This is a genomic window from Pseudoalteromonas sp. TB51, from assembly GCF_000498055.1.
Classification (GTDB): domain Bacteria; phylum Pseudomonadota; class Gammaproteobacteria; order Enterobacterales; family Alteromonadaceae; genus Pseudoalteromonas; species Pseudoalteromonas atlantica.
Window position 1 is genome coordinate 1 of the sequence record NZ_AUTO01000075.1, and the last position, 57,671, is coordinate 57,671.

General features: G+C 41.4%; 47 protein-coding genes and 3 pseudogenes (1 of these 50 running past the window's edge). 32 read left to right on the plus strand and 18 right to left on the minus strand.

Annotation, left to right across the window (positions count from 1 at the left end):
* From hisD to L650_RS0103075, 5 genes are all read left to right on the plus strand, one after another.
* The coding region (gene hisD / locus L650_RS0103055; protein ID WP_029772145.1) for a histidinol dehydrogenase at positions 1-764 on the plus strand (764 nt) is incomplete at its 5' end.
* Positions 765-1,772 (plus strand): LacI family DNA-binding transcriptional regulator, encoded by a 1,008-nt coding sequence (locus L650_RS0103060; protein WP_029772146.1) that lies wholly within the window; start codon positions 765-767, stop codon positions 1,770-1,772. It abuts the gene before it with no gap.
* A gap of 14 nt (positions 1,773-1,786) precedes the next feature.
* A complete protein-coding gene (locus L650_RS0103065; protein ID WP_085065414.1) occupies positions 1,787-2,488 on the plus strand; it encodes an alpha/beta fold hydrolase in 702 nt (233 codons plus the stop codon).
* The gene (locus L650_RS0103070) at positions 2,485-3,264 is read left to right on the plus strand and encodes an HpcH/HpaI aldolase family protein (RefSeq protein ID WP_029772148.1); all 780 of its coding nucleotides are present in this window, start codon (positions 2,485-2,487) and stop codon (positions 3,262-3,264) included. The genes L650_RS0103065 and L650_RS0103070 overlap by 4 nt, the downstream gene beginning before the upstream one ends.
* Entirely contained in the window at positions 3,251-4,273 is a 1,023-nt protein-coding gene (locus L650_RS0103075) for an ester cyclase (protein ID WP_029772149.1), read from the plus strand. The genes L650_RS0103070 and L650_RS0103075 overlap by 14 nt, the downstream gene beginning before the upstream one ends.
* Positions 4,274-4,328: 55 nt before the next feature.
* Here L650_RS0103075 and L650_RS0103080 read toward each other — a convergent pair whose 3' ends face one another.
* Positions 4,329-5,342: an ester cyclase gene (locus tag L650_RS0103080; protein WP_029772150.1), complete on the minus strand. Its 1,014-nt coding sequence runs from the start codon at positions 5,340-5,342 to the stop codon at positions 4,329-4,331.
* A gap of 238 nt (positions 5,343-5,580) precedes the next feature.
* Between L650_RS0103080 and L650_RS24750 the strand changes: the two are divergent.
* From L650_RS24750 to L650_RS0103100, 4 genes and pseudogenes are all read left to right on the plus strand, one after another.
* Positions 5,581-7,175 (plus strand): annotated as a pseudogene (locus tag L650_RS24750) (sodium:solute symporter family transporter).
* 9 nt (positions 7,176-7,184) lie between these two features.
* Complete coding sequence (locus tag L650_RS0103090; protein ID WP_029772151.1) at positions 7,185-8,150, plus strand: ester cyclase; 966 nt, start codon at positions 7,185-7,187, stop codon at positions 8,148-8,150.
* A 9-nt stretch (positions 8,151-8,159) separates the two neighbouring features.
* Positions 8,160-9,263: an ester cyclase gene (locus L650_RS0103095; protein ID WP_029772152.1), complete on the plus strand. Its 1,104-nt coding sequence runs from the start codon at positions 8,160-8,162 to the stop codon at positions 9,261-9,263.
* On the plus strand, positions 9,260-10,114 hold the full coding sequence (locus L650_RS0103100; RefSeq protein WP_029772153.1) for a nuclear transport factor 2 family protein: 855 nt from the start codon (positions 9,260-9,262) through the stop codon (positions 10,112-10,114). The genes L650_RS0103095 and L650_RS0103100 overlap by 4 nt, the downstream gene beginning before the upstream one ends.
* 514 nt (positions 10,115-10,628) lie before the next feature.
* Here the strand turns inward: L650_RS0103100 and L650_RS0103105 are convergent.
* From L650_RS0103105 to L650_RS0103125, 5 genes are all read right to left on the minus strand, one after another.
* Positions 10,629-13,034, minus strand: coding sequence for a TonB-dependent receptor (locus L650_RS0103105; RefSeq protein ID WP_029772154.1), 2,406 nt, complete (start codon positions 13,032-13,034; stop codon positions 10,629-10,631).
* 351 nt (positions 13,035-13,385) lie between these two features.
* Positions 13,386-15,740 (minus strand): TonB-dependent receptor, encoded by a 2,355-nt coding sequence (locus tag L650_RS0103110; RefSeq protein WP_029772155.1) that lies wholly within the window; start codon positions 15,738-15,740, stop codon positions 13,386-13,388.
* 503 nt (positions 15,741-16,243) lie between these two features.
* Positions 16,244-16,756, minus strand: a complete 513-nt coding sequence (locus L650_RS0103115) for a CC0125/CC1285 family lipoprotein (protein ID WP_029772156.1) — start codon at positions 16,754-16,756, stop codon at positions 16,244-16,246.
* Positions 16,757-16,781: 25 nt separating this feature from the next.
* The gene (locus L650_RS0103120; protein WP_029772157.1) at positions 16,782-17,522 is read right to left on the minus strand and encodes an anti-sigma factor family protein; all 741 of its coding nucleotides are present in this window, start codon (positions 17,520-17,522) and stop codon (positions 16,782-16,784) included.
* Positions 17,519-18,010, minus strand: a complete 492-nt coding sequence (locus L650_RS0103125) for an RNA polymerase sigma factor (RefSeq protein WP_029772158.1) — start codon at positions 18,008-18,010, stop codon at positions 17,519-17,521. The genes L650_RS0103120 and L650_RS0103125 overlap by 4 nt, the downstream gene beginning before the upstream one ends.
* A 139-nt stretch (positions 18,011-18,149) precedes the next feature.
* Between L650_RS0103125 and L650_RS0103130 the strand changes: the two genes are divergently transcribed.
* Positions 18,150-19,496, plus strand: coding sequence for a S8 family serine peptidase (locus L650_RS0103130; protein WP_029772159.1), 1,347 nt, complete (start codon positions 18,150-18,152; stop codon positions 19,494-19,496).
* Here L650_RS0103130 and L650_RS0103135 read toward each other — a convergent pair.
* The 3 genes from L650_RS0103135 to L650_RS0103145 form a co-directional block, all read right to left on the minus strand.
* Positions 19,480-20,430: a hypothetical protein gene (locus tag L650_RS0103135; protein ID WP_029772160.1), complete on the minus strand. Its 951-nt coding sequence runs from the start codon at positions 20,428-20,430 to the stop codon at positions 19,480-19,482. The two genes, L650_RS0103130 and L650_RS0103135, sit on opposite strands and share 17 nt — an antisense overlap.
* A gap of 62 nt (positions 20,431-20,492) precedes the next feature.
* Positions 20,493-21,386, minus strand: coding sequence for a hypothetical protein (locus tag L650_RS0103140; RefSeq protein WP_029772161.1), 894 nt, complete (start codon positions 21,384-21,386; stop codon positions 20,493-20,495).
* A 136-nt stretch (positions 21,387-21,522) separates the two neighbouring features.
* On the minus strand, positions 21,523-23,760 hold the full coding sequence (locus tag L650_RS0103145; RefSeq protein ID WP_029772162.1) for an exonuclease domain-containing protein: 2,238 nt from the start codon (positions 23,758-23,760) through the stop codon (positions 21,523-21,525).
* Between the two features lie 89 nt (positions 23,761-23,849).
* Between L650_RS0103145 and L650_RS0103150 the strand changes: the two genes are divergently transcribed.
* Positions 23,850-24,344, plus strand: coding sequence for a dual specificity protein phosphatase family protein (locus tag L650_RS0103150; protein ID WP_029772164.1), 495 nt, complete (start codon positions 23,850-23,852; stop codon positions 24,342-24,344).
* A 293-nt stretch (positions 24,345-24,637) separates the two neighbouring features.
* Here L650_RS0103150 and L650_RS0103160 read toward each other — a convergent pair whose 3' ends face one another.
* Positions 24,638-25,057 carry a GNAT family N-acetyltransferase gene (locus L650_RS0103160; protein ID WP_029772165.1) on the minus strand — a complete coding sequence of 140 codons (420 nt, stop codon included), beginning with the start codon at positions 25,055-25,057 and terminating at the stop codon, positions 24,638-24,640.
* Between the two features lie 169 nt (positions 25,058-25,226).
* Between L650_RS0103160 and L650_RS24440 the strand changes: the two are divergent.
* A pseudogene (locus L650_RS24440) lies at positions 25,227-25,360 on the plus strand (protein phosphatase); the annotation flags it as partial.
* Between the two features lie 7 nt (positions 25,361-25,367).
* Here the strand turns inward: L650_RS24440 and L650_RS0103165 are convergent.
* From L650_RS0103165 to L650_RS0103180, 4 genes are all read right to left on the minus strand, one after another.
* Positions 25,368-26,087: a DUF6445 family protein gene (locus L650_RS0103165; RefSeq protein ID WP_029772166.1), complete on the minus strand. Its 720-nt coding sequence runs from the start codon at positions 26,085-26,087 to the stop codon at positions 25,368-25,370.
* On the minus strand, positions 26,080-26,820 hold the full coding sequence (locus L650_RS0103170) for a SapC family protein (RefSeq protein ID WP_029772167.1): 741 nt from the start codon (positions 26,818-26,820) through the stop codon (positions 26,080-26,082). Before L650_RS0103170 ends, L650_RS0103165 begins: the two co-directional genes overlap by 8 nt.
* Positions 26,821-26,858: 38 nt before the next feature.
* On the minus strand, positions 26,859-28,415 hold the full coding sequence (locus L650_RS0103175) for a tryptophan halogenase family protein (protein ID WP_029772168.1): 1,557 nt from the start codon (positions 28,413-28,415) through the stop codon (positions 26,859-26,861).
* 71 nt (positions 28,416-28,486) lie between these two features.
* Complete coding sequence (locus L650_RS0103180) at positions 28,487-31,780, minus strand: TonB-dependent receptor (RefSeq protein WP_029772169.1); 3,294 nt, start codon at positions 31,778-31,780, stop codon at positions 28,487-28,489.
* A 356-nt stretch (positions 31,781-32,136) separates the two neighbouring features.
* Here L650_RS0103180 and L650_RS0103190 point away from each other — a divergent pair, with 356 nt between their 5' ends.
* The 7 genes from L650_RS0103190 to L650_RS0103220 all read left to right on the plus strand — a co-directional run bounded on the left by L650_RS0103190 (position 32,137) and on the right by L650_RS0103220 (position 38,815).
* The gene (locus tag L650_RS0103190) at positions 32,137-32,709 is read left to right on the plus strand and encodes an RNA polymerase sigma factor (RefSeq protein WP_029772171.1); all 573 of its coding nucleotides are present in this window, start codon (positions 32,137-32,139) and stop codon (positions 32,707-32,709) included.
* The gene (locus tag L650_RS0103195; RefSeq protein ID WP_004585932.1) at positions 32,702-33,796 is read left to right on the plus strand and encodes a FecR family protein; all 1,095 of its coding nucleotides are present in this window, start codon (positions 32,702-32,704) and stop codon (positions 33,794-33,796) included. The genes L650_RS0103190 and L650_RS0103195 overlap by 8 nt, the downstream gene beginning before the upstream one ends.
* 37 nt (positions 33,797-33,833) lie before the next feature.
* The gene (locus L650_RS0103200) at positions 33,834-35,264 is read left to right on the plus strand and encodes a sugar porter family MFS transporter (RefSeq protein WP_024033747.1); all 1,431 of its coding nucleotides are present in this window, start codon (positions 33,834-33,836) and stop codon (positions 35,262-35,264) included.
* Positions 35,265-35,485: 221 nt separating this feature from the next.
* Entirely contained in the window at positions 35,486-36,745 is a 1,260-nt protein-coding gene (locus tag L650_RS0103205) for an OmpP1/FadL family transporter (RefSeq protein WP_029772172.1), read from the plus strand.
* Between the two features lies 1 nt (position 36,746).
* Positions 36,747-37,160 (plus strand): YeeE/YedE family protein, encoded by a 414-nt coding sequence (locus L650_RS0103210; protein ID WP_024033749.1) that lies wholly within the window; start codon positions 36,747-36,749, stop codon positions 37,158-37,160.
* Positions 37,161-37,164: 4 nt separating this feature from the next.
* The gene (locus tag L650_RS0103215) at positions 37,165-37,566 is read left to right on the plus strand and encodes a DUF6691 family protein (RefSeq protein WP_029772173.1); all 402 of its coding nucleotides are present in this window, start codon (positions 37,165-37,167) and stop codon (positions 37,564-37,566) included.
* 169 nt (positions 37,567-37,735) lie between these two features.
* On the plus strand, positions 37,736-38,815 hold the full coding sequence (locus L650_RS0103220; RefSeq protein ID WP_029772174.1) for a mechanosensitive ion channel family protein: 1,080 nt from the start codon (positions 37,736-37,738) through the stop codon (positions 38,813-38,815).
* A 29-nt stretch (positions 38,816-38,844) separates the two neighbouring features.
* Here L650_RS0103220 and L650_RS0103225 read toward each other — a convergent pair whose 3' ends face one another.
* A complete protein-coding gene (locus L650_RS0103225) occupies positions 38,845-40,980 on the minus strand; it encodes a TonB-dependent siderophore receptor (RefSeq protein ID WP_029772175.1) in 2,136 nt (711 codons plus the stop codon).
* A 454-nt stretch (positions 40,981-41,434) separates the two neighbouring features.
* Here L650_RS0103225 and L650_RS0103230 point away from each other — a divergent pair, with 454 nt between their 5' ends.
* On the plus strand, positions 41,435-41,887 hold the full coding sequence (locus tag L650_RS0103230; RefSeq protein ID WP_029772176.1) for a DUF302 domain-containing protein: 453 nt from the start codon (positions 41,435-41,437) through the stop codon (positions 41,885-41,887).
* Between the two features lie 147 nt (positions 41,888-42,034).
* Here L650_RS0103230 and L650_RS0103240 read toward each other — a convergent pair whose 3' ends face one another.
* The 3 genes from L650_RS0103240 to L650_RS0103250 all read right to left on the minus strand — a co-directional run bounded on the left by L650_RS0103240 (position 42,035) and on the right by L650_RS0103250 (position 45,471).
* Entirely contained in the window at positions 42,035-42,511 is a 477-nt protein-coding gene (locus L650_RS0103240; RefSeq protein WP_029772177.1) for an FKBP-type peptidyl-prolyl cis-trans isomerase, read from the minus strand.
* Complete coding sequence (locus tag L650_RS0103245; protein WP_029772178.1) at positions 42,512-44,935, minus strand: Lon protease family protein; 2,424 nt, start codon at positions 44,933-44,935, stop codon at positions 42,512-42,514.
* Between the two features lie 77 nt (positions 44,936-45,012).
* The gene (locus L650_RS0103250; protein ID WP_004585924.1) at positions 45,013-45,471 is read right to left on the minus strand and encodes a zinc ribbon-containing protein; all 459 of its coding nucleotides are present in this window, start codon (positions 45,469-45,471) and stop codon (positions 45,013-45,015) included.
* A 174-nt stretch (positions 45,472-45,645) separates the two neighbouring features.
* Here L650_RS0103250 and leuS point away from each other — a divergent pair, with 174 nt between their 5' ends.
* The 12 genes and pseudogenes from leuS to lipB form a co-directional block, all read left to right on the plus strand.
* Positions 45,646-48,234 carry a leucine--tRNA ligase gene (gene leuS / locus L650_RS0103255; RefSeq protein ID WP_029772179.1) on the plus strand — a complete coding sequence of 863 codons (2,589 nt, stop codon included), beginning with the start codon at positions 45,646-45,648 and terminating at the stop codon, positions 48,232-48,234.
* The gene (gene lptE / locus L650_RS0103260) at positions 48,235-48,726 is read left to right on the plus strand and encodes an LPS assembly lipoprotein LptE (protein WP_024033758.1); all 492 of its coding nucleotides are present in this window, start codon (positions 48,235-48,237) and stop codon (positions 48,724-48,726) included. It abuts the gene before it with no gap.
* Positions 48,726-49,763, plus strand: a complete 1,038-nt coding sequence (holA, locus tag L650_RS0103265; protein WP_029772180.1) for a DNA polymerase III subunit delta — start codon at positions 48,726-48,728, stop codon at positions 49,761-49,763. The genes lptE and holA overlap by 1 nt, the downstream gene beginning before the upstream one ends.
* An 11-nt stretch (positions 49,764-49,774) precedes the next feature.
* Positions 49,775-50,410 carry a nicotinate-nucleotide adenylyltransferase gene (gene nadD / locus L650_RS0103270; protein WP_024033759.1) on the plus strand — a complete coding sequence of 212 codons (636 nt, stop codon included), beginning with the start codon at positions 49,775-49,777 and terminating at the stop codon, positions 50,408-50,410.
* Between the two features lie 54 nt (positions 50,411-50,464).
* Positions 50,465-50,782 carry a ribosome silencing factor gene (gene rsfS, locus L650_RS0103275; RefSeq protein WP_024033760.1) on the plus strand — a complete coding sequence of 106 codons (318 nt, stop codon included), beginning with the start codon at positions 50,465-50,467 and terminating at the stop codon, positions 50,780-50,782.
* Between the two features lie 36 nt (positions 50,783-50,818).
* Positions 50,819-51,254 (plus strand): annotated as a pseudogene (gene rlmH, locus L650_RS0103280) (23S rRNA (pseudouridine(1915)-N(3))-methyltransferase RlmH).
* Positions 51,255-51,263: 9 nt separating this feature from the next.
* Positions 51,264-53,144 carry a penicillin-binding protein 2 gene (gene mrdA, locus L650_RS0103285; protein ID WP_004585917.1) on the plus strand — a complete coding sequence of 627 codons (1,881 nt, stop codon included), beginning with the start codon at positions 51,264-51,266 and terminating at the stop codon, positions 53,142-53,144.
* On the plus strand, positions 53,141-54,247 hold the full coding sequence (gene rodA / locus L650_RS0103290; RefSeq protein WP_029772181.1) for a rod shape-determining protein RodA: 1,107 nt from the start codon (positions 53,141-53,143) through the stop codon (positions 54,245-54,247). Before mrdA ends, rodA begins: the two co-directional genes overlap by 4 nt.
* On the plus strand, positions 54,247-55,011 hold the full coding sequence (locus L650_RS0103295; protein WP_029772182.1) for a septal ring lytic transglycosylase RlpA family protein: 765 nt from the start codon (positions 54,247-54,249) through the stop codon (positions 55,009-55,011). Before rodA ends, L650_RS0103295 begins: the two co-directional genes overlap by 1 nt.
* A gap of 310 nt (positions 55,012-55,321) precedes the next feature.
* Positions 55,322-56,482, plus strand: a complete 1,161-nt coding sequence (locus L650_RS0103300; RefSeq protein WP_004585914.1) for a serine hydrolase — start codon at positions 55,322-55,324, stop codon at positions 56,480-56,482.
* A 342-nt stretch (positions 56,483-56,824) separates the two neighbouring features.
* Positions 56,825-57,103 (plus strand): DUF493 family protein YbeD, encoded by a 279-nt coding sequence (gene ybeD, locus L650_RS0103305; protein WP_024033764.1) that lies wholly within the window; start codon positions 56,825-56,827, stop codon positions 57,101-57,103.
* A gap of 19 nt (positions 57,104-57,122) precedes the next feature.
* Positions 57,123-57,671 carry the 5' portion of a lipoyl(octanoyl) transferase LipB gene (lipB, locus tag L650_RS0103310; RefSeq protein ID WP_029772183.1) on the plus strand. 87 nt of this gene lie beyond the right edge of the window, so 549 of the gene's 636 nt are visible here — the first part of the coding sequence; the start codon lies at positions 57,123-57,125; the stop codon falls past the right edge of the window.

The following is a 57,671-nucleotide window of genomic DNA, read 5'->3' on the forward strand; positions in this document are numbered from 1 at the left end:
GTGCTGATGAAATTTATTGTTTAGGCGGCGTGCAAGCGGTAGCTGCAATGGCAATTGGTACACAAACTATTGCGCCGGTAGATATGATAGTTGGCCCAGGTAACGCGTTTGTGGCCGAAGCAAAACGTCAGCTATTTGGCCGTGTTGGTATTGATTTATTTGCAGGGCCTACCGAAACCCTCGTTATTGCCGATGACAGTGTAGATGGCGAGCTATGTGCGGCAGATTTACTCGGCCAAGCAGAGCACGGCCCGACTTCACCGGCTATTTTACTCACCAACTCAGAGCAACTAGCTAAAGATACAATCGCTGAGGTGCAAAGGCAGCTTACTATTTTACCCACCGCCGATATTGCAGGCGTAGCATGGGAAGATCACGGTGAAGTAATTGTATGTGACACCTACGAAGAAATGCTTCAAGTTGCTAACGACTTAGCGTTTGAACACGTGCAAGTGATGACCAGCAATACCGATTACTTTAAAGAGAACATGCAAAACTTTGGCGCTTTATTTTTAGGTCCGCAAACTAATGTTTCGTATGGTGATAAATGTATTGGTACAAATCATACACTACCCACAGGTAAAGCTGCGCGCTATACTGGCGGACTATGGGTAGGAAAATTCATAAAAACATGTACTTTTCAGCAAGTAACAGAGCAAGCCTCGGTGGTTGTTGGTGAGTATTGTTCACGATTATGTGCTGCAGAAGGGTTCGCAGGCCACAAAGAACAAGCAGACATTCGTGTAAGACGATATAGGAAGTAAATCTTGAAGCAAAAAAGAGTCACCTCATACGATGTTGCCCGTGTAGCGGGCGTATCGCAATCGGCGGTATCGCGTGTTTTTAGACCTGGTTTTAGTGTGTCTAAAAAAACCCGTGAAAAAGTAATCGCAACGGCCAATGAAATGGGCTATCGCCCGAATGCTATTGCCCGTATGTTGATCACCAAACAATCGGGTATGGTTGCGGTTATATTGTCATCGCAAGCAAACCTGAATTACCCAGAGGTGCTTTCTGAGCTAAACAGAGAGCTGGCACTGCACAATAAACGTGTGCTGCTCTTTACACTTGATAACGCAGAAGAGCTAGATGAATTACTCGAAAACATATGGACCTTTCAGGTTGATGGTGTAATTGCCCTAGCTGCTCACTTTGATAGTAAAAGCTTAAACTTATTTGCTAAACACAGTACGCCTATTGTGCTTTATAACCGCCATGTGCCTGAGTCGAATGCAAACACCGTTTGCTGTAATCACGACAAAGGCATTAAACAGTTAATTGATTTATTACACGAAGCTAACCATAAATCGTATTTAATTATCTCCGGCCCTACCGACTCAGATGTTGCAAACGAGCGCAGAGAAATAGCCGAAAATTATTTACAAACCCTAGGCGTTAAAGACACGCCGGTTATTTATGGTGATTATGGGTATAAATCGGCACGCGACGCACTTAAAAAATGGTTAAAAAAACACCCCAAGCCCGATGCCATAATATGCAGTAATGACGCTATGGCAATTGGCGTAATTGATGAACTAAAAGAAAACTTTTGCATTAAAGTGCCCGACGACATGTCGGTTGTAGGATTTGATGGTATTAATGCCTCCTCGTGGTACAACTATCAAATAACCACAGTACAACAGCCAATGAAACAGCTTACTAAAGCCGCTGTTGATATTTTAATGGAGCGCATTGAAAACCCTCAAGCGGCTGCAGAAGTTCGGGTATTTACTGGTTCATTAATTGAAGGGAACTCTATTAAAAAACGTTAAATTAAGGAATTTTTGTGGCCAAAAATCCTGTTTATATTTTACCTGGTACGCTATGTAATGACCGCATGTTTGCAGCGCAAATTAACGCACTGCAAAATGCAGGTTATACACCGTGTGTAATACCCTTCACCGAGCAATCTAGCATTTTGCAAATGGTAGAACTTTGCAAAAAAGTTGCACAAGAGCCGGGCCCATTTATAGGTTTTTCCATGGGCGGAATTGTTGCGCTTGCCCTGTTAAAATCAAACCCTGAGCTAGTTACCTCCTTGTGTTTAATGTCGAGCAATTATTTAGCCGATAAACCTGAGCGCCCTGCAATTAGGCTCAAACAAATTGAACACGCCAAAAGCACCAGTTTAGAAGCCCTGCTTAAACGTGACTTTTTGCCGCACTACTTTTACCAACCAAGTAAAGCCCATGAAGAGACCGTACTTAGCATGGCAAACGATCTGGGTATTAACGCCTTTGACGCCCAGCTGAGTGCACTTGCCACCCGCGAAGATACGTTAAGCGTAATAAAGCAAAGTACAAAAAAACTACTCATTATTGGGGGCGAGCATGACCCGTTATGCCCGGCAAGTGTTCAGCAAAGTATGCATGAAGCAGCGCCTAATAGTGACCTTGTACTGCTTGGTCATTGCGCTCACTTTGCCCCGCTTGAGCGAAGTAATACGGTAAACGCAATTTTATTAGACTGGTTGGAGTCTTTATCATGAATTTAAAGCAAAAGTTAAATGCAAAACAGCTACTGCTAGGTACTTTTATTAAAAGCACGCATTATCATAATACAGAAGTATTGGCTCACACTAACCTTGATGTTCTGTGCCTTGATGCAGAGCATGCGCCCTTTGATAGAGGCGATTTAGATAGCTGCATAATGGCAGCACGTACTAAAAATATGCCCACGCTTATACGTGTTAGTAATACAGATCACGCTACTTTATTAAGTAGCTTAGATATAGGCGCAGATGGCCTTGTGCTGCCGCATATAAAAACCCCCGAACAAGCAAAAGCAATTATTAAAAACTGCTTTTATGGTAATAACGGCCGAGGCTATGCCGGTTCAAGCCGCTTTGCTGGTTACACAACCCATGCCTTAACCGATAACCTAGCAAGCAATAAGTCATCAACCTGTATTATTGCGCAAATAGAAGATGCCGATGCACTGGATAATATCGAGCAACTGTGCCAAATAGATGAAATAGACTGCATTTTTATAGGCCGTATGGATTTAACTATTTCCCTTGGCGAAACCAACCCAAGTGCCCCTATTGTACTTGAGGCAGTTACTAAAATAGCCAAGGCAGCGGCTAAATATAATAAATGCTGTGGCATGTTTGTAGGTAATTTGAGCGAGCTGAGCCATTGGCAATCATTAGGCGTGAGCTTTTATTTATTAGGCTCAGATCACAGCTTTTTATTAAGTGGCGCTAAGCAATTGCGAGAGCAATTTGAAACAGCAACAGGAGCCCAAAACAATGAACATTCATAATAAAAATAAAGCGTTAATACACGACTTTAGACAGGCTCTGTATAACTTTGATATAAACGCGTTGCATACACAAATTAATAACGTGTTTAGCGAGGACGCGCTCATTCAGCTGTGTTACCCGTTTGAAACTCTTACCAACCCTAATGCACTTATTGAGCAAGTTTATTTACCGCTTAGCGAGGCATTTGTAGGATTAGAGCGCCGCGATACAATCGTTATGGCAGGTAGCTCAATTAACGACTCAGACTGGGTAGGTTGTTGCGGTTATTATACCGGTTCGTTTGAAAAGCCATGGCTTGATATCCCCCCTACAGGGCACCAAGTTAGCATGCGTTTTCATGAATTTTACCGCATTAAAAATAACAAAGTGGTAGAAGTACAAGCTATTTGGGATATTCCCGAAGTAATGATGCAAGCTAAAGTATGGCCGCTTTCGGTGAGCTTAGGTAAAGAGTGGCATGTACCAGGCCCTGCAACGCAAGATGGATTAATCACAAACGAATACAATGAAGAGCACGCAGCACAAAGCTTAAAACTTGTGGGCGACATGTGTGAGCACCTTGGTTTTTATGCCAAAGGTGGTATAGAGGCCATGAAGCTTGAGCAATTTTGGCACCCGCACTGTAGCTGGTATGGGCCAAGTACCATAGGCACTGCACGAGGTATAAAAGGGTTTAGAAACTGGCATCAAATTCCGTTTTTAAATGCCCTGCCAAACCGAGTAGGTGATGCAAGTAAAGGCTATTTATTTGCCGATGAAAACTATGTTGGCTTTACCGCATGGCCGGGTATGAGCATGACTATTAGTAATGATGGTTGGTTAGGTATTGCGCCCGCAAATCAGCAAATAACCATGCGTAGTCTCGACTTTTGGCGCGCCGAGAATAACTTAATTCGCGAAAACTGGGTATTAATAGATATTCTTGATGTCTACCATCAAATTGGAGTAGATGTATTCGCACGCATGAAAGAGCTTACCAAAGCGCGCTATTTAAACTTTGCGCCCTAGGGCGTATAAACAAAAAAAGCTCTGTTAAACAGAGCTTTTTTATTACTTAAATAGACTATGCGCCAGGGTTCGCAATACTTTGCGTGCGCTTTAAAATATCTAGGCCTTGTTGTTTTAACCAATAAGGAATATCAATAATGACCCAGTTTTCTACCAGTTTATCGCCCTCGCGGTGATACACATCAACCACGCGCATATCTGCTGGGGTATTAGCACCCGGTAGGCCTAAAAAGCCCCCAATGGCCGTGTTAGTTAAATTAGGCCAGCCAAAAAAGCAGGCAAACTCATCTTCAGCAAAACGGCAAATATGGCCGTTAAATACTTTACCCGTTAACCCTTCTCTAAACGGATACATGTGCTGCTGCTGATAACGCTTAATTGTGTAGGTAGCGCCAATGCCTGCTGGGCCATACCACACCATGTTTTCATCCCAGGTTTTACCAAGCACTTCGGGCGGGCACGTATCAACGCCACTTTTATTAAGCGCGGTTAGGTTATCAATCATTTGATTTACCAGCGCCATTGTTTTTTCGCTTTGCTCATCGCTACTTTTACCCAAACGAATACCATCGTGCGTACGCGGCCCAGGATACGTAAAATATTGCCCAGTAGGGAGCGGTAACGGGTTTAAACCTACTTGCATCATAAGGCCAATAATATCGACGAAAAAACCGGACTGAATTATTTTTCCGTCTTTAACACAGTTAAATTCGGCATAGCGCAAAGTGGCAAGCTTATGGGTTGGCGCAATACCTAGCCAGTCTTTATCAAATAAGCCCATAAAATGACCCATACTCATCACCCACTGGCCACCGTCGGCTTCGCTTTGCCCTGCAATAAAAATATCCTCACGGCGCTGCAGCGCACTAAACGAGCTAAATAATGGCTGCCAAACTTGGGCAATTACATCATTCGCACACTCAAGCTCATTAAACGGATGCACCCCTTTAAAATTGTATTCGTTGGCCATAAACTCATTAAATACGGCTTGTAAATCATTGCCTTGTGCTTTTTCTAATGCAGTATGAAATTGACGAACTAGTTGTTTATCTTTAAGTATATCTGCCATGATTATTCCTCATTGTTTGCGCAGTCAAATTAATGTCTTCAAACCGCCGTTAAACACACTTTAACAAAATGTATTGCATTTAAAGAGTAATTAAAAGCCTGTGAATAGTAAGTTATAAATTGCTTTAAAATAATACTAATGAGAATTGACTTCGAAGTCAAAGTGATTCATGATGATTCAAAATAAAAAATACAAATAGGCTCTCAAGCCCGTAAAACCTAATCTAACAGGATTAATTATGAATGATTTTGGATTGTTGAATTGGAGCATTCTCATCGGGTACATAATTGCCAACCTAATGCTTGGGTTTGTAATTAGTAAAAAGATCAGTAGTGCTAACGACTTTTACATAGGTCGAAAAACAACACCTTGGTGGGCTATTGGTATATCGGTTGTTGCTACTTATGTAAGTGCGCTCACCTTTTTAGGTGCGCCAGCGTGGTCTTACAAAGAGGGACTCTCGGTTATTGCCATACACCTTAACTACCCNGGTGTGTTTGTTTTTTCCGTTTTTTTACAACGCGGGCGTGGCCTCTATTTACGAATACCAAGAGCGCCGCTTTGGTAAAAAGGCCCGCTTACTTATCTCTACTATTTGGTTAATATCGCAAACTATGGGTTCAGCCGCAGTGCTGTATGCAACCTCCTTAGTGTTGGCCTTTATTATCGATATAAATGTTATAACTGCGATATTTTTAGTTACCATAATCGCCCTTATTTATACCATGCTAGGTGGCATAACCGCCGTTATATGGACCGATGTAATTCAGTCAGCCATCTTATTTATAGGGGCTGGTATTATTATGTATGCCCTTATTACCTCTATGGATGGTTCATTTAGCTCAACACTGAGCGAGCTAAAAAGACAAGGTAAATTAGACCCACTTAATTTCTCGCTCGACTTTACCCAAGTAACTACCGTGTGGTCTGGCGTGCTGGCTATGTCGCTTTATCACATTACGGTGTATGGCACTAACCAAATGATGGTGCAGCGCACCCTTGCAGCTAAAAATATTGGCGATGCTAAAAAATCCTACTTACTAATGGGCTTTATCGCGTTCTTTATTTACTTGTTTTTTATATTTATGGGCGTGCTGTTTTATAGCTACTACGGCGGGCGCACTTTTGAAAACGACAACTTAATTATTTTACAGTTTGCAGCTGATTATGGCTTACCAGGGTTAATGGGCATTATTGCCGCGGCGGNTAATGGCAGCATCTATGTCGAGCCTCGATTCAGCACTTAACTCACTTTCAACCATAAGTACTATCGATTTTTATAAAAAGTACTTTGCGCCTGAAAAAAACGACGCTCACTATTTAAATGTTACTCGCTTATTTACGCTAGGTTGGGCGGTGATCATTATTATTCCGGCCATTATGTATCACCTATACAGCGAAGGCTCAATTTTAGAAATACTCACTAAAGTAGGCTCGTACTTTGTAGGTGCTCAGCTTGGCATGTTTGCCCTTGGGTTTTTCTCTAAGCACACCACCGAAAAAGGCTTATTAATAGGCACCTTAGTGTCGTTTATTACCGTTGCTGTGTGCGCACTGTTTACCGACATTGCATGGCCATGGTACTGCGCCATAGGGGCAATAACCTGCCTTGTATTTAGCATTGCGTTAAGTATTGCATTTGATGGCTATCAAGAGGATTACAACGAATACACCATTAAAGGTCAGTTAAAAGCATTTAAAAATGAAAAACGTCCAGAAAAAGAAAACGGCTGGTACTTAATTCCGGGTAAGTTTGACTCAATCAATTACTGGTTACTTGGCTTTTTTGTACTGAGCTTTGCCTCTCTCATGTTATTTGAATATTTTGTGTAAGGTGAAAAAATGAATATTTTAGAACAACTTTTCGAAAACTTCAGCGCTGCAGAATTGCCAAATCAAGCATTGCTTGCAGACTCCGTTCAATGGCAGGTAAGCCACCCTTTTGAGCCTATTAGCACAAAGCAAAATGTGATTAATGATTACTTTGGCGTACTTAAACATTCGTTACCTGACATAGAGCGCAAACCGTTTATCTCTATCCAGGGCGACTACAAAGGTGAGCAATGGGTGTGTGCAACAGGGTATTTTACCGGCACATTTACACAGCCTTTATTGGGTATTCCTGCCAGTGGCAAAAGTGTGTTTATTCGCTACAGCGAAATGGCGCAAATAGAAAACAACCAAGTAGTTAGTGTTTATACATTTTTAGATTTAATTGATGTAATGAACCAAGTAGGCGTAAACCCATTACGCCCAAGCTTAGGTTACCCAGGTTTAGTTATGCCCCCCACCACACTTGATGGCGTACCTACAGGTGATAAAAACGAAACGCTTAGCAAAACCAACGAGCAACTTGTAGTGGATATGCTCACAGAGCTTGGCCGCTATGACGGTAAAGACTTATACAGCATTAATTTAGAAAAATACTGGCACCCAGACTTTATTTGGTATGGCCCAGCAGGCATTGGTACAACCCGCGGAATTAGCGGTTTTAGAGAGCACCATCAAGGGCCGTTTTTAAAAGGCTTTCCAGATCGCGGTATTAATAAAACACTGTGTTTAGTAAGTCACGATAACTTTGTTGCTACCGGCGGATGGCCTCACATGTATGGCACCCATACCGGTGAAGACTGGTTAGGTTTACCGCCTTCTGGCAATAAGCTGTTCCCGCGTGTCATGGACTTTTGGCGCTGCGAAAACGGCATATTAAAAGAAAACTGGGTCGCTATTGATATCCCTCATTTATTAAATGGAATGGGCATTGATATTTTTGAGCAAATGCAACGCAAAATAGCCGCAGCTAATTAAGAGGTGAGCATGAACAAACACAATAATATGACCCAACCTTACTGGCTGCCGTTATCGAGCGTGTTAAACCCGCAAGGTGACAAACAACAGCCTTTAATCGGTTTTGATGACGAATTTGTTGATATCGTTGATTACATTTTACGCATAACGCACCGTATTTGGGAGCAAAAAAACATTGGCTTATGCTATCGCTATTACGCCGATGTATGTCCTGTTTTTACCCTTGGCGCCTATGGCGAAAACATAGAAGATGTTATTCAAGGTACACTTAAAACTATTGCGGCCTTCCCCGACAGGAGCCTAATTGGCGAAAACGTGGTGTTTTCAGAAGAAGCCAACGAGCACTATTACTCATCACATTTAATTAGCAGTGTAATGACCAACACTGGTAACTCTGAGTTTGGCCCAGCAACACATAAAACAGGCCGTGTTACAACCATTGCCGACTGCGTATGCTTTGAAAACAAAATAGTTAAAGAGTGGCTAGTGCGCGACAACGGCTTTTTAGTTAAGCAGCTTGGCTTAAACATTATTAATGTAGCCAAACACATGGCAAACATTCCGAGTAAAGAAAAACACACGCAGTGGCTAAACGATGAATTTAACCGTGTAATTGCCATAGATCACCGCGTTGCAAGTACGCCCATTGTAGAGGGTGAGCTTGCGGCATTTGCCCACACTTGGTTAGACACGCTATTTAATCAAAAACAGTTTGCTAAAGTACACGAATTTTACAGTTTAACGGCAACACAACAATGGCCTAGCGGCAGAATGGCCACCGGACTTGCACAAATTAATGGCGTATTTATACAATTTTTTGCAACCTGCCCCGACGCCAAATTAACGATTGATCATATAGCTATTACCCCATTTGACGAAACCACGACAGATGTAGCGATACGTTGGTCGCTCGCCGGCCACTTTAACCCGCAAAATAGCGAGCTAAGTGAGCTTAAACAGCAGCCTTACTTTATTTTAGGCGCATCGCATTTGCGTATTAAAAACAAAAAAATCATCGAAGAGATCACCGTTTTTGATGAAGTAGCACTTTATGCAAACTTATTTAAAGCACATGCATTAGTCAACAAATCACAGTGGGAGGAAAATGCATGATCAACGCTATTATCGATTTATACACTAAAGCCGACATTGAAGGTATAAGCAGCAAGTTGCTTCGCAGTAGCCGTTGGCAGCAGCACCACTTTACCGCCATGGGTGCTTTGCAGGCGCAGCCTTTGTGGCTTAGCTTTTTAGCTCAATATGGTGTGTCTGAGTGTGTATCGCACACCCATAGTGTAGGCGCAGAACGTGAAACCCTACAGCTGGTTTTACAGCCTAAAAAGCTTAAAAACCCAGTGCGTTTAACGTTTGTAATAAAACACAACGGGACTTTTATTAAGTCAGTAAAATGTGTGGTTGATACGTTGTCGCTAGCGAATAACGAGTATGTAAATACAACCGTAAATAACAGCTCAGTTATTCCTAAACTACCAAAAAGTGACCCAATTATCGTTAGCGATTTAGATAACCAGCTGCACCCTACTACTTTTCATGCAACCCCCAGCACTATTTGCGAGCTGCCCTCTCACACTGCTCGTACTTTAGATAACTGGTGGCAAATTTGGCAAACTAACAACCTGGCTCAGTTTGAAACCCTTTATACTCCAAGCGCTACGGCTGTACTTGCAGGTAACACACAGCCACAACCTATTAGCGCGCTGCTTGATTGCCACTTAGATTTTACGCAATCGCTAAGCAGACGCTATGCTCAGCTAGAAACCGTTGAGTATGACAGTACGCAAAACCAAGCCACCCTATGCTGGACTCTCGATGGCAGCTTTAATGCTAAAAACGTACGTGTACGTCAGCAAATAATTAGTGTTATTAGCATCAGCGATAATCAAATAACCCACGAAGTAATGCAATTCGACACGCTGGCACTTAACCAGCAGTTTGCATTATAAGGTCACCTTTTCCACTTCCCTTCAAGCGCTCACTGAGCGCTTTTTTTATAGATGGCCTTTGTAGCAACCTGTAATCATACTTAATCAATTTTTACCCTATTTATGACTCGCTTTTATAACTCAAAATAGCTCACTTAATTAAGCGAGTGGGTATTACTTATTTAAAAAATAACGCTTTAAAATAGTTAAAGGCAATAAATAAAGTATCAGCCTCGCCTTACTAAAGCCCGAGTATACAACCAAAAGCCAAGCACCCCACTTTGTAAGTTACGCACTTATGGCTTAAATACACGTATGCATTTAGCAAACTTAAATGAAGGGCTGGTTAGAGGGGTTAAGCTTACAATCTAAAGCCAATAAAAGCGCACTCAATAAATGCCAGTAAAGGTTGGGTAAATACAATAGTAAGGTTAAATAGCAGCTAACTGGAGCTAACTAACAAGCTTAAAATAAAAAAAGCCAGCTAATAAATAGCTGGCTGAAAGTAATGACCGTAGCGGCCATTTAGGAAATTCTAAAACTGATATTTTAAGCTTGCGCCCCACGTACGCGGATTGTTCCAGTTAGCTTGTACTGAGTTTGCAGGTAAGCCATCAACAATTTGTGAGTGCACTACACCACGAGTTAAAATCGCTTTATCACCAATGTTTTTAACGTACGCTTCTACTTGCACACTGTCGTTAATGTACCAAGTTAAACGTGCATCAGCCATTAAGTGCGCATCTACTTGCACCTCTGGGATGTTCGTATCAAACGCGTAGTAATCGTCTAAGTAATTTAGTTGAATGTACGGTACTAAGTACGAATCCCCCCCTAAGCTAAACTCATAACGAGCTGAAAAACCAACACTGTACTCAGGCGCCATAGCTGGGCTCCAGCCTTCAAAACTAAACTGACTAGAGCTGTCGTTTATATCTTGGCGGCCTTCTAAGTTACCTAATGCTAATAATGGGCGAAGCTGCTCATTACCTACTGCATAGCCATCAGCAAATTCGCTATCAAGCAGAGATAAAGTACCGGTTAGTGTTAGGTTATCAATTGGCACCCATTGAATATCGGCTTCTAGGCCCNCCACAGTTTCTACATCGCCGCCGTTTTCGTAGTATTCAAAGGTGGTAGCAGTACCTGCGGCAACACACTCTAAAACAGTATCGCCAGTGGTTGTATCGTTACATGAGGTTGCAAATAACTGTGCTTTTACATCTTCGTATTCGTTCATAAATACCGAAAGATTTAAACGCATTGCGCCATCAAGCAAATAGCTTTTCATACCCATTTCGTAAGAGATAACATCTTCGTTATCGTAAAGTGGGTCAGCACCGCGAGCTACAACGCGCGAATCGTTTGCGCCACCGGTTCTGTAGCCTGTCGCTACACTTGCATACACCATAATATCGTTATTAATGTCGTACTCGGCAGCCGCTTTATAAAGTAGCGCAGAGTCATCCCAATCAGGAATTGTATCGCCGGTAAATGTTTTGTCGTCTTGGTTTACACGCAACCCACCTACCACGCGCAAATCTTCTGTTACTTGGTAGCGTAATTGCCCATACGCCGCAATAGATTTTGCCGTATGCGGGTCGTAACCCGGGTTCCCCCATGAAGGCACTACAACAGAATCTGACACACCATCGCCTGTGGTATCTGCATGCGATAACCAGCTCCAATCTGCTTCTTGGTCAAAGTAGTAAAGGCCACCAATCCACGAAAAATCACCCTCATCGTTAGATGAAAACTGCAGCTCAGATGAGAGTGTTTTTTGGTCATCCTCACGGCCAAAACCACCTACAAAATCAATGCCACCGTCGCTGTAGTCGTTATCGTAATATTGTTTACCACTAAGCGTTGAGTAGTTGGTGGTCCATTTAATATCAGCAAAGTCGGTATACCATTCAAGTGCTAATGTGGTCGAAAAGCTTTCTTGCTTATCAAGTGAAAAACCATTGCGGTAAACATCATACGGGCCAAGGTCTTCGTGCTGCGCATCACTTGGCTGATAAATATGCCCCTCGGTTATTGTAGGCGTGGTGTTAAATACACCCGACCCCGGCGAGGTTTCTTCAATTTGGTAGCCCGCTATTTGTTGGTAACCCCAAATAGCTTCTGAGTTTGAGTCTTTACGCGAGTAATCAAAGCGTACTGTGGCATTAAACTTTTCGTTTGGCTCCCACTTAGTAACGTTACGCATATAAAACTGGTTTTTCTCGCGCAAGTCATCTGAAGGGCCTGGAACAACTAAATTATTGATATAACCATCGTGACGATCAGAGGCCACTGCAAAACGGGTTGCCACGGTGTCGCTTACTGGAATATTTATAATTCCTTCATAAGCGCTGCGGTTATAGCTGCCGGTTTCAACTTTTATACTCCCCAGTAAATCGTCAAAAACAGGTTGATTAGTAATAATATTAATACTGCCCGCAAACGTGTTTCGGCCATATAACGTACCTTGCGGCCCGCGTAATACCTCAATGCGTTGAACATCCACCAGCGCGCCTAAGCCCGATGAGGTAGTCGGCACATAAATACCATCTTGAAATATACCTACAATTTGCTCAGCAATACCGGTGCCTGCTACACCTACTTCGTTGGTGCGAGCGCCACGCATAGCGGGTCTAACTTCACCACCCGAAGAGCCCATACGTAAGCCTGGTACCACTTGTTCAAGACCCGTAACATCAATAATACCAGCACGGGCAATGTCCCCTTCCCCTAATGCTGTTATTGATGATGATACTTCCTGTAGGTCTTGTGAGCGACGGTTTGCCGTTACCGCTATACGCTCTATCGCGGGCTCTGCGGTTTGTTCTTGCGCTTGTGCTTGTTCTGGCTCTTGCGCAGCGTGTGCGTTCATTGTGGTTGCTGCAATAGCGGTGGTTACAGCAAAATGAACGAGAGTCCGTGTAAATTTAGCTTTCATTATAGTTATTCTCCCCAGTATAAAACGTATTTAGTTCTCCCCAAACCTACATTTTCAATTATTACAGTAAACAAGTTGTATCAATTGAAAATGCATGGCTCTAAAATAGACTTCGAAGTCAAAAAGATCAACAACTTTTTGCTCGAATAATAACCTTATTGAAATTAACCTAAATAAAACAATACATTAAAATAAAAATAAAGTGATTTCGAAACACAAAAAAAGCCAGTAATAATTTATTACTGGCTCTATGTAAGCGATTGTTTAATTTAAAATTTCAATGCTATATTTTAGCAAAATGCACAAACTTACACTTTTACTTAAACCTTAAAATACATTATTGAAAAATGCCTAAAAGTTATAACCTACCCTTACACCATAAGTGCGAGGATTAGCATAATCGGCCGCAGCCACATTACCACCAAAGCGGACTGTCCTAAGTAGTATAAGCTCATCTCCTGCGTTTTGAACATACGCACGTACAGACCACTCATTATCTGCCGAATACCATGCAAGGCTAGCATCGTACTTTTGGTAACTTTCTTGAGTACCAAATGAAAAAGGCAAATCGTTGGTTGTATACGAATCCGATAATTGAATACTGGTAGCAGGCACAACGCGGCCTTTATCACCTAAATCAAACTCATAACTGGCCAATAGTGTAATATTGTATTTAGGGCTTAGCTGCACGTCATTACCATCTAGTTGCAGTAAGTTATCTACGCCATTAATGGTCTCTCCACCCTCTTCAAATACATTTGGCGTAACAAAGTCGCCATACGTTGAGTCTGTAAACGCGGCGCGTGCCCCTAGGCGCAATGCATCACTTGCCTGCCAATCAATTTCTAACTCAAGACCTGCAGCATCAATTTCCCCGGCATTACCAAAAAACGACACCGCCGTACCACCCACGTTTTGAAAACGAGTAGAAAGTAGGTCCTCGTACTGGTTGTAATATAAAGAAGCGTTAAATCTTAATGAATTATCAAGCAGCATGCTTTTAAAGCCAAGCTCATAAGCCGTTACTGTTTGCTCATCGTAGCTATCTTCACCATTAAATGCGCCTTGTGCGTTACCCGCTAAAAAGCCTGTAGAAACTGTAGCATAAAGCAGTTGAGAACTTGCTAAATCGTGCTCAAGACCTAGCTTCCACGTTACTTTACTCCAATCATCGTCTGCGCTATCAACCTCAAGTACAGAAAAATCGAGCGTGCTTAAGTTATCTGGGTTTTGGCCGTAAATATCCCACTCACGGCTGTCATTTGTATACCTAATGCCGGCTATACCGCGTGTATCATCATTAAATGTGTAATTACCTTGAAAGTAGGCCGCAGCTGATCTTGTTTCTAACTGAATTTGATTTAACCACGACGCGTACTGAAATTCTTGGGGTTGCGTTGTATCTGGCACATTATCAACCACAGCGCCATAGCTGCCATTTAAAAATGCGTTGTCTAAATCTTCTGAGAGCAAATAAATACCCGCTACCCATTCAAAGTCGCTTTCATACGTTGAGCTAACCTGCACTTCTAACGAGTTTGTTTTTGATTCAATCGCATTGCCATCAACCGTGGTTGCATAAGTCGAAAAATCACCATCAGTAAGGCGCGTTTCTTCGTAATCCATTGAGGCTGCAATCACTTTCAAATCTACCGACTCTAATGACCAGTTAAGCTCTGCACTAATGCTTACATCACTTACATCACGCGATGGTTTATAGTCAAACTGCTGAGTAAATGGGTCTGACGATACCGCCTGTGCTGTATCAAGCCCTGGTGTTGCAGCGTTATCTAAACCTGCACCAAAGCGGCCACAATTACTGCCACACACAACGTCACGACCAATTCGCTCAGTTAATGGTGCCGACAAACTTGTTTTACCCGTTGCAGGGTTTATAGGAACGCCTAAAATATGGTAGCCAAAAGCACCGCCGCCATTTGATTCATCCTGCCACGTTTCTACTTTTACATTTAAATTTATATCGTCGTTAATTTCAGTAAAAACTTGGCCACGTAAAAAATACATATCAGCATCTTTTAAGCCTGCATCTTCATTAAATGTATTTTCAACGTAGGGATCTCTTATTTCTCGAACGCCAGTAAATCGCACCGCGGTATCATCAGTAAGCGCTGCATTAAAAAAGCCCTCACCACGTAAATGACCATAATTACCAAATGTAACGGCCATACCGCCTTCGGTAATATCTAGCTCTGGTTTTTTAGCTATAACATCAATCGCACCACCAAATGAGTTACGACCAAACAATGTACCTTGTGGCCCGCGTAATACTTCAACACGCTCTAAATCAACAAACCCAGCAAGCGCCTGCCCGTGACGAGGACGATAAACACCGTTAGAATAAAACGCGATGGCAACATCGTTAGCCTCTACTTGCTCTGTTCTAGCACCGCGCATAGCTGGGCGAGCATCACTGCCCGACACACCCGACTTTAACCCTGGCGCTAAGCTATCAAGGTTTAAGATATCAGTAACGCCATTTTCTAGTAAATCTTTAGCAGATACAGCGGTCACAGCCAACGGCACTGATTGAATACTTTTAACACGCTTAGTAGAGGTAACCGAAATAACCTCCAACTCTTTGTTAGGGTTTAACTTTGCCTCTTGCGAGTATACCGAGGCTGAGCCCAATATCGCCGTGTTTACTGCAGCAAAAATAAGTGTTTTACGTAAAATATGTGCGGCCATGAGATTAGTTCTCCACCTGTTGATATAAGTTATTTTATTAAGCATTTAAGGGCTAAATAACCCGCAACCGAATTTTAAGTATTTATAATGATTAAAAGCGCGATTTAAATGCCTATTTTTTCGACTTATAAAAACTATCGCTTTTTGCATTCGAATGCAATAAAGATTATGTAAAAGTTTTACATGTTCATAACACTAAAAACGAAGCAGCGTATTTAAACAAAAATAAACCCTTTAAACTTATAAAGTTATTTTACAAGTTTATTCTTTAAAGCACTGGTTTGATCTGTTTAATTTAACAATAACAACCAAAGAAAGAAGTATGGTAGAGAAAATACAGATTAAAAGACTTCGAAGTCCAAGGGGGGTGTGTAATCACATTTAAAGTAGGCACCTAACCGACTAATAATTAAGTGCCCACTGTCTCTAAAGGTTAGACCGTAAGTGTGTAGCTGAAATATAATCACATGTAAAATAGCAACAGCTAATAACTATTCTCATAATTAGTTTTGTGTCTTTTTGCTTAAGTTTTCAATTAAGTCTTGTGCGCTATAGCTATTGTCGCTGGGTTTAATGCCTTTGCCCATTTTAATGTCAATCAGGGTGTGTACTTCTTTGCGTTTATCATTGTTGCTCAATTGTACGCCTACGCTATTGCTCGGGCGTACGCGTGTTTCGCAGGTTAATAAACCGCAGTTTCGCTCATATTGCTGGCTGTGTGATGCACTAATAGATGACGCGGGCGCTTGCGATTTAGACTCAACAAAGGTTTCTTTATTTGTTACAACAAACCAGTCGTAGCCTTGCGCTTGGGTAAGTTCAGCCGCGCGTAACAATGCATAATCACCGGCATCGGCTACGTTGTTTGACACACTTTTAAATTCGACGCGGTATTGATCGTCGCTAATTTTTTGCTCGCTATAACCTTGTGAGCCATTATTAGCTGGGCGGTAGTCGGGGTTAGAAGCGCAACCCGCCATAAGTAAAATACTGATAATTAAAATAGATGTTTTCATTATTCACCTCGTTTTATAAAAGCTATTATTGGTTTAACTGCCACTTTGCACTAATTGCTTGCTGCTCTTGCGCTCTATCTAGTGGTGCGCCGCTGATCATGCTATCTATAACAGCATCTAACTCACTGTTATTAGACGCCGTTTGATATTGCGCGCCATTATCACTTTGCTGCGCGGCTGTTTGCGCTTTAATTTGCCAACCGCTTTGCGTTTTACAAGCAATGCTTGTTTGCGTGGTATTGTTTGAGCTTAGCGCATACTGCCTGCAAAGCTCACCTTGCTGATTTTTAAAGCTAAGCTGCGCGCTAAATACTGAGCCATCACTTTGCTCATACTCACCACTACTTAGTTGTGTATTAAGGGCAGAGGCTATGTTACTGGCTACTAAATTTTGCGACTCATTGGGTTGTAAATAACTAGTCATTGCAATACCAAATACCATGGCAACGCTTGCAGCTATTGCTAAGCTTTTATTAGCCGACTGCTTAACCCTTTGCCAAGGCGTTAACGTTACTACATTGCTATTTAACGTGTTTTTTGTCTTTGCTGTATCAAGCTTTGCAACCGTTTTAGCTAATGAGTCACTAAGGGGCGCGCCATCAATACTTGTTGCGTGCTCTTTTACTCGCATGTCTACTTCGCTTAGCTCTGCAAGTCGCATTACTAGTTCATCATCGGTTTCAAGGGCTTTGCGCACTTGCTCCATTTCGTGCTCGCTTAGCTCTGAGTCTAAAAAGGCGCTAAGTGTTTCGTCGTTAATGTTCATACTTGCTCCTTTTTAAAGTCGGGTTTTATTAAGTTATAAAGTGTACTGCGTGCTCGCGATAATTTACTCATTACACTGCCTATAGGTATATCGAGTGTATGTGCTACTTCTTTATAGGCCATGCCTTGCACTGCCACCAGCGATACAATGGCGCGTTGCTCTTCGGGTAATTGGCCAAGTGCGGTATTTACATTTTTAAGCATTTGTTTGTTTTCGAGTGTTTGATGCTCATTACTTGTAATTGGCTCTGGTAAAACATCGGCCTGGGCCGTACTTTGCCTTACCTTGCGTGAGCGGTATTCGTCTATCCACACATTGCGGCAAATTTTAAACGCCCATTTAGCAGGCTCAACGTCATCCGGAATGCCTTTTACTAATAGTTTTTCAATTGTTATTTGCACTACATCGTCTGCATCTGCTTTACTACCCGTTAGCGAATAGGCAAAACGCCTAAGCATGGGCAATAAGGTTTTTAATGTTTCTTTCATTGATTTTTACCCCTTTTATAAAGAAGACGATTCAAAAAAACATTTATTCCCAAATAATCAAAATAATTTGAATAATGAAATATTTCTATGTGTTAAACGTTAACTACAAGCATGATAAATTTAATAGAAGTAACCCACTATGAATATTAAAAACACACGCGTTAAACACATAATAGCCACTTCGCTTTGCATATTTAGCGCAACGAGCTCAGCCAATATAGTAAGCGTCGATCAAGTGCTTGGGCAACTAAACCCAATAGAGCAGCGTATTGAGCAAACTATAGAGCGAGCACAACGCCTGCCGCTTCCGGCGCCTGTACCACAAGTTTCGATTGATGAACTAAAAGCGCAAATTAGTGAGCCAATTAGCAGCTTACCCAATGTGCTTAACATTAATATAAATAGCCAAAACACCGCATTTGTTGAAGTAGAGCTAGAAAACGGCTTTAGAGCAATAGAGCGCCAATGGTTATTAATGGCAAATAGCCAACAACTTAATACCCTAAAACAGCAAAATGTAACCATTGTATCGGTAAAAAATTACAACGCACTTAACATGAGCTTAGTACGCTTTAACGCCCCGCAAGGTGTTAATTCTAAAAGTGAGTTATTAAAAGCGCTTAACTTAGATGAGTCTGCAATACTTGACCGAAACCACATATACCAAGCACAAACTGGCGAGCCTACCGAAAAAGTAACACCAAATAACTCTATTGCCCCCTACTGCACACAAAGCGTAAAAATTGGCATGATCGACAGCGCCATTAATACCAAACACAGTGCTTTTAAAGGCACAAATATCACCACGCAAAGCTTTTTACCACAAGGGTTAAGCTCGCCAAATTTACACGGCACCGCCATTGCAGGGCTAATAACAGGTAAAGGCGCAAAACTTAGCCCGCTTTTAGGCAATGCCAAGCTTTACAGTGCCGAGGTGTTTTATAGGCAATCTGAATATGCTCAAGGGGCTACATTATTTGCCATAGTAGAAGCACTTAACTGGCTAGTCAGTAATAAAATACCCGTAATAAATATGAGCCTAACAGGGCCAAATAACGCAGTTTTAGAAGCAAGTATTACTGCAGCAATAAAACAAAACGTGTTAATTGTAGCTGCTGCAGGTAACCAAGGGCCGGCGTCGCAGCCGTTATACCCAGGTGCGTATAAAAGCGTGATAGCGGTAAGTGCTATTGATTCACAAAACCAAATTTATAGATGGTCAAATAAAGGCGATTACATAGACTTTGCAGCCCTTGGTGTAAATGTTGTTACAAGCCAAGGCAATGGAAAATTTGGAAGGGAGTCGGGTACGTCAATGGCGGCGCCGCATGTAAGCGCGGCATTAAGTTGTTTATTGTTAAAGCATGGTAATAATAAAACCAAAGCACTTAACGAGCTTACATCGCTTGCCATCGACTTAGGCGAGCAAGGCAAAGACACCACCTTTGGTTATGGTGCCATTTACCCACCTAAAAGTGCACTTTAACTGATGCCGATAAAACCGATTGCGTATAGGTATTGCTACTAAGCTTTGATTGATAATCGCCATATTCGGCCTCGGCTATTAATGTTACGTGCTCAAATAAAGCTAGGTTATAAAACGCATTAACTACATTTCTGTGCTCATCTCGCGACGGTATTTGCTCAAAAAAATCACCCGTTGTTTGCTCATCGTAATCTTTATTTTGATAACGCCAGCCAGCCCCCACTTTGTTAGCCACATTCAAGGCCGTAAATTTGTGCGTAACTTTAGTAGTAAANTAGCCGTTAAAGTCGTATTGGTTGTCGTCGGCGTTTTCTTTATCGGCACTTAGCGATGCCATTAGCATGGTTTGGCCATTATTTATAAAATGATAAAGCGCTACATCGCCGCCTACGCCGTCGGCATTACGTGCTTTTGCAGTAGCAAAACGTTTAGCTTTGGTTTTTACACTCATACGCAAGTACGTATGCGGGTTTAAAAAATGGCCATAGTAAGCACTGGCTTGATTAAAATGTAAAAATGTTTCGCCATCTACATTTGCTTTTGCGCCATCGTAACGAACCCCTACCTCATGGCTATTAAAGCTATAACTGCCATCTAAACCATATTGATGCAGGTCTAAATCGTATTGATCAAACTCATCGTAGTCTTGTTGTTCAAACTTATAGCTTGAGGTTAATTTAGCGCTTTTGGTTACTTGCCATTTTGCATTAACACCGGCTGCGGTTTTTATGCCGCTGTCGCTTTGCGAGGAAATATCGTCAAGCTCTTGAACAGAGAGCGCCGAGTTACTTAATAGCCCAACTTCAGCATCTGCATTTAGCTCAAAGCTACTTTTAAAGGGCTTATTTCGCTCAGCTGTTTTAATGTGGTTAGTTTGTGCAAGCACCGCTTGAGCACTAAAAACACACAATGTGGCGGTTATAACTGCTTTCATATTTATTCTCCAACAGGCCGAATAGGTTTCCCCATTCGGCATTTGTGCAAGCACTTGGCGTATTAAAGGCCTAGGTCTAAATCGTTAGTAATGTTGGTTACTACTTCACTTGCGGTGCTAAGTGCTACATCGTTACTAATTTGATCAGTAACCGCTGCACTCACCTGCCCGCTAACACTTTGTTGTACTGTGCTTTGTAAACTACTAACCGTACTGTCTTGCACACTGGCAATTAAAGATTGCTGAACACTGCTTACTACTTCATTACTGGTATTAATTGCATCACCCGCTTGCAGTGCAGAGCTCACTGAGTTTGCAGCCGTATTAGTAATTGCTAATTGGTTTGTAAGCTCACCGGCATTAGTTGCATTAGTTGCATCAGCTTGTGTAACTGAATCGGTAGCGCTGCCCACATTTGAAAGTAAAGAGGCATCTATTGGTGCGTCGGTAGTATCTGGCTGAGCGCCTTGTTCAGAGGTAACAGAAAGTAATGATGACTGGCTCACAGCGGTTGTTAAATTACCCGCCGATGAGGTTAACTGCGTTGTTGTATCAAGCGCTGTATTGACTGTTGTATCAAGCGCTGTATTGCCTGAGTTATTGAAAGACGAGGCCGATGCATTTAATGCATTATTTAAAGATGAGCCGGCAGATGCAACTAATGAATTTGCAGGCTCTGCGGCCTCACTGCTTTCTTGCGCTGGAGTTTGCGTATTATTCGCCGTTGAATCTGTGTTTTGCGAATCATCAGCCGTTACTTGTGTATCGTTAGATACGTTTGACTCGTTGCTACCACTGGCTGTTAAACCATTTTGTGAAAGCGCAATAGATGTAGATGTTTGTTGCTGCGCCGACGTTGACTGAGATAGTTCAATATCAGCGGCGTGCACTGCACCTGTAAAAGTACACACACCGCTTAACATCATTACGCTTACAATTTTATTTAATTTAGTCATTGTTTTGTCCTCTAGTTTGTCGGATTGACATAAAGAAGACGATTTACAAAAACACTTTATTCCAAAAATAAATAAAAAATTATAATAACGTTACTTAATTATTTAAGTTTCATACTCTTAAATATAAGTTACTCGTTTACTGCGTAAGCGTTTCACTGTTTTGGATCAGCAATAACAGCTCGGCAGTGGCGGTAGCATCGGCCAATGCGCGGTGATGGCTGGTTAAGTTTAAATTAAAATGCGCGCTGAGGTTACCAAGCGAATACGACTTTAAGCCTTTAAACGCTCTGCGCGATTCGACCACGGTGCACATTTTTGGCATTTTAAAAAAGTGCCCTGCAACCTCGCATTCTTTTTTTATAAAACCGTAATCAAAGTTTACGTTATGGGCTACAAAAATACTGCCTGCGAGTTTATCTAGTAGTGGCTGTGCTATATCGGCAAATACAGGCGCGTTGTAAACCATGCCATCGCTTATGCCGGTCAATTTAGTAATAAAGCTTGGGATATGGCGCTGCGGATTAATAAGTGTCGTCCAGGTATCAATTACTTTACCGTGCTGCACTTTAACAATGCCAATTTCGGTAATGCGGTTACCGCCTTTTAAGCCGCCCGTGGTTTCTATATCAACTACGCTATAAACACGGTTAGGGTCCACAAACCACTTAACTGCAGCAATATGTACTGTAAAACCTACATTTTTTAAATTATCAATGGTGGTTAATTGGTTGCGCCTAAGCTTATCGCCTGGGGCTTTTACCTCTTCAAAATGTACTTGGCCATTATTAATAACCATTAAGTCGGGGTAACCGTCTTTTAGCTGTAAATAGTGTTTACTCATTGCCGTTAAGTGCGCAATTATCGCTTCAAGCGGGCTGTTTAAAATAAGTGCCTCTAGTGGCTCTAATAAATTGCTGCGCCATCTAAATAAACCATTGGGCTGCTCAAAATACTGCGCGGCATGCTTACATACCAAATTAAGCAGCGCCTGATTAGTGCTACAGCTTTTTAAACGTGCGTCAATTTGCGTGCTTTGTGCTTCATAAAAATTACCAAGCTGCAAAACTTGCGGGTAAATATCAAATTCATTACACGGCGGGTATGGCGACTCTATAAATAACTCGTGCCAAAATACTAAGCCAAACAAGCTTTGCCATAAGGTGTTTTCGGTATTAAAAACCGTTAACCCTTTTGCACTGTAATGCTCATTTACGCCTTGCTCTACATCGCCTCGGTAAATTTCGTCAATTTCAAGTACACACTGGGTATCGGCCAGCATAGTACTTAAGCGCGAACGCGTTTGTTTATTAAACTTACGCATTAAAAAGTCATCAGCAAAGTACAGCAAATCGTCGGTGAGCGGGTTTTCTATAATTTGCTCTAGCTGCGCTTTTACCCACGCTTTATTACCTAGGCGGTATTGCTCTCTTATTTGAATTTCTTGTGCTTCGGCGTAATCGGTGCAGCCTTCAAGTAAGCTAAAAGCAAGTTCGCTATCGGTATTTTTAAGTTGTTTATACAGCCTAACCAGCAATTTATTTTTAATGTCGTGCGCTTGTGCGCCATGCGCCGGTTGCGCTAAAACTAAATGCGAAAGCTCGGTGTAAGAGGTTTTGTCATCAAAGATTTCATCTTTTGTATTACCGGCTGTTTTGCCAATGTTTTTAAACGCTAAACGGTAACGATTTAAAACGTAATTAGATTGCGCCTCAGCCAATGTATTAAAGCGCGACAAGCTCTCGCTGTGCCCTTCGCGGGTAGCGGTTAACCCTAAATCGCGCATAACAAAGCGGTTTTGATGGTTTACATCGCCACTACTTAAGCGCCCTGCAAATAAAAACTCAAAATACTCGTAATAATCTTCACGGTTATTTATCACATACTGGCTATATAAAGGGGCAAGATCATGTGCGCGTTCACTAAAAAATTGGCACGCAATAGTAACCAACTCCCCTTTAGCTGCGCTTTTTTTAAAGCTTACTTGCTCACTGTAATTACTGAGTAACTCCAACAGCATGGGCTTGGTTAAATGCGCTATAAGCTGCTTGTAATGCTGTGCGTTTGGCTCATATAAAATACCCGCTGTTTTTAGCGTATAAATAGCCTGATGCGGCGAAGTTATTTCTTCATAATTAAGTGATTGCGCCTGCACTAAATAAGGCTTGCGCGAATACACACGCGCCAACATGCATTGGCTTTGCTCATCTAGTTGGTTAATTTTACTAATAAATTCACTATGTTTAGGCTCAAGTAAATGCATACATTTACTTGTTACAAACTCAATAAGCTCTCTAAAATGCGCTAAATAGTATTTTGCTGGTAATTCTTTTTTCATAACATCGCCACAACTGTATATAAAAACAGTATCTAGCATTTGTGCTTATTATTCAATCTTAAACTTGTAACTAAAACACGCTATAGTGAGCGTATAAAAGTAAATTTATTAAAAATAAAGGACTTACCATGAGCGCGCACCCATACGATGTTTTATCACTCAATAACGGCGCAAATATTATTTTTACGCCTTGCCCTGGTACAAAAACGCAAAACCTAGCGGATTCAATCGCCACATTAAAAGCCGCTGGCACTCACATGCTGTTATCGCTTATGCCGCAAAAGGAGCTTGAAAAAAACAACGTACAAACAATTAATAGTGAGTGCAATAAGCACGATATAACCTGGTTTCATTTACCTATAAATGACGACGAAGCACCCAAACAGCCTTTTATATCAAGCTGGAACACCCACAAAGCAGACATACTACAAGCTATACAGCAAAAACAAACCATTGCCATACATTGCAAAGGCGGCACTGGCCGCACAGGGTTGGTTGCTGCGCTTATTTTAAATTCGGCAGGTTACACAAAAGAAGAGGTATATAAGTTAGTACAAGGCATTCGCCCTAAAGCGCTTACTATAGTTCTGCAAAAAGAATACTTTAATAACTTTGAGGTATGAGGGAGAAACTGGGGAATATGTTAACGCTCATTCTTAGTTACCCTTTATAAGCTTAGCCACTTATTAACGGTAACTAATCGTAATTATGTAAACCAAAAAAACACCAAATAGGAATGAGCCAAAACCTGCAGGCATAAATGTACTTTTAAATTTTTGAGCAGACCACACAGCAATTAAGAACACCTCGCTTTCCTAAAAACTAATGCCTGCATAAGGCAAGACAGTCGGACTTGACTAAAGTTAGCTAAAGAGTAGTGAAACCAAGTACTTTACGCCTCTTAATACTGTTGCTATTAGACTCGCAAGCTCATGTAGTAGAAACGATCATCTATTCTATCGACTGCAAATCCAATACGGCTATATAACTTAAATGCAGGGCTTCGCTGAAATACTTTGAGGTCTATGAATTTGACGCCTTGTTGACGAGCCATATCAACTACTTTAGCAATAACGTGAGCACAATAACCTTTGTTTTGATAAGCAGTTTCAATCTGAATATCGCGAAGTTGGCAACGCCCTTCTTCAAACGATAAGCGCACGACACCTATGTGTTGCTCCTTACACAAAATATCAAAATTTTTAAGGTTTTTGGTAGCTTGATAAACGTCTTCTACATCCCAATCTACCGCATAAATTTCGTAATAGGGTTTCATATTGTTAAACGTAAAGTGTGCGGCAGCCTTTAAGTCTTCAGTAGCAACAATCTCTAGCATCCATCTAGCCTCAAAAAAGAATTAATACTCAATAAACTAATTAGCCACTTTAATTGAATAAGCTAAACTGCGCTATAAATTACGCGTGCTAATTGGTTAATTAGTTTTAACCAGCTTTCAAGGGGTATATTCAACTTTTAATGTAAAAGAAAATGGGTAATATCAATATGGACGCACAGCGTTAGTCGCTGCGCTTATTTTAAATTCGGCAGGTTACACAAAAGATAAAGTGTACAAGGTATTCGCACTAAAGCACTGACTATAGAATTGCAAAAAGAGTACTTTGAAAGTTTTAGCGGGTAATAAAAAGCTAACGTAAAACAGCAAAGCTACTAATAGTTAAACGCCCATTAATTGGATCGCGTGCATAATCGTTAACCGCATTTATATTACCAGAGTGCAATAAGTTGCTTGGGTATATAACAACCCGATTTAACTTTGCCTCTACACTGTAAACTTGCTCAAACAAAGCTGTACTGCCATTTATATAATGTGGGTTTTTGTGAAGCTTTTGCGCCATGGCTTGCTGCTTAATAGTTTGCCTATATGGCATAAATCGCTCTTTTGTTATGCGTTCATACCCTAGGGTTCTATGCTTATAAAATGAAGTGCCACCATGCGTTTCATCACATAAAAAGTGTACCATAGCAAGTTGATTCATATTAGGTGTATCAAAATGAGGGAGCATTTGTATTGGCCTTAGCTCATAAGGTTCAGTGCATGCAATTGAAAAAGCAGAAAGTATTACATCAAACTCGCTTTTATCTGTCATATCAAAGTGTGAATTAATAATTGGCGCAAGGTCTTTTAACCGCTCGATATAACTAAGCGGTGCTACTTTTCTTACTCCTGGATAAAAATCACTTTCTTGTGCGCAAAATGTTTCTCTAGCGTTTTGAGAAAACACAGCAAAATTAATAAGTGCATCTACATTATTTACAAAATCATCAATAACAATGATTGGGGTTTGCTCCTCCCCAACAGTGTGTATCTGTAACACCATATTTTTGTTAAGTGTAAAATCAATCATCGGCTAAATTAAGCACCGCATTTTTACGCTCAATCAATGGGTATATTTGGCCAAGTGAGGTTATAACAGTATAAATAGCGGGTAATAAAGCGCGTTGATGTAAAAGCGTAATTTGATCACTATCAAGTTGTGCGAGTCTTTCTTGATTAATAGTGTATAAGCCGTTTAACTTTGTTTTTTGACTGTTCTGAAACGTTACCTCAAGCGATAATGGCTGCAGTAGCTCATGCTGTAACAAAGTATCTATTAACTTTTTATTGTCTATTTCGCCTTGTAGTAAATGCCCTAAACACTGCTTTATTTTTTTTAAATAACCACTTTCTTCTGCGTTTTGGGCATAAATTGGTTCTAAATCATTCTGGCTTTGCGCTTGGTTATTAATGACTGCTGGGCTATTTAAATTAATACACACAGGGTATTGAGTTTGCTTTGCATGAGTATCACCAACAAAAAATGGCTGACGCTGTAACTGAAGCGGTAAATATACTCCCTGCCACTGCGAGTGCTGATAAAACAAGTTCTCATGTTGCTCAAAGCCTAATAAAGCATTGAGTGTAAACTCCCCTGTTTCTGAGTTTTTTGCAAAAACTATAGGCTGCTGAACGGCAATTTGATTAAGTTCTGCCATAACAACAGGGATCATATTAATGTTTTCAGCGTGTGATTGTGCTTTTTGTGTGTCTATTTTTATATGCTGATGAGCACTTTGCTCTAATGCGACTAAATTTTCCATGCGTGTCTCTTTATTGTTTTTATGTGTAAATTTTTAAGCTAAATAGTGCTAAAGCCATGACTCTTAATTTTATTTAACAATTCTCGGTTACTAGGTAAGTTAGTGACTGCTTGGTTTATCATGCTTTTATTTTTATCAAACTGACTTTTAGCAAAATCAGTGTCTTTAAGCATATAGGAAGTTGTGCTGTAGTCACTTTTAAAGCCCATACCATATAAAACATATTGATAACTCGCCGCTGGAAACACCTCATTGTTACTTGTAAAGTCGTGGTCAGCAGGGGCGCGGTATTGCCATAATTTCATTAGATCTTGTAGGCTTTGAGGAATCGTTTTTGGGTCTCTGTTATCACGCCAAAATGCGTTATCGTCACGGGTTGATAAAATATAGTGTAACTTTAAAAAGTCGATTATTTTTTCCCACCTGTAGCTAAACGTCTCATTAAAGCGCTTGGCGGTAATATCCATAATATCGCGGGTGTGGGGGAGTTGTTCGCTTATCATTTGCGCTGACATTTCTACTAATACCAATGCAGAAGCTTCAAGCGGTTCCAAAAAGCCAGCCGAAAGCCCTACCGCAACACAGTTGTTCTGCCAAAAGTGTGAGCGATGGCCACTTTTAATAGGGATTTTTCTAATTGTTAACGACTCTATTTTATCGCCAACATACTCTTTAAGCTTTTCTCGTGCTTGTGCTTCGCTACTGTATTTACTCGAATACACATAACCTACCCCACGGCGGTGTTGTAACCCTATATCCCATATCCAGCCTGCTTCTTGCGCTGTTGAAATTGTGTGAGACGCAATGCTCTCATCTTCATTCTCATAGGGGACTTGCACTGCTAAGGCGGTATCGATAAACAGCACATCATCGCAAGGCATAAAAGGAACCTTATAATGCTCGCCTAATAACAATGATGAAAAACCGGTACAATCGACAAATAAATCACCGCTAATTTCACCTTGTTGCTTTGTGGTAACACTTGCAATATCGCCATTTTTAGCACTATTGACCTGTGTTACATCAGCTAAAAAATGTTTAACGCCAAGCTCCTGCGTACAATGTTTTTGTAAAAAAACGGCAAATTTTGCCGAGTCTAAGTGGTAGGCATAATTGGCTAAGGCAGCATATTCTGGGGTGCGAATTGTTTTAGGAGCAAGCCCTTGCTCACAAATAGCTTCTTGGTAACATACTGCATTAGAAAAAGACGTTGACTCAGCGGTATTATTTAACCAATGCCCTGCCATATCTGTTTTTGAAAAGCCCTGTGGCAAAACTAATGGGTGATAATAAAAATCATCCTTGCTGCCATCTACCCATTTGGCAAATTTTGCACCTTGCTTAAAGCTTGCTTCGCACTCACGTATAAAGTCGGTTTCGCTAATACCAAGTGCTATTAATGTACTACGCATGGTAGGCCAAGTGCCTTCACCAACACCTATAATTGGTACATTTGGAGATTCAACTAGCACAACATTAAGGCCATCGGGGGTATTACTTTTATGGTGCGCCGCTAATCGTCCTGCTGTTAGCCAGCCCGCTATACCACCACCAACGACAACCACTGTTTTTATTTTTTTATTTTGCTGGTTCATACTTGTTACCTATAAAGGCATATTTAAAAAGTGGCTATTACTAAATGTAAAAGCCACTTTATTAATTAAAGTTAAAAACTACCGCGAATACCTAACGCAAAACGTCGTCCGCTATCTTCAACCAATAATAATTGATTAGAAAAACGACCACGCTTGTGCACATACTCTTCGGTTAAGTTAATACCTTCAAAAAATACCGATACATTTTCGGTAATGTCATAGCTGCCGCTAGCATCAAGTTGTGCGTAATCTTCCACAATTGTCACACCATCACCATTTAGCTGTGTAAGTGACTGTACGAAGCTATCGCGCCAGTTATAGGCTAAACGCGCTTGAAATGGTCCATTCTCATAAAAGCCAACCACATTATAAGAGTCGCTTAAGCCTGTTAATGCAAATACTTGAGTTATATCTGCAGGGTCTAGCTCTGCATCACTGTCTACAAATGTTGCATTAACCATAAAGCCAAAGCCACTGTCAAAACTATGCTGTAAGGCTATTTCCCAGCCATCAACAATCGCCGATTCGCTATTATTTGGTAAGGTGTTTGTAAATACAGCCGTTGAGTCGGCTGCATCAGGGTTATCTACATCGTTACCTGTTGAAGGGTCAGTCAACAATCCGCCACCAGACAATTCAAAGGTTAAATCTTCAGTGGTATTGATAATGAAGTTAGCAACATTCTTTCTAAAGTAACCAGCGGATAAATAACTGGCATCAGCGTAATACCACTCTAATGATAAATCTAAGTTATCAGAGGTAAACGGTTCAAGTTCAGGGTTACCAGAGCTTGATGTTAAATTGCCCCCCTGCCGAGTTGTTTCGATTACAGTTACAGGCGACATACTATCGAGTGTTGGTCGTGTAATTGTTTGTGATACAGCAGCACGTGCTATTAGCTCATCGCTTATTTCAAGCTTTACACTAAAGTTAGGTAAAATCGCTTCGTAATCTGAACTTGCTGAAATATTTTCTACGGCGCCAAAGTTTGCGAGCATTTCCGTTTTATCTAAGATCGTTAATGCACTAACTGGCTCGTCTGTGCCTTTTACTTCTACATCGGTGCTTTCGTATCTAAAGCCGGCTGTTGCGTATAAAGGCATGCCTGCAAGTTCAGCTTCAAAATCAAATTCTGTATAAAACGAGAAAGTATCTTCAGTTATCTCAAACGACTTATTACGCTTAACTGCATCAAAACTAATAGGCTGACCATTCGCTGCAGCTATTTGCTCAAGGTACGCAAAGTTTGCCTCACCATCATGTGCAAGCCATGACGTTGGCATACGACCGCTGCCGCTCACATCAGATAAAAAGTCATCCCCTGCGTCAAATACAAATTGCGCTAAGCCATCCATACTTGGGTCATCTGGGTAACCACAAAAAGTACAGTGAATACCAACACCTTCGTTATCCCAACGATCGAGATTTTTTGTTTCAGTTGAATACATAGCACCAAATTTGACCGAGACTAGGCCTGATGTACCATCGTTATGCCAAATGCTATCCCAACGAAACTGATCCACGGTATCTTCTACAGCCCAACCACGGCGTAGCATTACATGTGCTCGGCTATTGGCTGTATCTAAATGGTTTGATACGCCATCTGGTGTAACTGCAGGGTTATAAGCAACACCGTCCAGCTCTTGCTGGCCGCTATAAATGTTAGGGTTAGCAGAGGCAAACTCACTCGCATAAGGTAAAATACCGCCATCCACTTCAAATCGAACTCGGTTAGCATAGCCAATCAACGATAACTGATCCCCGCCACCATTATTAGCCTCACGCTCAGCTTTTGAGTGGCTTAAATCAAACTTCATATTTAAGTTATCGTTTACATGCCAATCAAAGTTTAAACCTAATGCGCTAGAGTTGGTTAAACGATCAAACTTTTTAGCGTGCATATCGGTGGCAAGGCCTACCTCTTGATATAAATCAACCACAGTGCCATTTTCATCAACAGTTGGCCCTGCAGCGCCGCCAAAGCCTTCTAAGTTTGGCGCTGTAAACCAATGCCCATAAGACGTTGTGTCTGCTTCTACATCAAAATCAGAATAGAGCGCATCAGCAGTGATAACTAAATCATCTGAAGGTGCGTACTGTATTACTAAGTTTGCATTGGTACGTGTACGTGTTTCTGTTGTTACTTTATGATCGTAATTACGCGGCGAAAAAATATTACCGGTGTATGCTTGCCCGCTTTGAGTTTGCGGGTTTGGGACGCCCACGTTTTCTAACCAGCCGTCTACCTGCGCCTGGTTTAAGCGTGTTTCGCGCTCTTGGCGAGAAACAGCGAACAAAACCCCCAATGTGTCATCATTAAATGTATTACTAATTAATCCAGAAATTTCAGGTGTAGTTTCTTCGCTATTTTCATCGTAAATACCCTTAACGCTACCTGCCACTTTAAAACCGCTAATCGCAAATGGTCGCGCAGTATTTACATTTACTGTTGAGCCAATACCACCAGATTGCATAGTGGCTGTTGAGGTTTTAAATACATCTAAGCTTTTAACTAGCTCTGATGCAATAGTATCAAAGCTAAACGCACGGCTTTGATTTTCAGAGGCCATTTGGCGACCATTTACAAGCACAGTATTAAACTGCGGGCCAAAACCACGCACCGTAATAAGCTGCCCTTCACCGCCTGAACGGTCTATTGAAACCCCCGTAATTCGCTGTAAAGACTCAGCTAAATTTGTGTCAGGAAATTTACCAATATCTTCTGCTGAAATGGAGTCGACCACGCCGCCCGCTTCTCTTTTGGCATCCATAGCTCGGCCAAGCGAGCCTCTGATCCCGCGTACTTCAATTATTTCTGGTTCTTGTGCTGCTGTCTCTGCCACTGCAGGGAGCGTTGCCATTGTGCTTAGTACAGCTAGTACAGCACTGGACACGCCATTTTTTTTATAGTTAGCCATGTTGTCAGTTCTCTCGAAACTTGGGTCTATTAAAATAGATATTTGCCCATCTTCGCTAACATGCGGTTGCAACCCTGTGCCATCGAGTAAAATCTGTAATGCGTTTATTATTGAATACTCGCCAGCAATAGTATTTGTTTGTAACTGCTGAATTTTATCCAGCGGAAAAAGCAAAGTAATATCGGCTTGCTCGGCAAAATTTATTAGCGATAAATCGGCCCTTTGTCTTGGAATATTAAACACAGCTTTATCGTTTACAGCGCTCGCTTTTACCTCGGTGGTGAGTAAGCTAAAAACCAGCGCATAAAGCGGTAAACAAAGCGGCAAATGTAAATATTCCTTGTGTATAGTTTTTGGCCACACACAGAACAAAGACGAGTGACTTTTTATTTTCCTCCATAAATTTTTTTTATTTTTTTTTAATAAATTATTTTTTTGACTAGCCATGCTAATTTTTTTTATGCCTTTATTATTTTTATTGTTTGCGCTTTTAACTGTATTTTTAAACAATTAAAAATACAGTCCACATTGCAATTTTTTACTTATTAATTAAAAAGTTAAAGTTTCTAAAGTACAGAGCCAGTACTTAGTAAGGTATTTATAATGGCAAAAACTGTAGTACACTTCGCCTTTACATTACAAGCTTTATGCCCTTTGCGGTTAGTGAACATTAAATTTAAAAATAAAAAAACTTATTTATTTTTTAAATTTAATGGCGGATTTTTTCTTACCATTCGTCTTAGTTTGTATTGGCAAAACAATAACAATAATTGCCGTAAACACACACACGAGACACACACTAAATGACGAAAGACACACTTTTTTATAAGGTCTATTTGGCCTCGCGCAAAAGTCTCTCAAATGTAGTTGCACGTATAGTGCCGCCACATGAAATTGAAGATATAGTGCAAGAAACTTATGTGCGAATTTGTCAGATTAAAAACACTGAAAACATAAGCTCACCAAAATCTTTTATTTATAAAACGGCGCGAAATTTAGCGCTCGATTACCAAAAGCAAGCCAATATACGCCTAGTCGATGGGATCGACAACATGGAAGCGTTAGAGCAACTCTTATCGGAACACCAGCAAGACGAAATGTACGAAAAAGCACTCACCGATAGTGAATTTTCTAATTTTTGTGAAGCCATACGGCTTTTACCTGTGCAGTGCCGTAAAGTGTTTGTATTAAAAAAAGTGTATGGTTATTCGCAGCGAGAAATTGCTGCTCAATTAAACCTTAGTGAAAGTACCGTGGAAAAACATATAGCAACAGGCATGAAACGTTGTACGAAATTTATGCGTCAATCTACAAAAAGTGTTTATGGGCAACCAAATACTTCTTCGCAGCTAAATGCAGGAGGGAGGAATGAGTAATGTTCATCATATAAACGAACGAAACACTAGCGACGATGCGCGCCTTGATAAAGCAAGTGAGTGGCTGGCTAAACTTGATCGTGGACTGTCTAAGCTCGAAGAACAAGCATTAAAGCAATGGTTGTCACAATCTTATAAAAATGTAGAGGTGTTACTTGAAGTAGCACAGCTGTGGGACAAAATGGACGACCTCAGCCGCTTGTCAGATCTGTTTCCACAAACACCAGTAAAACAAAAACGCCTCCCTGTGTGGTTAGGTGCAACAGCTGCATCTATTTTATTAGCTGTTGCACTTAGCTTTTTTCAAGAAGCGTTTAACTTTTCATTTTTTTACCCGGTTAATCAATCAGCTGTGGTTGCTAAACAGCTTAATTTTCAAACCGACGTAGGTGAAAGTAAGGACATACTGCTTTCTGATAAAAGTAAAATCACCTTAAACACAAATAGCTTTGTTCAAGTGAGGTATACCCAACACGCTCGCGTAATAAATTTACTGCGTGGCGAAATTCATATAGACGTAGCTCACGATAAAATGCGCCCTTTAAGTGTTATCGCTGGTGATAAAGTTATTCAGGCTGTTGGTACTGCATTTAATGTAGAAGTAGGTCAAAAGCAAATAGAACTGATTGTGACAGATGGCAAAGTCCTTGTTGCAGAGCAAAGTACCAAACCGTTACCAAATCTTTCCCAAGGGACTAATAAACAAGGTCAGTATTTATCAAATAGTTCAACTTCGGTGTCAAAGGGAGAAAAACTTGATTTAAGCTTCAAAGGCAAAATTGCTAAAGCGGCCGAAAAAGTTGATCCTATGGATGTAGCCGCTAGATTATCGTGGCGTAAAGGTAGCTTAATATTTAGAGGTGAATCACTTGCTGAAGCCATGGCTGAAATCAGCCGCTATACAAATATAGATTTCGAGCTTTCAGAGGATGACCGTCTCAAAAAAGTACAAGTAGCTGGCATGTTCAAAACGGGCGATATTAAAGGACTGCTAGAAGTATTAAACAATAATTTTAATATTGATTATGAAAGAGTTAGCCCAGATAAAATTCGTTTAAAATACGCAGCACCACACGTCTCAATATAGTAAAGTACACAATAATAAAAAACCAGGACACACAATTATGACATCACCTCTCTCGCCGAGCAGTAATAGCTCGGCGCACACATTGGGCACATGCTCTCTTTTTTACGTAATTTTTATCTCTGCCGTGGCTGCTATTGGTGGCTTTTTATTTGGTTTTGACTCGGGTGTTATTAACGGCACGGTGTCGGCACTCGGTAATGCGTTTAATTCAAGCAGTGTAGCTACGGGCTTTAACGTAGCGTCTGTATTACTTGGCTGTGCCTTAGGTGCACTTGCTGCGGGGCCGCTGGCTGATAAGTTTGGCCGGCGTGCAATTATGATCATCACCGCGATTATTTTTGCCATTAGTGCGTTTGGTTCGGGCATTAGCGAAAGCTCGGCCGAGTTTATTTTTTACCGCTTATTTGGTGGCTTAGGTATTGGTGCTGCATCGGTATTAGCGCCGGCTTATATTGCAGAGGTTGCACCACCAGCCCTTCGTGGTCGTTTAGCTACATTACAACAACTCGCTATTGTATTGGGTTTATTTGCTGCATTTTTAAGTAACTATTTAATTGCTGATGCAGCAGGTAGTGCGCAAAATATTTTAATGCTTGATATAGCCGCTTGGCGTTGGATGTTTTGGGCTGAGCTTGTGCCTGCAATACTGTTTTTAGTGGGTGTGTTGTTTATTCCTGAGTCGCCTCGTTATTTAGTGGCGCAAGGTAAAGTAGACGATGCAAAAACAGTATTTAGTAAAATTTCGAACGACAACGTTGCTGAGCAAATAAGCGATGTTAAAAGCTCCTTACGCAGCGATAAAAAGCCGAGTATTCGCGATTTATTTATTGATGGCAGTAAAAAAGTACACCCGATTGTATGGGCGGGTGTTGCGCTGAGTGTGTTTCAGCAATTTGTAGGTATTAACGTGGTGTTTTATTACGGCTCTGAGCTTTGGCAAGCTGCTGGGTTTGATGAGTCGCAATCGTTATTTATAAATGTATTAGCGGGTACGACTAATATTGTATCGACCTTTATTGCTATTGCCCTTGTTGACAAAATTGGCCGTAAGCCACTGCTATTAGTAGGCAGTATTGGTATGTTTATCAGCTTAAGCGCGCTTACTTATATATTTGGCAGCGCAGGCCTTGATGAAGCAGGCAAGCTTGTACTTAGCGATAACATGGGTACGTTCGCGCTTATTATGGCTAACTTATTTGTGGTATTTTTTGGTTTAAGTTGGGGCCCCGTTGTGTGGGTGTTATTAGGCGAAATGTTTAATAACCGTATTCGTGGGGCAGCGCTTGCTGTTGCTGCAAGCGCGCAGTGGATTGCTAACTTTGCCATTACCATGACCTTCCCTATTATGCTGGCTAAAATTGGCCTTGCAGGTGCGTACGGCTTTTATGCTTTATCGGCACTTATTAGCATATTTTTTGTGGCTAAATACATTACAGAAACCCGTGGTAAAACACTTGAGTCTATGTAATTAGCCCTGAAAGCGGTGAACTCTTTTCACCGCTTTGTGCTTTTTAGGTAAATGATTGATTCAATAGCAGTATTAAACCATCTAATAATTACTGCGCTAAACAGTGGCTTATCTCTCGCGTTCAGTATTCCTTTTTACTATAAGGAATCGATTTAAATTCCTTTTTTGAATATAGAAAATTAGCTATTGTCCGCGTTTTCCCACTACGTATGTCTATCAAAATGAAAAATAAGTTAGTATCTGGTTTGGCCCTAACCCTTACTTTAGGTTCGTTTAACGCATTTGCTACCAATGGGTATTTTACTCATGGTTATGGCATGACCCACAAAGGCATGGCGGGTGCGGGTGTTGCGCTATCTGAAGAGTTAATGTCTGGCGCTAATAACCCTGCTACCTTTTTAGCTAATGGCACGCAATTATCTGTGGGCTTAGAGCTTTTTTCGCCTGATCGAAAATACTCAGCATCCGATGTAGATACCTTTTACCCTGACGCATTTTACCTGCAAGCAAAAACCCAAAAAAGTGATAACACTTTATTTGCTATTCCTGAGTTTGCTATTGGCCACCAGCTTAATGACAAAGTAAGTATTGGCTTATTAGTTTATGGTAATGGCGGTATGAACACCGACTACAGCGCCGATTCAGAGCCTGAAGGCACATTTTATGCTGGCACTACTGGTGTTGATTTAAAGCAAATGTTTATTAGCCCAACAATAAGCTACAAACTTAACGAGCAAATACGCCTTGGTGTATCACCAATTTATGCAGTGCAGCAGTTTAAAGCTACAGGCCTTGGAAACTTTGCGCCTTTTTCGCAATCGCCCCAAGCCCTTACCAATAATGGCACCGACACCAGCACAGGCTTAGGTATTCAATTAGGTATTAGCCAAGATATAAACTCGTCATTAAGCTGGGGAGCAAGTTACCGCTCATCAGTGTCTATGCAAGAGTTTGATAGCTATAAAGGTTTGTTTGCAGAGCAAGGTGGATTTGATTTACCTAGTTCGCTTCAAATTGGCGCAGCTTATAAAATTACGTCAAATAACCAGCTTGTATTTGATTGGCAAAAAATTAATTACAGTGAAGTAAACAGCATTGCTAACCCGATTGATAATTTAATGTCGGCTCCACTAGGTGCCGATGCAGGCGCAGGTTTTGGTTGGGACGATATGACCATTTATAAACTTGGCTATCAGTGGCAGCGTACAGCAAAACAAAAAATTCGCTTAGGTATTTCGTATACAGAGCAACCTATTCCTTCATCAAACGTTTTACTTAATATTTTAGCGCCAGGTGTGCAAGAATGGCATTTTACTACGGGGTTTAGCCATTCTATTAGTAACACGGTACAATTAAATGCAATGGCTTTTTACTCGCCAGCTAAAAAAGTATCGGGTGCTAACTACTTAGCGCCAAACCAACAAGTATCAATTGAAATGGAACAATCAGGCCTAGGTGTGTCGGTTGTTTGGGGAATATAAAATGGTTACAGAGTTTACGCCAATAGCGGCAGCTATAGGGGGTGCTTTAATAGGAATAGCGTGCGCACTATTACTGGTTTTATACGGAAAAATAGCCGGTATATCAGGCATTGTTAAATCTGTTTTTAATAAGCAAACGGCTGAGTCGCGTTGGAAATTATACTTTATTGCAGGGCTATTATTAGCCGGTATTGCAGTGCGTATATTTGCGCCATCTTTATTAGAAGGTGAGCTGAGCTTATCGCCTGTGCTTATAGTTATAGCTGGGCTACTTGTCGGTATGGGCACCTCATTAGCTAATGGCTGTACAAGTGGCCATGGCGTATGTGGCATGTCGCGTTTTTCTACCCGTTCGTGGGTTTCAACATGTACATTTATGGCCGTGGCTATAATTACAGCAAACCTAGTAGGTTAAAAAAATGACAGCAGTAATTCATGTTATTTTAGGATTTATATTTGGTTTAGGGCTTATCATTAGTGGTATGACAAACCCCGACAAAGTACTTAACTTTTTAAATTTTCAAAATCAATGGGATGGCAGTTTAATTATTGTAATGGCTGTGGCTATGGGAATAATGATGCTGGCATGGTTTTGGGTTGCCAAAAAAGATAAACCACTGCTTGGTGAAACGTTTACTTTAAGTGATGTCAAAAACATTAGCCCTCGGCTAATCACTGGCTCTGTACTGTTTGGTTTGGGCTGGGGATTAAGCGGCATATGCCCAGGCCCGGGCCTTGTGCAACTTACTTCACTTAAAATGGAATTTTGGTTATTTTTTGCAGCCGTACTTGGCGGTATGTGGATAGCTAAAAAAGTATAAATTTAACTTCGAAATATATACGGCCTTAGTCCTTCATTAAAACTGGCAGGTATTAGCTTGCCAGTTTAACGCTATTTAAATAGCCTCTCTTTCCTTGCCTTGGCTAACTATTCATATAGGTACATAACTTGCTGCTTACTCTTTTAAGTTTATAAAAGAGAGGTAAGTAATGTCTGCTACTACTTTTTACAACCTAACAGAGCAACCTTGGGTAGTTATTGCTATTTGTTTAGTTTCTATAACTATAGCTTTGTTTTGCATCCGCTTTTTTATAATGTACTGGCTTAAAAAGTGGACCTCTCATACTAAATTTATATTCGATAGCTTACTTATCGCCTCTATCTCTAAACCGCTCACCCTTTGCACAATTATTGTGCTACTCACCATTATAGAGCAAGGGTTGTTAATACAAGGCGAGCCGGTTGCGAGCTATATTTCGTTTTCGACCATTAATATTATTTTGGGCTTAGTGGCTATTATTTTATTTTTTGACCGCTTTTTTGTGGGCACCATTAATTACTGCAGCAAAGAGTCGGCGGTAATTTTTAATTCGCAAAGTATTATTAAAGGCATTATTAGGGTAAGCGTTTTATCGGTCGGGGCTTTAGTGCTGTTAGGCACCTTGGGTATTTCTATTACGCCTATAATTGCCTCGTTAGGTATTACGTCATTAGCGGTGGCACTTGCCCTGCAGCCCACCCTTGAAAACTTTTTTTCGGGCGTACAACTTGTTATAGATAAACCCATACGGGTGGGGGATTTTATTGAGCTTGAGTCAAAGGAGCAAGGCTTTGTAGAGAAAATTGGTTGGCGCTCTACGTGGGTTAAAATGCTGCCAAATAATATGATTATTATTCCTAATAGTCAGCTTTCTAAATCGCGTATTATTAATTACTTTTACCCCGAAAAAGAACAGAGCGTACCTGTTGATGTAAGCGTTCACTACAGCTCAGACCTAGAATTTGTAGAGCAAGTAACGCTAGAAGTTGCGCGCCAAGTACTGATTGACCATGAATGGGGGGTTGATGATTACAATACCTTTGTGGTGTATCACACCTTTGATAACTCAAGCATTAATTTTACCGTAATGCTGCGCGCAAAAGAGTACTTTAATCGGTTTTGGGTTAAATCTGCTTTTATTAAAGCGCTACATAAACGCTATAACCAAGAAGGTATTGTGATCCCCTTCCCTATTACAGCTATTAACACAGCGCAAGAAGCCGCTAATTTTAATAGCAATAAAAAATAAGCGCGAGATAAGCTCGCGCTTAATTTACTTTAAAATTTATAGGTTACTTGGCCTACTATTTCACGTGGGCTGCCCGGGAAGTGACCGTTACGCTCACTAAAGCCACTTACTGCGTATTCTTTATCAAATATATTATTAATATTTACGCTTAATAACACATCGTCAAAGCGCGTAGTCCAGCTCATATCAAATACAGTAAAGGGTTTAACTTTTTGGCCATCTTGGCTTATTTGCTCGCTTACGTAATTTGCGCCAAATGCTATAGACGAGTCGATGCTATCAAGCGCAAAACGCGACCATAAACCAGCTTGGTGGCGCGGCGCATTAGCAAAGCGAGAGCCATCACCGTAGGTGCTTGAAATAGTATCGCCGGTTACACCTTCAACAACCAATGTATCGTTGTAGGCGTAGTTAGCGGTTAGCGTCCAGTGCTCGGTTAAATCGCCCACCAGCGTTGTTTCAAACCCGCGGCTTTCTACCTCACCAATATTTAAAAGTGCTGCAATGCCGTCACCCGCGCCCGTGTCGTCTGGGTTACTCATTACTACGTTTTCTTTATTAATTTGGTAAATAGCAAAGGTGCTCATAATTTTGCCATCTAGCCATTGGTTTTTCATACCAATTTCGGTTTGTTTACCGGTTTCTGGGGTTAAGTTGCCCTCGCCTTCTACATCTTCTTGGTCACCCGATGATGCTGGGTTAAAGCTTTCTGAGTAGTTTATGTATAACGAGGTATTTTCAACAGGTTGGTATGTAACGGCCACGCGCGGTGTTACATCGTTATCTGAATAACTGTAACCGGTTTCTTTATTTAGCTCTTTAAAATAATCGTAACGCAGGCCGGCAATCACGGTCCATTGCTCGTTAATGCTTACAACATCTTGTACGTAAATGCCAAAACGGTCGGTTTCAACACCATCGCGGTTCATGTCGGTAAGGTTATATGTACTTGGGTCGGTTTCGCCGTAATTTAAGTCAAATATGTTTAAGTTAGCCACGCCGTCCGCTTCATAACGGGCGCGTAAGTAATCGTACTCGGTATCGACTATGTGGTAGTCGCCACCAAATAATACTTGGTGTGCTAATTGGCCTTGCTCAAAGCTATAAACAAAGTCGGTGGTTAAGCTTGTTTCTTCGTTGGCGCGGTATTGCTTTCGGTATTCGCGTTTAATGGTTTCGTCATCAATATTTGCTTCACCATCGCCGTTTACATCTACCCAGCTTTGCGACTCATGGTAGGCTTGGTCGCGTTCGTTATCCATGTAACGCAGTGTGCTACTTACAGAAAAATCATCATTAAAGTAATGCTTTAGCTCGGCTTGCAGCACTAACGCTTCCATGTCTTGGTAGTCAAATGCTTCATTTGCGTTGTAACTAGGGTCAACTAAAAAGTTGCCATTGTCATCTACCGGTACACCACGTAAACGGTTACCGCCTAAGTCTTGCTTAATGTAATCAACTGTGGTGGTTAGTGTGGTTGAATCGGTTAAATCAAATAATAAACCAGCGGTAAACTCACTGTTTTTTGAATCTGCATTATTACGAAAGCTGTCTTGCTCCTCGTAATAACCACCTACTCTGTATGCCACGGTGTCGGTTAAACCGCCGGTCATATCAAGTGAGGCGCCATGTGTGTTGTAATTGCCAAGCGTTAGTTTTAGCTCTTTAGTTTGCGTATAACTTGGCTTTTTAGTCACGTAGTTGATCATACCGCCTGGCTCACCGCCACCATATAACGCAGAGGCTGGGCCTTTTAATACTTCTACACGTGCAACATTAAATAATTGTGGTACACCAAAGCCCGAGTACGGGTCGCCGCGTACGCCATCGTAAAATACATTGGCATCGTCTCTAAATCCACGAAAAGTAACGCCCGAATAACTGTACTCACTTACTCCGGCTATTGAGCGGTATAAATCGGTAATATCGCGCGCGGCTTGGTCAATAATAAGCTGCTCGGTTAATACCTGCGCAGATTGCGGTAATTTAATAAGATCTAAATCCGTTTTAGTCCCAATTTTACTTTCGGTTTCTAGGTAAAACTGCTGAGCGCGACCTGTTACTTCTATTGTTTCAATTTCGTTATTTTGCTCGGCAAATGCCACATTAGAAAAAGCAGAAAAAGACGCAGCAATACTAAGCGCCAAGTATTTTTGGTTAAACATGTTGATCCTGAAAAGAGGTGTATAAAACGCCGCGAATGATAACGACTATCATTACTATATGCAATGCAAATAATTTCATATTCATCCTTATTTTTCGAATTAATCGCAACTAAAATAGCTACTTAAAGACTTTTATGCTCACGTTTTATACATATTCCCTTTGCGCAGTGTTGAACCAAATAAGGAACTCAGATAGTGTGTATTTTTCATACGCTTTATAATAGCAATTCGCATTAATACTTAATCATTTTGTGGGGCTAAACGTGTCGCTACTTGCGTTAAAAATTCTCATTTACGACTGCATGGATGCAGAAGGTAGCGCAATGCAGAAGCTATTGCCGAGAACGACTAAATAGCGAATTTATTGCCTAGCTATCAACACGTTTTTCCAGCCTCAAAATAAACCGCTTAATTAAGCGAATTGGTACCGGCCTTTTTTTATGAGGAGCAAACCATGTTAAACCGACTATTTTTAGGGGTTATTTTACTCTCGGCCACGGCCGTGGCGAGTGCGAATGACAGCTTAGTACGTTTTCAAAGTAATTATTCTGTTCAAGAAACGGCTAACCGTTTTGAAAAAATAGCCAGTAACAAAGGGATAACCATTTTTGCGCGGGTAGATCATCAAAAAAACGCTCAAAATGTTGATATGGAATTGGCCCCAAGTGAAGTGATTATTTTTGGTAATCCAAAGGTAGGCACACCGTTAATGCAGTGCCAGCAAAGTGTGGCGATAGATTTACCGCAAAAAGTACATATATCTCAAGACAACAATGGCCAAGTTTGGCTTACCTATAACAGCCCCACTTATTTACAAGAACGCCACAATATAAAAGGCTGCGAAGAAGTACTTAATAAAATAGCTGTGGTGCTTAATAAGCTTTCTATGGCAGCGGTGGCCAAATAATTAAAGTTATACCAAACCGCAGTAATACTTAATTAAGCGAATTGGTTTTAATATTAAATAACTTAAATAACTTAAAAAAACACGCAATAAAAAACCCGTTAGCTAACGGGTTTTTTATAAAGTTAATAACACTTTTTTACGCGTGTATTAAGACTCAATAGCCAAAAGCTCTACTTCAAAAATAAGCAGTGATGCAGGTGGAATACTGCCCACTCGCTTTTCGCCGTAGGCTAATTGGTGCGGTACATAAAATATGTACTTATCGCCTGGGCTCATAAGTTGTAAGCCTTCGGTCCAGCCTTTAATAACCTGATTTAAACCAAAGCTTATTGGCGTTTTACGCTCTACTGAGCTGTCAAATACGGTGCCATCTATTAACGTGCCGTGGTAATGCACGTTTACTTTACTAGTAGGGTTAGGTGTATTTTCGCTTTCACCTTTGTGCAGCACTTTGTACTGTAAGCCTGAGGCGGTTTCTATTACGCCCTCTACTTTTGCGTTAGCGACAAGGTAGTCGGCTTCAATTTGCGCGTTAATGCCAGCTTGTTGCTTTGCTTTTTTACTATTTTGAAAAATTAAAAAACAAAATATAGCGATGATCACCGCTAAAATTATATTGATCATTTAGTGTTTTTCCTCATCTTCATCGGCTTCTTTATCTTCTTCGCTATCACCATTAACTATGTCGGCTATATCTTTTAAGCGTGCTAAAGCAATACCGTTAACAGAATCCTCTGGGTATTCGCCGTCAATAATATCGCCTGCATCAATATCCATTAATAAGTTAAGTGCTTGGTCTACAGTTTCTACTGCGTAAATATTAAATTTACCGCGCTCAACCGCTTCAAGTATTTCATCATCAAGTACTAAGTTAACTTGGTTAGATTTAGGAATAATAACGCCCTGCTCGCCTGTTAAGCCGCGCATTTTACACAGCTTAAAAAAGCCTTCTATTTTTTCGTTTACACCGCCAATGGCTTGCACATCACCGTGTTGGTTAATAGAGCCTGTAAGGGCAATAGACTGGCTAATAGGCAAACTGGTAATAGCTGATATAAGCGCACATAGCTCAGCAAGTGAGGCGCTATCGCCATCTATATAACCGTAGCTTTGCTCTATAGCTATGTTAGCACTTAGTGTTAAGCTAAAGTGCTGGGCGTATTTATTACCTAAATAACCGGTAAGTAGCATTACACCTTTTGAGTGAATTGCTTTACCTAGCTCGGCTTCACGCTCAACATCTATTACACCATCGGCGCCGGCGTATACGGTGGCGGTAATACGCGCGGGTGTACCAAACGACGTATCGCCAATGTGCAGCACTGTTAAGCCGTTTACTTTACCAATGGCTTGGCCTTGTGTGGCAATAAGCGTGTGGCCTTCTTTTATATCGCTTAGCATATTTTCACTTATTTGGCCGGTGCGGTACTGCTTACCTTCAATGGCTTCATCAATATGATGCGCATCAATCAGTGTTTGCTTATCTTGCTTGGCGTAAAAGCTGGCTTCAGCCACCAGTTCAAGCACATCGGCAAAGCGCGCCGATAATTTATTATGGTGCTCTGCTTGGCGGTAGCTAAATTTAAGTAACCGCACCATGGCGGCCTCTGTGGTTGTGCACTTTAACGTTTGCTGGCAGTACTCACTCACTTTAGTAATAAATTGGTACTGAAGCTTATCGCTACTTGGTAAATAGTAATCAAAGTCGGCAAGTACTCTAAACAGCTCTGCAAATTCTTCATCGTACTCACCTATGGTGTAATACAAATCGCGCGAGCCTAATAAAATAATTTTTACATCAAGAGGAATTAATTGCGGGCGCAGCGTAAAACTGCTGCCTACTGAGCTGTCTTGATACGGTAGGTCGTTTTTAATTTGGTGCGTTTTAAGTGAAAGCTTTAAGCCATCCCACACTTGCGGGTTGGCCATTACTTTTTCGGCATCCATAATTAAGTAACCGCCATTTGCACGGTGCAATGCACCAGGCTGTATAGAGCGATAACTAGTTATAAGTGAGCCTTGCGATGTTGAATACTCAATTTTGCCAAATATATTGCCAAAGGTTGGGTTTGGCTCATACACCACAGGCGCGGCATCGTCTTCTTTAAATTCAACTAAAATGTTAGGCGCAAAAAAGTCGGTAAGCATGCCTTTACGGTCAAAGTCTTCTTTGCTTTCTTCGCTTTCATCTTCATCGTCTAGCCACTCAAGTACTGCATCAATTATTTCTACGCGAATGTCTTTTAAGTAGCGCAGCACACCAATATGTGCAGCGTATTTATGCTCTAAGTCTTTTAATAATGGCTTTGTAGCTTGCTCGGCTGTGGCCTTTTTTAGATTACGCTGTTTTTCTTTTGATTCGCGTTTCCAGCGAGGCAACTCAATCAGCGCTTCAATTAAGGCATCTTCTAGTTTTTCTATTTTTTCAAAAAACTCATCACGAAGCTCTTCATCTAGGGCGGCAAATTCGTTATCGCTTAACTGCCTGCCTTCAACTAAAGGCGCAAAACCTACGGCGTTTTTCTCTTCTATTAGCGCTACGCTTTGCTCAAGCGCCATTTCTTCTACTGCGGTAATAGCGCTGTCGTAAGCGTCGTTAAATTCGCTCTCGATTGACTTTTTTTTGCGTTGATAAGCTGGGTTATCAAACGCTGCCGGAAAGGTGTCGAGTACTTCATCTAAAAATGAGTCTATGTCGTCACTTAATTGCTTGCTTTGCCCTGCTTGCATAAATAGCGCAATTGGCTCGCGGTGGTCGTCGTAATTATTAACATACAACCACTCGTTAGGTGTGGGGCGATCTTTTGCGTGTTGTTTAAGTTTGTCTTTTACGAGTGTAAATCGGCCATGCGCGGCCTCACCCATTACATAAACATTGTAGCCTGGCAGCTCCATCCCAAGTGAAAAGTCGAGCGCACTTTGGGCGCGTTGTTGGCCTATAAAGGTAAGTTGCTCTGGGTATGGATTGCTCATACACGTGCTAACGTGATTAGTAGAAATGCTCGGTGCGAGCTTTGAAACAGATAATGGCAGCAGTTTTTTCGTCATTCTAACTTCTTTTTGTACCAACATACTCGCTGGCTTTGGGCGTATTAAGTGGCCTACAAGCCACTTAATACATATATTTAGGGTTGTAATGCCTTACGGCTAAAATAAATACCATCACATTCAATGCACGGTGTAATTTGTGTAGCGTGATAAATATCAAAACTATGGGTGCAATTCTTACATACTAATGTGCCCATGGCTATCCATTCGCCTGCGTGATACATCCCATTGTGCTTAAAATCTTGGCTAAGGGACTGCCATTCTAGCTGGGTTTTGTCTTCTATGTGTGAAAGCTCATACCATAACGACTCTTTAAGCTCTTGCCATGCAAGCGAATTATAGTGCGATTCGTTTTCTTGAACGTGTTCTATGTCGCGCTGCAAATAACTTTTATAGAGTCCGTATTTTTCTTTGCCTAGGTCTTTAAGTGCTTGCTCAGATTCAACAAATCGGGTCATTGCATCTTTTACTTCGTGATCTTTTACATCTTTTAACCAATTAGTTAAATCGCTAAGCCATGTTTTATAATCTGCCATTTTATACTCCATCAAAATCAAGGGCGTGTTGGCCTTTAACATAGATAAGTATAGGTTAACCTGCACTGAAAGTGAGATTTTAACAAAACCGTGCTTATACGCTGTGATTAGGCTTTTATTTGGGGTATCCTATCGGCAATTTTTTATTAGTTTGCAAGAAGTCTGGAATCATAGATGCAAGAGCAATATAACCCGCAAGACATAGAGTCAAAAGTCCAAAGTTACTGGGAAGAAAACCAGGTATTTAAAGTCACCGAAGATGAGAGCAAAGAAAAGTATTACTGTCTTTCTATGTTCCCATACCCAAGTGGCCGACTGCATATGGGTCATGTGCGTAATTACACCATTGGTGATGTTGTTTCTCGTTTCCAGCGCCTGCAAGGCAAAAACGTAATGCAGCCAATGGGTTGGGATGCGTTTGGTTTACCTGCAGAAAACGCCGCTATCAAAAACAAAACAGCGCCAGCTAAGTGGACGTACGAAAACATTGATTACATGCGTAACCAACTTAAGCAATTAGGCTTTGGTTACGACTGGGATCGTGAAATAGCCACGTGTCACCCAGAATACTACAAATGGGAACAATGGTTTTTCACTAAGCTGTACGAAAAAGGCTTAGTGTACAAAAAAATGTCAACGGTTAACTGGGATCCAGTTGATCAAACTGTACTTGCTAACGAGCAAGTTATAGATGGCCGCGGATGGCGCTCTGGTGCAGTGGTTGAGCAAAAAGAAATCCCGCAGTGGTTTATTAAAATTACTGACTACGCACAAGAGCTTTTAGATGACTTAGACAAGTTAGAAGACTGGCCTGAGCAAGTTAAAACCATGCAGCGCAACTGGATTGGTCGCTCTGAAGGGTTAGACATTGAGTTTACGCGTACCGACAACAACGAAAAGTTTAGCGTATACACTACACGTCCAGATACATTTATGGGTGTAACTTACCTAGCCGTTGCCGGTGGCCACCCTATTGCGCAAGAAGCCGCTAAAAACAGCGATGCAATTGCAATGTTTGTTGAAGAATGCAAAAACACCAAAGTTGCCGAAGCAGACATGGCCACTATGGAGAAAAAAGGCATTGCAACAGGCTTTTACGCGACTCACCCATTAACGGGCGAGCAAGTTCCAATTTGGGTTGCTAACTTTGTATTAATGCATTACGGCTCAGGCGCGGTTATGGCAGTACCTGCACACGACCAACGCGACTATGAATTTGCCACAGCATACGGCCTAGACATAAAACAAGTAATTGCACCAGTTGAAGGCTCAGAGCTTGAAGTAAATTTAAAAGAAGAAGCATTCACTGAAAAAGGCGTGTTAGTTAATTCTGGCGAATTTGATGGCCTTGATTTTGAAGGCGCATTTAACGCTATTGCCGACAAACTAGAAGCACTGGGTGTGGGTGAGCGTAAAGTTAACTTCCGCTTACGTGATTGGGGTGTTAGCCGCCAGCGTTACTGGGGGTCACCAATCCCAATGCTGAGCGACGAAAACGGTAACGAATTAGCCGCCACCGAAGAAATGCTGCCAGTACGTTTACCAGAAGATGTAGTTATGAATGGCGTTACTTCGCCAATCAAAGCAGACCCAGAATGGGCAAAAGCAACGGTAAATGGCGTACCAGCAACACACGAAACAGATACCTTTGACACCTTTATGGAGTCGTCTTGGTACTACGCACGTTACTGTAGCCCGCGTCACGACGAAGGCATGCTAGACCCAGCAGCAGCTAACTATTGGTTACCAGTAAACCAATACATAGGTGGTATTGAGCACGCTATTTTACACTTATTGTATTCGCGTTTTTTCCATAAGTTATTACGTGATTTTGGTTTAGTAAATTCAGACGAGCCATTCGATCGCTTACTTTGTCAGGGCATGGTACTTGCCGAAACGTTCTACCGTAAAGATGAAAAAGGCGGTGACGTATGGATTTCGCCAAGCGATGTAAATACCGAAACCGACGAAAAAGGCCGCGTAACTAAAGCATGGCATAAAGAAGATGGTGAACCTGTGTTCTCATCGGGCATGAGTAAAATGTCTAAGTCTAAAAACAACGGTATAGACCCACAAGAAGTAATTGCCCAATACGGTGCAGATACTGTGCGTTTATTTATGATGTTTACCGCACCACCAGAGCAAACGCTTGAATGGTCAGACTCAGGCGTTGAAGGCGCGCACCGCTTCTTAAAACGTATTTGGAAATACGCAGTAGATGTGAAAACAGTTGGCTACCAAGCACTTGATAAATCAGCGCTTAGTAACCCACAAAAAGTACTGCGTCGTGAGCTACACAAAGCCATTGCAAAAGTGAGCGATGATATTGAGCGTCGTCAAACGTTTAACACTGCAATTGCTGCCATTATGGAACTCTCTAATAAGTTATTAAAAGCGCCGTTAAACGATACGCAAGATGTTGCTATTGCTAACGAAGCATTAGAAGCCCTACTTATTATGCTTGCGCCAATTACGCCGCATTTATCGCACCAGTTATGGCAAGAGCTAGGTAAAGAGGGTGACATTTTAGATGCAGCATGGCCTAAAGTTGACGAGTCTGCCCTTGTTGAAGATGAAAAATTAATCATCGTACAAGTAAATGGCAAACTACGCGCTAAGCTAACTGTAGCCGCCGATGCAACACAAGAGCAGGTAGAAGCACTTGCGTTTGCTGAGTCTAACGTAACTAAATTTACTGATGGCGCAACCATTCGTAAAATTATTTACGTACCGGGTAAACTACTTAACGTGGTAGCTAACTAAATGGTTAGCTTTAACACCCTTAAAAACACATTAGCCTTAGTGCTAATGTGTTTTGTGTTATCTAGCTGTGGCTTTCATTTAAAGAAAGCCTCTAGCCTGCCAGATAACCTTAAAACGCTTACACTTAAAGGTGATGATGAAAAATCATCGTTATTTTTAAACCTTAAAAAAGAGCTTAAAGCCAGTAACGTAGAACTGACGCCTTCGGCTAAAAATGTTGCCCAGCTGTACTTACGCAAAGAAAGCATTGAGCGCCAAACCTTATCGTTGTTTCAAAATGGTCAGGTGGCTGAATACGAGCTTGCCTACGGGGTAAGTTATGTTGTTAAACGCCCAGGCGAAAAAGCCATAGAAAAACGCTTTGAGCTTTATCGTAACTACCAAGACGACCCCGATCACGCACTTGCAAAAGCAAAAGAGCTTGAGCTGCTTATTAGCGAAATTCGTAAGCAAGCCAGTGGTCGTATTGTTAGAGAGCTGTCGCAACTATAATGCGCTGTTATGCTAATCAGTTACCGAGTGAATTAAATAAAGGTTTAAAACCCTTTTATTTAGTGTTTGGTGAAGAACCGTTTCAAGAAGCGCAATGTGTGCAGCAAATACGCGACACGGCAAAAGCCCAAGGCTTTGATGAGGTAATTAAATTTACCCTAATGCAAGGGTTTGATTGGCAAGAAATTATAGCTCAATATCAAAGCATGTCTTTGTTTAGTGCGCGCACTATAATTGAGCTTGATTTAAACCAACAAAAACCTGGCACCCCAGGTAGTAATACCTTTAAAAAAATAGTCGAGTTAATTAACCCTGATACCATTTTAATTGTAAAAGGGGCTAAAGCCAGCCAAGACGTACAACGTGGCGCCTGGTTTAAAGCACTCGATAAACACGGTGTATTTGTACCGTGCTACCCGCTTGCAGGGAATCATTTAAAACGCTGGTTAGATGAACAAGTAGCACGCCTTTCTCTAAATATGCAAAACGAAGCAAAACTGAGCTTAATTAACGCTACCGAAGGCAATTTGTTAGCGTGTTTTCAGGAGATCGAAAAGCTCTCGCTACTGCATGGTAATGCCTTAATAACCCAGCAACTTGTGATGCAAGGGCTATTAAATCAAGCCAAGTTTGATATTTTTGATTTAAGTGATGCCCTATTAAATGGCCACGCCAAGCAAGCAATTAAGGTACTTAATAAACTGGCCAGCGATAACACCGAAGTGGTGAGTATTTTATGGGCTATAAATAAAGAGCTCACCAGTTTGCTCACTATTCAGCAAGGGCTTTTAAATGGCGAGCCTATCGCACAGTTATTTAAAAAAAATGGTATTTGGAAAAACCAGCAAGGCCCAGTGCAAAATGCAATTAACCGCTTAAATATTAATACCCTTGAGCAAATAAGCAGTGAGCTTGCACTGTTTGATTCAAGCTACAAACAAGGTAACTTAATTGCGCCTTACCAAGCGCTTGCCCATATTTGTATTAAGTTTTGCCAGCCGCTTGATATTCCAATGCCTTGCCACGCACTTAACTAAAGATTTTTAACATGATTGCAATTTTTGGCGGCACCTTCGACCCCGTGCATTTAGGCCACCTAAATATGGCCTCACAGTGTGTAAATACATTTAACTTATCCACGTTGTACTTTATGCCCTGTGCACTTCCCGCGCACAAAGCTGCGCCAGGTATAAGTACAGCGCACCGTATTAATATGCTCAATGCCGCTATTGCCCCTTACCCTCATTTTGCACTTGATTTAAGAGAGCTTAATCGTACTGGGCCCTCGTACTCATTGTTAAGTTTACAAGAGCTAAGAGCTGAGCACCCAGATACGCCAATTCTTTTTTTAATGGGCATGGACTCGTTTAATAACCTCGACAAATGGTATGAATGGCAAGCAATTACACAGCTATGCCATATAGTGGTTTATCATCGCCCGGGGCAAACATGTAACCCAAATAAGGCGCTTAAAAGCTATATCAGTAATGCCCACACTGAAGCGCCACAGCAACTTGCCACACACAACTTTGGTAAGCTTTATTTTTTACCTGGTGAAACCCTTGATGCTGCCTCAAGCACTATTCGAGAGCAATTAAAAAAAACCAATAAAAATAATGAACTATTACCCGAACCTGTCAGTCACTACATTAAGCAACACCAGCTTTATCAAAGTGATGATTAAAACCCCCTAGCATGTTAAAATGCACGCTATTAAATTTAAAATTGAGACAATACCTTGGATTCGAAACAACTACTTGCCTTTGCACTAGACAAAATTGACGATATGAAAGCACGCGACGTGGTACAACTAGACGTACGTGACAGCTCAGACATTACCGATTACATGGTTGTGTGTTCGGGTACTTCTAAGCGTCATGTGCAATCAATTGCTGATAACGTAGCAAAAGAAGCTCGCCACGCTGGCGAAGAACCTTTAGGTTACGAAGGTCAAGACGAAGGCGAATGGGTACTGGTAGATTTAGGTGATGTAGTTGTACACGTGATGCAAGATCACGCACGTAGCTATTACGATCTAGAAAAACTGTGGGGCTAAGCGCCACTATTTTTTAATTGAGCTTGGAAGTAATACGTGAAAATACAAATGATTGCCGTTGGCACAAAAATGCCAGCGTGGGTAGAAACCGGATTTGCAGAGTACCAACGCCGTTTTCCTAAAGATATGGCGCTTGAGTTAATAGAAATTCCGGCCGGTAAACGCGGTAAAAATGCCGATATTAAACGCATTTTACACACCGAAGGTGAAAAAACCTTAGCCGCTATTCCAAAAGGCAATCGCATTGTTACCCTAGAGGTAACAGGTAAACCACTTGATACTCACCAACTTGCTAAAAATATGGAAAAGTGGCAGNCCTGAAGGGTTAGCCCCTGAGTGCATTGCCGCCTCTGAGCAAAAGTGGTCGTTATCTAACTTAACGTTACCGCACCCTTTAGTGCGTATTATTGTTGCCGAAAGCCTATACCGAGGCTGGAGCTTAAATAACAACCATCCTTATCATCGCGAGTAACGCCTTGTTATGATTAAGCAAAGACCCACAATACGCGACCATTCCGCTGAGGCAAACTTATTTGCACGGCGCGCATTTGTGGGTTTTATTTTTGTTTTAGGCTTAGTGGCAATTTTGCTTTCTAATCTTTATACCATTCAGGTAGAAGAACACACCGACTATCAAACCCGCTCTAACGATAACCGTATTAAAGTCATTCCTATTGCGCCAAACCGTGGCCTCATTTACGACCGCAACGGTGTACTGCTTGCTGAAAACAAACCCGTTTATAACCTCGAGGTTATTCCTGAAGAGGTCGATGATTTAGCTAAATCGCTTGAGCAAGTTAGCAAAATAATTACGATTACCGAGCAGCAAAAAAAAGACTTTATTGATGACATAAAGCATACGCGTCGTTTTAAGTCGCAAGTACTAAAAGCCCGCTTAGATGAAACCGAAGTGGCCCAATTTGCGGTTAATCAGCATAAATTTCCGGGCTTTAGCATTGAAGCGCGCCTTGCACGCTTTTACCCATATGGCGATACGCTAACCCATGCATTAGGCTACGTTGCAAAACTAAACCGCAAAGAACTTAATAAGTTAGAACAAGAAGACCAAGCCACAAATTACCGCGCTACGCACGATATTGGTAAGCTTGGCATAGAAAAATATTACGAGCAGCTTTTGCATGGCCAAGTCGGATCTCAACGCGTTGAAGTAAATAACCGCGGCCGTGTTATTCGCACATTAAGTATGACTCCCCCACAGCCAGGCAGTGATTTAGTGCTTACCTTAGATATAGGTTTACAACAAATAGCCCAACATGCGCTTAAAGATATGCGCGGCGCGGTTGTAGTAATGGATGCCAAAGATGGCGGCGTATTAGCACTTTATTCAAACCCAAGTTACGACCCTAATTTATTTGTCCATGGTATTAGCAGTAAAGATTATAAAGCACTGCTAAACCCCGACCGCCCTCTTATTAACCGTGCAACTCAAGGGCGCTATGCGCCGGCTTCCACAGTAAAACCGCATATGGCCATACTGGCACTTGAAGAAAACATTGTCAGTGAAAGCACCTCGGTGTGGGATCCTGGTTTTTTTCAAATACCGAATGTTGAACATAAATGGCGCGATTGGAAACGTTGGGGCCACGGCCACGTAGATGTTTACAAAGCGATTGAAGAGTCGTGCGATACTTACTTTTACGATGCGGCATACCGCTTAGGCATAACAAAAATTAGTAATTTTATGGCCCGCTTTGGCTTTGGTGACTTATCGGGAATAGACATACACGAAGAAACCACAGCCATACTGCCCTCAAAAGAGTGGAAAGAAGGCCGCTTTAAAGAGTCGTGGTGGCGTGGCGATACTATTTCAGTGGGGATTGGCCAAGGGTATTGGACTGCCACCCCTATTCAAATTGCTAACGCGACTAACATATTGGTTAATAAAGGCATAAACCACCCGCCGCATTTAGCACAAGTGGCTAAAAAAGAAGACCAAGTGACGCAAATTAATAACGAAGAAAAACCGCCGGTGGTACTTAATAACCCTGATAACTGGCGTATCGCGCTCGATGCCATGCACAATACCGTAAAAAAAGTAACAGGAACTGCACACCGTGCATTTAAAGGCGCTAATTATGATCCTGCGGGTAAAACAGGCACAGCGCAAGTAGTGAGTATTGCCCAAGGTGAGCGTTACGATGCAAAATCACTAAAGGAGCGCCAACGCGATAACGCGATTTATATTGGTTTTGCTCCGTATGACGACCCTAAAATTGTAGTTTCAATTGTGGTAGAAAACACCGGTGGCGGCAGCTCTGTGGGTGCACCTATTGCACGTGAGCTAATGGATTACTATTTTGCAGCAAACCCAATAGAAGTTGCTAGGAATACAGCGCAATGACCGTATTAAACACCCAGCGCTCGATATGGATGCGCATGCATTTAGACTTACCGTTACTAATTGCCTTATTACTTATGATGGCAGGCAGTATCACCATAGTATATAGCGCAAGCGGCCAAGACTCGGCCATGATGTTCCGCCATATCACCCGTATGGGCGGCGCTATTATAGGCATGATAGTGCTTGCACAGTTCTCCCCCGCGACTCTTAAACGCTTAGTGATCCCCCTTTACTGTGTTGGGTTACTCATGTTGGTGGGCGTATTGCTATTTGGCGTGAGCTCAAAGGGCGCTCAGCGCTGGTTAAATTTAGGTATTACTCGCTTTCAGCCCTCAGAACTTATGAAGCTGGCAGTCCCTATGATGGTGGCTTGGTATATTGGCCGAAACCAACTTCCGCCACGTCCATTACACCTAATTATTGGCTTTGTCATCGTGATGCTGCCTACCTTATTAATTAAAGAACAGCCCGACTTAGGCACCTCAATTTTGATTGCCAGCTCAGGAATATTTGTGTTGTTTTTATCCGGTTTAAGCTGGCGTTTAATTGGTTTTTTAAGCTCGATTGTCGCACTGGCAGCATGGCCATTTTGGCACTACGGTATGCACGACTACCAAAAGCAGCGCGTATTAACGTTTTTAGACCCAGAGAGCGATCCGCTTGGCTCGGGGTATCATATTATTCAATCCAAAATAGCCATCGGCTCTGGTGGTATAGAAGGTAAAGGCTGGTTGCAAGGTACGCAATCACAACTCGAATTTTTACCAGAGCGCCATACCGACTTTATATTTTCGGTATTAAGTGAAGAGTTTGGCTTATTTGGTGTATGTGTTTTATTAAGCCTGTACTTATTTATTATCGGCCGTGGTTTATACATTGCAGTAAACGCGCAAGATGCGTTTGGTAAATTATTGGCCGGCGCCCTTACCCTCACCTTTTTTGTTTATATTTTTGTAAATATAGGCATGGTATCGGGCTTGTTGCCTGTTGTAGGTGTACCTTTACCCCTTATTAGTTATGGCGGCACCTCTATGGTGACGTTAATGGCCGGATTTGGCATTATTATGTCAATTGCGACAGATAAAAGGATGCTTTTAAAATAATGAATAAGCCTACCCAGCTGTTATTTATTTCAGCCTTAATATTTATGTTAAGCGCATGTAGTAGCGGCTCTAATAGTCGTTATCATATGGAGCACGATGCCGCACCTTTACGCGCGCCAACCGCACTTGAAATGCAAGATGCCGTTGTGGTGGATGTTAAAAAAAGTGCCAGTGCAAGTCGCCCCTACGAGGTATTAGGCAAACGTTACACACCAATGCTTGATGAAAAAGGGTATACAGAAGAAGGGATCGCTTCGTGGTACGGCCGTAAGTTTCATGGCTACCATACCTCAAACGGTGAAATTTACGATATGTTTGCCATGAGCGCTGCGCATAAAACCTTACCCCTGCCAAGCTTTGTACGCGTTACTAATACTGCCAACAATAAATCGGTGATTGTACGTGTAAACGACCGTGGGCCGTTTCATGATGACAGAATAATAGATCTTTCGTATGCTGCTGCTTATAAATTAGGCTATCACACTCACGGTACAGCCAAGGTTAAGCTAGAGGCGATTACGCTCGACAGCATTCCTGCACGTAAAACATATATACAGGTAGCTGCGGGTAGTACGCTTAGCAATATTGAAGCATTAGCTTCTACATTACGCCTGCAGTATCAAGTACCTACTAATATAGTAAAAGCAGACAACATATATCGTTTGCATTTGGGCCCGATTAAAGATGCCCAGCATGCACAAGACGTATTAAAAAAATTAAAACAAAACCAATTTCAAAACGCGTTCTTGCTTTACACTCAGTAAGACAAATACCTAAACCACGCCAAAATGTAGGATTCAGCGTTGTATTGGGGCTTAAAATCTAGGTGTTATTTTTTAAATGGCAATCCCTATAAAAAATAACAACACAGAAAATCAGCCTTAGTGAAACGCCCTGAAGCGTGGTTTAAAAACGATTTATACTGCGTTATTGATTTGAACAGTAGAGTGACTATTATTGACAATCAATGCCTTGTCTAAGTTATTTTTAATTCCAACGACGCTCGCATCTCGGGGTAGTTTGGGTATAAGATGGACTAACGCGAATTTTTAACTTTAACCATTAATGAGTATGATGAAATCAATTAAACATAAAATCCTCAAAGGTGTATGCGGCTTAGTTTGCACAGCCGCCGTATTTTCAGCCAGCGCCCAAATTATTCCGGCTCCACCTCAAATTAATGCAAAAGGTTATTTTTTAGTAGACTTTACAACAGGTAAAGTTATTGCTGAAGGTGAAGCTGATACAAAACTAGCCCCTGCAAGCTTAACTAAAATGATGACCAGTTATGTAATTGGTACAGAAATAAACGCCGGTAACATTGCACCAACCGATATGGTTACAGTGAGCGAAAAAGCCTGGGCTAAAAACTTCCCTGAATCGTCAAAAATGTTTATTGAAGTAGGCAAGCAAATAAGTGTTGATGAGCTTAATCACGGTATTATTATTCAATCTGGTAATGATGCGTGTGTAGCCATGGCTGAGCATATTGCAGGTAGCGAAAGCGCATTTGCTGATTTAATGAATGCCCATGCCGCAAAATTAGGCATGAGCAACAGCCACTTTATTAATAGCCACGGTTTAGATACAGACGAGCATTACACTACCCCACGTGATATGGCGACGCTAGGCGCTGCACTTATTCGTGATGTACCTGATGAGTACGCACTTTATAAGCAAAAATCGTTTACTTACAACGGCATTAAACAATATAACCGTAACTCTTTGTTATGGGATGAAAGCCTAGATGTTGATGGCATTAAAACGGGTCACACATCAGAGGCAGGCTATAGCTTAGTAACGTCTGCAACTAAAAACGACATGCGTTTAATTGCGGTTGTTATGGGCACATCAAGCGAGCGCGCACGTAAAGTAGAAAGCAAAAAACTACTTAACTACGGATTTCGCTTTTTTGAAACAATTACACCTTACAAAGCAGGCGACAGCTTTGCAGAACAACGTATTTGGATGGGTAATAAAGAAAATGTATCGTTGGGCATTTTAGAAGATACCCCAATTACCATTCCACGTGGTCAACATAAAAACCTTAAAGCTAACTTTGAGCTAGACAACACGCTTGAAGCACCATTAGCGAAAGGCACTAAAGTAGGTACGTTATTCTTACAACTAGAGGGCGAAGACATTGCACAATACCCACTAGTTACACTTGAAGAAGTGGAAGAAGGCAGCTTCTTTAGCAAAATTTACGACTACTTACGTTTACAAATTATGTAAACGTAAAAATAACCCGACAGTCGTTGGGTTGTTAAACGAAGCGCCTCTGTTATGAGGCGTTTTTTTTTGCTTGAAAAATGCTAGAATGCGCCCCATATAAGCAGGATCACCCTAAACCTGCCAGTCACGCTTAGCGTTATACCAATTCGGTTAATTAAGTAATCTATTTTGAGGCTGGAAAAACGTGTTGATAACTTGGCTAATAAATCGCTATTTAGTTGTTCTAAATGAGCATTTTTTAACACAGGTAGCAACACGTTTAGCCCCGCAAAATGATTAAGTCTTATTGCGGATTGATATTATCTCACGTAGCCAACATTTTTTGTTTGAGGAGTCACCGTCGTGGTTCAACCTGTTAAAAATACTAAATTTGATGAGTACCTTGAGTACCCATGTCCGTTCACATTTAAAGTTATGGGTTTAGCAAACGTTAACCTTACGGAACAAATTTTAGCTAAATTACAACCTATTGCACCTGGTGACTACGCACCAAAAGTAAAGCCAAGCAGTAAAGGCAATTATGAGTCGGTAACGTTTGTTGCCACAGTGACAAGCGGTAAACACATAGAAGAAATTTACAACGTGATCAGCAACATTGATGACGTACGCCATATGCTTTAAGCCATAGTTGAGACTTGTTGTGAACGAAAACACTTTAATCGTACGCCAACTAGGCCGTCAGCGTTACATGCCAATTTGGCAAAAAATGCAAGCCTANAGCTCGCCAGATGAAATTTGGCTTGTAGAGCACGAGAGTGTATTTACACAAGGCCAAGCTGGTAAAGATGAGCATTTACTCGCCCCTGGTGACATAGAAGTCATTAAGGTAGACCGTGGCGGGCAAGTTACTTACCATGGCCCCGGCCAACAAATGATGTATGTATTATTTAACTTGCGCCGCTTAAAAATCGGTGTGCGCGAGCTTGTTACTTGGCTTGAAGAGTGCATTATTGATACCCTTAATGAGTATGATATTAAAGCCTACGCAAAAGCCGATGCACCCGGTGTGTACGTAAACGACAGTAAAATTGCATCATTAGGATTACGTGTTCGTCGTGGTTGCTCGTTTCATGGATTAGCATTAAATGTTAACATGGACTTAAGCCCGTTTTTACGCATCAACCCGTGTGGTTATGCTGGCATGAACATGGTGCAAACGAAAGAATTAAACGGCCCTCAAAACTTAGCA

What these genes read in the sequence shown, in the direction of transcription:
- L650_RS0103070 (WP_029772148.1), top strand. Translation starts at nt 2,485, where the DNA reads ATGAATTTAAAGCAAAAGTTAAATGCAAAACAGCTACTGCTAGGTACT.
- L650_RS0103075 (WP_029772149.1), top strand. Translation starts at nt 3,251, where the DNA reads ATGAACATTCATAATAAAAATAAAGCGTTAATACACGACTTTAGACAG.
- L650_RS0103080 (WP_029772150.1), bottom strand. Translation starts at nt 5,342, where the DNA reads ATGGCAGATATACTTAAAGATAAACAACTAGTTCGTCAATTTCATACT.
- L650_RS0103090 (WP_029772151.1), top strand. Translation starts at nt 7,185, where the DNA reads ATGAATATTTTAGAACAACTTTTCGAAAACTTCAGCGCTGCAGAATTG.
- L650_RS0103095 (WP_029772152.1), top strand. Translation starts at nt 8,160, where the DNA reads ATGAACAAACACAATAATATGACCCAACCTTACTGGCTGCCGTTATCG.
- L650_RS0103100 (WP_029772153.1), top strand. Translation starts at nt 9,260, where the DNA reads ATGATCAACGCTATTATCGATTTATACACTAAAGCCGACATTGAAGGT.
- L650_RS0103110 (WP_029772155.1), bottom strand. Translation starts at nt 15,740, where the DNA reads ATGGCCGCACATATTTTACGTAAAACACTTATTTTTGCTGCAGTAAAC.
- L650_RS0103115 (WP_029772156.1), bottom strand. Translation starts at nt 16,756, where the DNA reads ATGAAAACATCTATTTTAATTATCAGTATTTTACTTATGGCGGGTTGC.
- L650_RS0103120 (WP_029772157.1), bottom strand. Translation starts at nt 17,522, where the DNA reads ATGAACATTAACGACGAAACACTTAGCGCCTTTTTAGACTCAGAGCTA.
- L650_RS0103125 (WP_029772158.1), bottom strand. Translation starts at nt 18,010, where the DNA reads ATGAAAGAAACATTAAAAACCTTATTGCCCATGCTTAGGCGTTTTGCC.
- L650_RS0103130 (WP_029772159.1), top strand. Translation starts at nt 18,150, where the DNA reads ATGAATATTAAAAACACACGCGTTAAACACATAATAGCCACTTCGCTT.
- L650_RS0103140 (WP_029772161.1), bottom strand. Translation starts at nt 21,386, where the DNA reads ATGACTAAATTAAATAAAATTGTAAGCGTAATGATGTTAAGCGGTGTG.
- L650_RS0103145 (WP_029772162.1), bottom strand. Translation starts at nt 23,760, where the DNA reads ATGCTAGATACTGTTTTTATATACAGTTGTGGCGATGTTATGAAAAAA.
- L650_RS0103150 (WP_029772164.1), top strand. Translation starts at nt 23,850, where the DNA reads ATGAGCGCGCACCCATACGATGTTTTATCACTCAATAACGGCGCAAAT.
- L650_RS0103160 (WP_029772165.1), bottom strand. Translation starts at nt 25,057, where the DNA reads ATGCTAGAGATTGTTGCTACTGAAGACTTAAAGGCTGCCGCACACTTT.
- L650_RS0103165 (WP_029772166.1), bottom strand. Translation starts at nt 26,087, where the DNA reads ATGATTGATTTTACACTTAACAAAAATATGGTGTTACAGATACACACT.
- L650_RS0103170 (WP_029772167.1), bottom strand. Translation starts at nt 26,820, where the DNA reads ATGGAAAATTTAGTCGCATTAGAGCAAAGTGCTCATCAGCATATAAAA.
- L650_RS0103175 (WP_029772168.1), bottom strand. Translation starts at nt 28,415, where the DNA reads ATGAACCAGCAAAATAAAAAAATAAAAACAGTGGTTGTCGTTGGTGGT.
- L650_RS0103180 (WP_029772169.1), bottom strand. Translation starts at nt 31,780, where the DNA reads ATGGCTAGTCAAAAAAATAATTTATTAAAAAAAAATAAAAAAAATTTA.
- L650_RS0103190 (WP_029772171.1), top strand. Translation starts at nt 32,137, where the DNA reads ATGACGAAAGACACACTTTTTTATAAGGTCTATTTGGCCTCGCGCAAA.
- L650_RS0103195 (WP_004585932.1), top strand. Translation starts at nt 32,702, where the DNA reads ATGAGTAATGTTCATCATATAAACGAACGAAACACTAGCGACGATGCG.
- L650_RS0103200 (WP_024033747.1), top strand. Translation starts at nt 33,834, where the DNA reads ATGACATCACCTCTCTCGCCGAGCAGTAATAGCTCGGCGCACACATTG.
- L650_RS0103205 (WP_029772172.1), top strand. Translation starts at nt 35,486, where the DNA reads ATGAAAAATAAGTTAGTATCTGGTTTGGCCCTAACCCTTACTTTAGGT.
- L650_RS0103210 (WP_024033749.1), top strand. Translation starts at nt 36,747, where the DNA reads ATGGTTACAGAGTTTACGCCAATAGCGGCAGCTATAGGGGGTGCTTTA.
- L650_RS0103215 (WP_029772173.1), top strand. Translation starts at nt 37,165, where the DNA reads ATGACAGCAGTAATTCATGTTATTTTAGGATTTATATTTGGTTTAGGG.
- L650_RS0103220 (WP_029772174.1), top strand. Translation starts at nt 37,736, where the DNA reads ATGTCTGCTACTACTTTTTACAACCTAACAGAGCAACCTTGGGTAGTT.
- L650_RS0103225 (WP_029772175.1), bottom strand. Translation starts at nt 40,980, where the DNA reads ATGTTTAACCAAAAATACTTGGCGCTTAGTATTGCTGCGTCTTTTTCT.
- L650_RS0103230 (WP_029772176.1), top strand. Translation starts at nt 41,435, where the DNA reads ATGTTAAACCGACTATTTTTAGGGGTTATTTTACTCTCGGCCACGGCC.
- L650_RS0103240 (WP_029772177.1), bottom strand. Translation starts at nt 42,511, where the DNA reads ATGATCAATATAATTTTAGCGGTGATCATCGCTATATTTTGTTTTTTA.
- L650_RS0103245 (WP_029772178.1), bottom strand. Translation starts at nt 44,935, where the DNA reads ATGACGAAAAAACTGCTGCCATTATCTGTTTCAAAGCTCGCACCGAGC.
- L650_RS0103250 (WP_004585924.1), bottom strand. Translation starts at nt 45,471, where the DNA reads ATGGCAGATTATAAAACATGGCTTAGCGATTTAACTAATTGGTTAAAA.
- leuS (WP_029772179.1), top strand. Translation starts at nt 45,646, where the DNA reads ATGCAAGAGCAATATAACCCGCAAGACATAGAGTCAAAAGTCCAAAGT.
- lptE (WP_024033758.1), top strand. Translation starts at nt 48,235, where the DNA reads ATGGTTAGCTTTAACACCCTTAAAAACACATTAGCCTTAGTGCTAATG.
- holA (WP_029772180.1), top strand. Translation starts at nt 48,726, where the DNA reads ATGCGCTGTTATGCTAATCAGTTACCGAGTGAATTAAATAAAGGTTTA.
- nadD (WP_024033759.1), top strand. Translation starts at nt 49,775, where the DNA reads ATGATTGCAATTTTTGGCGGCACCTTCGACCCCGTGCATTTAGGCCAC.
- mrdA (WP_004585917.1), top strand. Translation starts at nt 51,264, where the DNA reads ATGATTAAGCAAAGACCCACAATACGCGACCATTCCGCTGAGGCAAAC.
- rodA (WP_029772181.1), top strand. Translation starts at nt 53,141, where the DNA reads ATGACCGTATTAAACACCCAGCGCTCGATATGGATGCGCATGCATTTA.
- L650_RS0103295 (WP_029772182.1), top strand. Translation starts at nt 54,247, where the DNA reads ATGAATAAGCCTACCCAGCTGTTATTTATTTCAGCCTTAATATTTATG.
- L650_RS0103300 (WP_004585914.1), top strand. Translation starts at nt 55,322, where the DNA reads ATGAAATCAATTAAACATAAAATCCTCAAAGGTGTATGCGGCTTAGTT.